Here is a 45601-nt window from a genome sequence, read left to right as displayed (position 1 = left end):
CATGACGTTGGATATATGGTTACGCACCGTTTTTTCGCTGATAAACAGCTGCTGTGCGATATCCTTGGTTGTTTTGTCCTGCACTAACAGTTCAAAAACTTCGCGTTCACGATTGGTTAGCAAAAATTTACTTTTATGGTCGCTGCCCTTCAAAGTGTCACCCCTCCTTGCCCGGGTTTTTGTATCATTACAAGGTGTAGGGATACAGTCAAAGTTAGTTTATGAAGGGGTGGAACTAATGGTGCAGTAGCTGGGAAAAATGGGCTTTTCAACTGAAAAGTCGGCATAGTTTTTTGATGTGGTCTTGGGGGAACAATCCCACAAGTCTCGATGCTTCTTCTGTCCTCATAACAAGCTCTTGTATGCCTGCTGGTACCGATCGTCGTACATATTCTCGACGACGAAAATTGGTTTGTTAACCAACGACAGTTTTGCATGATACTGTCGATGATCGCCTCGCTGAAAATTTTCGGCCAAATCGCTGTGATGACAGACGGAGGTCCCGGATTTGCCACCGAAATACTTACCTATATCGTATACAAAGTTGGCTTTGGTGAAGTGCGGCAAGGATACGGTACGGCGTTGTCTCTGGTGCTGTTTGTGATCATTCTGATCGTGGCGCTTATTCAGATTCGTTTACTCCGTTCGCGGAAGGTGCAGAAGTAAGATAGAAAAAAACAATAAATGGGTGGATATCGTCATCTTTGCCGGCACCTTGATTTTGGCTGTGTTGTTTTGATTCCCGCTTTACTTCAGTCTCATTTCGGCTTTTAAATCGAATGGCGAGATTTTGAAATCTGCGATCGCTTTTCCAAACAGTCTGTACGGGCAGCTTCTAATATTTGCTGACCAAAACCAAATTCCTGTAGGCCATGATGAACAGCTTGATCCTGACCGCAGCTTCGATCTTTTTCATGGTGTTCACATTCCGATGGCCGCTTATGCGATTGAGCACAGCGGCAGGTCCCTGATGCCGAGCCTGATTCTCCCATCAGGGAAGCCGAAGACAATGACTGTGGAAATCTTCAAGTTCGTCGACGAGCCGGCTTCGCAATAGGATATATGGTGTTTGCCGGAACGGCTATGTCTATTGATCCCATGTTGGTCGCAGTTATTGCATTGCAGAAATATTTTGTCAAAGGTGTCGCAGCGGGAGCTACCAAAGGCTGATCATCATATGACAGGGGTATGAGTATGAACGGAAACTTCAGGCCAATTCAGGCTGTGGTTTCCTTCTTTTTGTTCTCATACCTAGGCTCGAATGTCGTTTTGCAATCGAACGAATCTCTTAAAAAGCCGCATACCATTCTTAAAAAAACGCATGTTATACTTGTTTTTCCTATGCTAGGCTGTATAAGTATTTAATTTACAATAAGGAGGAGTAGAATGGCATCAAAATTTCAAGTTGGGATTTGTTTCGTTTGTTTGGTTGTTGCATGGGTCGTTTCTCCGCTATATGCGTTAGCGGCGGGAACGGAAAGCTTTACCGTATCCAGCGAACGCAATCTTATCCCCGTAGGCAGTACAGTAGACGTGAAGGTGCAGGCTGCAGGAGTTCAAGATTTGTACGGCTTCGAAATAACCGTGGATCTGGATCCTCAATACTTTGAACTTGTGAGCAGTCGATCTTTGTTGAACGATTCGGGGGTAGAAGCCAAGGTTTTGTCGAACCGGGGGTTCATATTGGCTTCCAGCCGGGTAGGCGAAGAGAAATCCGGGGTTAGCGGGAACACGGAATTGGCTTCATTCACTTTGAAAGCGCTTCGTTCGGGAGTATCCGCGATTAAGCTGGAATCGGTGACTTACATCACTTCCTCCTATGATACGCAATCGTTCTCCAACGTGAATCAATCGATAACGTTCCATCTGAATAAAAGCGATGCTCATTCCAACTCTCCGGGAACGATACCGAATACTCCGCTTAATTCCGGGGAAGCTCCGGCTGGGTCAAAGCCTGTACCAGCCTCGGCTACGATTTCTGTCAAACCGGAAGAAGTGGAAACGAGTAACGGAGAAGCTAAAATCAGGCTGAATATGGACACGCTTACACAAGCGTTAAGCGGGACTTCTGGAAACGATCAAGGGATCAGGACAGTCCGCATCGAGGTAGCCCCCGTGGAAGGCGCCAAAGCTTATTCCTTTGAAATGCCGGTTCAATTGCTGCACTCCGTTTCGGCAGATCGGCAGTATGAAATTGTGACTGATGTGGGCAAGGTCGTATTACCTTCAAATATGCTGAACAATGCTGGCTTGTCGCCCGAACAAAACTTTACAATTCGAATAGCGAAGCATAATTTGCCGAATAACGCCGATAGCTCGGTACAAGCCTTGGTTGGAGAAAGGCCGGTCATCGACTTCACGCTTACCGTAAGCGGGAAAGAGGTTAAATTTAATAACCCGAAAGCAAGCGTTAAGGTTTCGGTGCCCTATCCATTGATGCCTGATGACCAAGACCCAGAGCATATCGTGGTCCTCTATATTGACGACATGGGCAATATGAAAGCGGTTCCAATTGGCAGATATGTATCCAAGAATAGCTCCGTGGAATTCAGCACGACCCATTTTAGCGGGTATGCCGTCGCTTATGTGGATAAGAAGTTTGTGGATACCGCCTCTTTTGGATGGGCTGAAAAAGCGATATCGGTTTTAGGCTCCAAAGGCATAATCAATGGAACGACGGATTCGAACTTCGCGCCAAGCGAAAGTGTTACCAGGGCGGATTATCTGACTTTGCTCGTAAGAACTCTCGGCCTGACGTCGTCAATGGATACGAATTTTAGCGATGTAGATCCTGCCGATTATTATTTTGAAGCAGTCGGTATTGCCAAAAGCCTGGGCATCGTCCAAGGAACCGGCGATAACCGTTTTCATCCTAAAGAGCGGATTACCAGAGAGGACATGATGGTAATGACCGAACGGGCGTTGAAGCTGACAACAAACCTGCGCCTGCCGGACGCAACCCCGGTTGGGAGCGAATACAGTCAGGAAATTGCTTCCTATGCGAGATCAAGTATCGATCGACTTGTGCAAATAGGGTTGATTGAAGGCGACAATGGCTTAATGAAGCCTCAGGCATCCGCAACCCGTGCTGAAACAGCCGTCTTAATGTACCGCATTTATCAGCTGCTGTAATCGTATTTCATTCTTAACCTTGAAACGGAGGGTAACATGATTAGAAAACATTTGTTTAGCGCACTCAGTGTTTTGCTCCTGTTCGGCTCGATTCCTGTACATGCAGGTGCGGCAACAACCGGAACGACTACAGCTTCTAGCAGCAGCGTCACGGCTCAAACCTATGCACCTACAGTCATCGATCTTTATCCGGAAGCCGATGCCGGTGTGTTCAAATCGAATGCCACTCGAAACTACGGCACGACGAACAGTTTCGGTCTTAAGAACGGTTTCGGGGAAGCGTACCTGCGCTTTGATTTATCGCGGCTTGAAGGGTTTCCGGTAACCGCCAATGTTTATATGAAAACGACTTCCAGCAGTGCCCTGTATGCCCCGATCAACATTATTAATATCGATGACGACACATGGGTAGAAGGAACAAAGAACAATGCCACCGCTTCTGAAGGAGAAATAACTTGGAATAACAAGCCGAAGGTCGGGAAGGAAATCGTTAAAGACACATTTGTGGTCACGCCGGACAACACGCTGTATCCAACAACAGCGAATCAATTGGTGTATGCGGATGTAACTCCCAGCGTAATCAAAGAAATGAACGGGAATCAGAAATTATCGTTTTCGCTTCAGTCTACCGGCGGGGATTACACGAATTTTTCGTCAAGAGAAGCGGCTTCTCAAGCCAACAGACCCCGCCTTCAAGTTACCGTAGACCGCAGCTATTCCTTCCCGGCAAGAAGTTTGTCCGTTCGTGAGGGACAATCGCTAACCATACCGTTGAATAAACAAACGATGGATGGGACAGATGTCACTTTAGCCGTTTACGGATTGCCTAATGGCGCGGTTTTCGACCCCGGCGCGGCGACCATTACCTGGACGCCAAACTTTTCGCAAGCAGGTGTTTACCCGTTAACAATCACGGCGAGCAAACAAGGCTTGACCGCTTCCGCGAAGATAGTCGTCACTGTCGCGGATGAACCGAACGCTCCCGAGTTTGTACCGCTGAACAATATTTCTGCGCAAGAAGGAAGCAGTGTCCACTTCTCCGTTTATGCAACAAACCCGTTAGGCAAAGCGTTGCCCTATCAGGCAGAAGGGCTTCCGGACGGCGCCGTATTCAATGCAACGACAGGTGAATTCGATTGGACGCCTTCATACAGACAAAGCGGAGCCTACAATGTGGTCTTCTCTGCCAATAATGGTGCCTTTGTATCCAAACAAAATGTGAAGATTGACGTGAAGGACATCAATTGGCCGCTTCTTGCGCCCATTGAAGATCAAGAAGTCGAGCAGCAACAAGCGCTAAAATTTTTGGTTCAAGGGTGGGATCCGGAAGGCGGCACCATCACCTATCAGGCTTCGGCAGTGCCCTACGGCGCAACCCTTGATGCAAGAACCGGAGTTTTTAGATGGGTGCCGGAGCCGGATCAAACCGGATATTATACGATTGGAATTACAGCAACCAACGGCATCGCTGTTTCGCCGGTGCTTCCGGTGAATATTGCCGTCGTTCCGAAGGAAGATTCCGATGCGAAGGAATTGTATGCCAAGGCTGAAATTGGCACTAAGAACGGACAGTTCTTTAAAAGCGCCAAAGAAAAGCTGAACCAAGCTATATCGGAAGCGGATCAAGTATTGTCCAAACCGAATGCTTCGCAGGATCAGATCAATCAAGCCAAAGCAAGTTTAAAGCAAGCAGTCGAAGCGTTTAAATCAACCGTAATTAAAAAGCCCGATGGGGACCTGAATAACGACAATTCAATTAATTATGAAGACCTTGCAGAATTGACAGCTAACTATGGAGTGGAATCCGCCGCTGATCCTTCTGCAGACGTTGACGGCAACGGAGCAATCCGGCTGAGTGACTTGGTGTTTGTGGCCAAGCGGGTGACTCAGGGAGATGGCCTGGTGAAGAGAACTTTTAACCTTCTTCCGGATGTGGACGAATATGTGACAGGAGGCTCATCTTCCGGTTCTTCGTTTGACTGGCTTAATGAATTGCAAATTCAGAATTCAGGTGCAGATGATGCCAACACTCATGAAGCTTTCCTTAAATTTAATGTGTCGGCTTCCCAGCTTCCCGGTGTTATTCTTCATGCAAATTTTAAAATGACGCTGGCTTCTACGACGGACTCCGTATACGGCACACCGATCGCTACGGAGTTTGTTGCAAACGACCAATGGGATGCTTATGACTGGAAACAGCCGAACATCTCCTACAGCAACAGGCCGAGCTCTACGCCAATCTATAACGGCACGGCCACGGTGGTGGATGGCGAGAACGGGCGCAAAGAATATGGGATCGGTGTAACGGGTACGATTCTCCATGAACAATCTGGCAATGGAAGCGTTACGCTCCGAGTAAATGCGGCAGCGCAAAACGGTCAGTTGTACCGGTTTATTTCCAAGGAAGGTGGAACTACGGACGAAATGCCGCATTTGGAGGTGACTTCGATGGTAACAACTCAGACAGCTGCGGCCTATGACAATATCGAATCCGACTTGAAGGACCTTCAGCTGGGGGAATTGACCGCAGTGACATCGAATTTGAACTTTGCAACCTTGGGAGCGAAAGGAACGAATTTCAAGTGGACCTCGTCGGACGAACAAATCGTCACGGATCAAGGAGTCGTTACTCGTCCGGGTGCGAAGTTAGAGGACAAATCCATCTATGTCAATTTGACGGCAGTGAACGGAACCATTACCGTTAAACAAAGATACCGGATTATCGTACTCAAAGATATGCAATCCGCAGCCCCCGCTTCTGCCGATGTTGCTGTCACACCAGTAGTTGTGGAAGACGAAGTGAGAGGACTTATTAAGGATAAGTGGAATAACCAATTCACAGATGTGAACTACCCTACACAAATACTGACGAACGTTATAGAGGTCAACCCCGAAGAAAGCATTCAGAATGCGATCGACACTGTGAGCGCTCAAGGTGGCGGGGTTGTCTATCTCAAAGAAGGGCTGCACATCATCAATAGTCCAATCACTATAAGAAGCAAAGTCACCCTTGTCGGGCAAGGCGAAAGAAATACGATTGTCAAGCAAGGTCCGAACTTTACCGGAACCGCCTTTAATGGCGATACTCAGACGGTCCAGCTGACTGACATCGTCTTTAAAGACTTTACGCTGGAAGGCACACGTGGCACGAGCTCCAACACTGGCGGAGAGAACGGGATTGTTTTCGCAGGTAAGGATCTGGTGACCGCGCCACATGCACGCATCATGCTGCAGCGAATGACCATCAAAAATTGGTCGGGTATGGGGATGCATTTCAAGCGGGTAACGGACATCATTATGGATCATGTCACTTCGGATTATAATGGGGAAACCAACGGCTTGTACCACAATCTGTACTTCTTGTACGATAATCGGATTCTCCAATCGGACTCCGACTTCTCCAGGCCCGCCCGAGGCAAAGGAGCGAAGTATACGTCAACCCAGAATGTCATTGCTCAGCGTATTACCATTAAAGATACGCTCGGCAACGGCATTCAGTCCGATAATTCAGGGGCTGATCATATTATTTTTCACAAATACTCGATAACGGGGGCAGGTGGGGTTGCCATGTGGTTCCCGTGCGAGAACTTTAGCAACAAATACGTATACACGGAAGATCCGACCTATGCACCGCAATATGTTATTTTGAGCAGAGTCAATCTTTCACATAATCGTACAGGCGGCATTTGGAGATCTGTCAGGAATACTTATATCGTGAACAGCACCTTCAATAACGATCGGGACGACCTCCAGTTATTGAACTCCGACGTCAAGTTTGAGAATACGACGTTTACCCACGCACCGGTTTATTATACCAGTGTATGGGATCTTCCTGATCCGATTCTGTAATAAGCATATGAAAGCAAAGCCGGATGCCCTTCAAGGGAGCAGGCTTTGCTTCGCTAGCTTGGGATGTATGTCAATTGACCGTTACACGGGAACTTCCATTATAAATAAATCCGCTGCCCTTGCCTCTGATTCGCTAGTTGTGATCAGCCGGCCAAATCGACGTTTTATCGAGCTGGACGGATAAAGCCGTCGCCGTCTTGCTTACCTTAAATTCGACGGTCTTGAGTTGTTCGAAGTTGCCCGCTTGATCCTTGCTGCAATAACCTAGCGAATAGGTCCCTTCCCCGAAGGCGGGAATGGATCCGGTATAGGTCATCCAGGCACCGTCATTCACTTGGTACTCCGTTGTCACCGTTCCACCGTATACGCCAGCGCTCACGGATAAGCTTACCGTTTTGTCGTAACTGTTATCATTAAATTCAACTCTAACGGCGATAATATACCCAGGCTGCAAAGGGCCTTCCGCACACATTCCCGATTGGGAAGTGTACTGAAGGCTCTTTGGTTTGTGCCCGCTCAGGAAACCATGCCAACGGAATCGATTTTCCAGGGCTCGACAGGAGAGCTTCGCTTCAGCTGGAACGTTAAACGCATGCGGGCTTCTTTATGATGCGGCCGCGACTGCCGCACGTCAACCGGAATCTCCAGTGCGAGGGCATCCGCCGTCGCGTCCTCCTTTTGCCGAAGGTGAATCTGATGAACCCAGCGATCATCGTCTGTGCTGTTTTGCAGGAAGAAGGCCAGCTGCTGATTTTGCCCATGGGCGAAGCTCATTCTGGCTGCTTGCCGGTCATGGAGATTCAGTGCAAGGAAGAATGTATCGATAAGCCCGGTCGGCGAGGCCTTAGCCATGTAATCATCCAGCCTCCCGGCTGCCTTATAGATCATCAGCTGATGTCCGGGGTCCATCTTGCCGGAGCCGTGGGTGGAGCTTCCCGGAAAATGAATGCAGAAGTGGCCGGAGAAATCATTATCCGGGATGCCATCGCCCCCGTGAGGCATGCCGTGCATAGATGCAGCTATCCGCTGTTGAGTATCCGTCTCAATGATGATGGACCTGCGGGTCCAGCTCCAAACCCCACCGTAAATGCGCTTCATTACGGCGGTATCCTCCTTGGTCAGCGGCTGCACATCGGCATGGCTGGATCCGGCTCGTCTTTGCACATGGAAGCCCAGCCCTGTTTCCATATCGATCACTTTAAACTTCGTTTTTTTAGGAATGACCTGCTTGGCTTGATCCCATTCCAGAAATTGACCATAATGCTGCGAACGCAGGCTATCCCGGTGTTGTAGGAGCTCTGCTGCGGCTTCTTCCGGCAGGGTGAGCCGCTCCATCCTTTGCTCGTCGAACAGACGGCCTTGAGCATCCAGAAGATAAGTGAAGGTTTGATGGTTCGTATGAAAAGTCAGGTACGTATCCGTTGCCGGAATATGGTGAACAGCAGCCCGCCCTTCGGGGCTTTTGACAGCTTTGATCCATTTGGATTCGTTAAGCTCCAGGCGGGTCTCCCAAGCCGATTCTGCGGAGACCTTCACTGCTACAACGAGCTTTTCATCAGGAGTTGCGTAGGTAGAGGTGCTAAGAAGAAAGGTAACAATAAGGAAGGAAATCAGAAGCATCCAACGTTGAGTAAAAGGAACCATGGTCATCTCCCTCTAAATGAATGTGCCCATAGTCATTTTTTACATCACATTGAAAAACAAGTAGAGGAAAATGAAACCATAGCAGAACCGGGGTCGGGGTTAAATCAATTTGAGCCAGCTTCCTAGTTGATTGATGAGTCCCATAACAATACCGCCTAGAAGAAAATAACAAATAGCCAGACTAAACAAAACAAGAAAAACATTTTTAAAGAAATTCAAAATATTCTCATCTCCAATAAATTTTGGTGCTTTTTCGACACTTGTCTAAGTTACTGTATTTCCGGGAAAACCGCAAGGTTCTTATTTCCCAAGTCCTTTGAAATCAAGGGTTAGATTTCATTTTTTTATGAATGTGCTACAATGGGAGCAAACTAAGGGGTAAGCCGCACTAGTCGGTTTTTGTCGTTTTATGGGGAGGGGATTGGTTTGAAGGGCTTGATGGTATCGGTCCGGCAAGCGTATCATCACTTGCGGATTAAACATAAAGTTTTTTTACTGATTGGCAGCATTACAGCCATTTGCTTTTTGATTACGTATTCGGTGCTGCAGTATGCCTACACGATCTATGATGAACAGCTATATACAAAATCGTCGCAGCTGTTGAATTTGTCCGCAAGCGGCATTGAAAATGAGCTTCGCAAGAGCGAGCGTCAATCCTTCAGTATCGCTACGGACTCACAAATCCAGAGCCTGCTGCTTTCATTAAGGGAGGATACCCCGGAGTATGAAAGGTACCGGATCCGTTCTTATATTGTAGACAAGCTCGTACAATACGCAGGCTATGAAAAGTATATCGAATCGATCGAGGTTGTTGATCTGCAGGGGGTTTCCTCCCGGGTTGGCGTCAACAAGAGCACATCCCCCGAGAGAGAAAAATTCATTATTGATGAATCTGTCAAAGGCTCAGGCGAAATGAGATGGATCTATCCGAGCGAGTCGGATTCCTCGTTAATTGCGGCCAGGGAAATCCGTTCCTATGAGAATTTGAACTTGAACCGTCTGGGTACGGTCATCATCCGGTACCGGTTTGACAAGATTGTGGAGGATTTGACCGCCGGCACGGATTTGCGCAATGGGGAGATGATCATCACCTCGGGGCAAAACACCATTTATCCGCTGGATCCCACAAAGAAGCCGTTAACAGGCAGCTTGGTCAACGGTACAGGCGAAGGCGGCTATTTCATTGAGCAGCGGAACGGCCAGTCTTACTTCTACACGCATATTCAGTCAGGTTATTTGGGCTGGTCCTATTACAGCTTGATCCCGTTCGAGCAAATTTTTCAGAAAATTATATTTATGAAAAAGCTGCTGCTGTTCGGCTTTATCGGCAGCCTGCTGATCGTATTTTTGCTGGCGCTTGGCTTCTCGCGAAGCATTACCAAGCCCATCGAAGCGTTGATCGGCCGCATGAAGCAGGCCCAGATGGGCGACTTCAACTATGCGGAAACCGAGCCGCTGGAAGTGACGGCGCTGCCGATGGACGAGGTCGGACAGCTGCATCGTACCTACCGGATGATGATCGGTAAAATCAATGAGCTGATTACAGAAAACTACGCGAAGCAGATCGTAATTAAGGAAACGCAATTCAAGGCGCTGCAAGCGCAGATCAATCCGCATTTCTTATATAACACGCTGGAATCGATCAATTGGCTTGCCAAGGCGAACGGGCAGCAGCAAATTTCACGTATGGTGGAAGCGCTCGGCTTTTTGCTGCGAAGCTCGATCAGCTTGAAGGAAACGCTCATCACCGTCCAGGAAGAGCTGGACATCGTCATGAATTATTTAACGATTCAAAAATACCGGTTTGAGGATCGTCTGCTGTTTGAGCTGGACATGCCGGAGGAGGCAAATGCCGCATATCTTCCCAAGCTTACGCTGCAGCCGCTCTTGGAGAACGCAATTCATTATGCTGTGGAAACGATGATTGAGCCGTGTCGTATCCGTATTGTCGGCAAGCTGGAGGGAGACCTCCTGCGGATCACGGTTCAGGATGACGGCCCGGGAATGACAGCGGAGCTATTGGAGCAGGTACGAACCGGAACCGCGCCAACAAGAGGCAGCGGAATTGGATTAAAAAATATAGAGGAACGCATTGTGATCGCTTTTGGAGAGCCGTACGGCATTGAGATTGACAGCGAGCCGGGGCGAGGAACCCAAGTCAGCGTGCTGCTCCCCTATACCAGATAACGAAACGAGGGAATGATGTGCATGTATAAGGTGCTGTTGGTAGATGATGAGCGTATAATTTTGGACGGCATATCCAATGTCGTACCATGGGGGGATTCCGGTACGGAGCTTATAGGGACAGCGCGCAACGGGATCGAAGCATTCCAGAAAATCGAACAGGACCCGCCTGATATTATTATCAGTGACATTCGGATGCCCGGGATGGACGGGCTGCAGCTGGCCGCCAAGGTGAATGAGCAATTTCCGCGCATCCGGATGATTCTGCTGTCGGGGTTCAGTGAATTTCAATACGCTCAAAGCGCGATGAAGTATGGGGTCAAGCATTACCTGCTCAAGCCGTGCAACGAAAGCAAAATTTCGGAGGCGCTTCAGGAGCTGGTGGAGGAGCTGAAGCAGTCCGAGGAGACGGAAGATTTTATTAGTAATATGCGGTACGGTCTGGAAAAAATGATGCCCCAAATGAAGGAGCAGTTTTTGAAGGAATTCGTAACGAATAAAACTTACGGTGCCCATGATTGGGCATATTATGCGAACCTGTTCTCGATTGATCTCGGCAGCCGCAAGGTAAGGCTCCTGTGCTTTCAATTGGAAGGCAAGTTTGAATTCGAGCATTTGTTCGCAGTGAAAAATATCGCCGCCGAGCTGCTTGAGCGTACGGTGCTGAGCTCTACCGTAGGCGACCACGTGCTGATTGTGGTAGAGGATGTCAGTGAGGTCAATGAGCTTCATGAGCGAATCGAGCAAATTCGTGAAACGTTCCTTCATTATTATAAAATTGATCTGACCATCGCCCTGAGCGAAGCGGATGTCATTACGAGAGCAAGAATTTTATACAAGCAAACGATGGAATGCCTGAATTACCGGTTTTATTTGGGTGAGGGCAGCTTGATTACGCAGCGGGATATTGACTTGGACCAAAGCGTCCAGCAAGCGAAGGAATGGAGCTATGACGAGGAAACGCTGACACTGCCGATCAAGACAGGCCGCTGGGAGGAAGTGGAGGCGGAAATCGACGCATTTTTTGCCAAAATGAGCGCGCTCCGGCTCGATATTCAAACCTCGAAATCGTATGTGATCCAGCTCTTCATGGCGGCGATTCGTCTCGGCGAGCCGGAACGGATGAATGAATATATGCAAAAGCTGGTCAAGCTGGTGGAGATGGATACGTTGGCGGCCATTCAAGGCTTATTCAAAGAAATTGCCGGCGGAATCGCCCGGTTGAACTATGAGAAGAATAAAAACAAGCATAGCGCCATTGTAGATAAAGTGATCGAAATCATTGAGGAGCAGCTGGGCAATCCGGAGCTGTCCTTGAATTGGGTCGCGCATCAGATGCTTTATATGAATGCGGATTATTTGGGCAAGCTGTTCAAAAAGGAAACCGGCGAGAAATTTTCCAACTATGTCATGAAGCTCCGCATCAAAAAAGCGACGGAAGTGATAGAGAAGAACGAGGATGTGAAAATTTTCGAGATTGCGGAAATGTTGGGCTTTGGCGATAATCCGCAATATTTCAGCCAAGTTTTTAAAAAATATGTCGGATGCAGACCCTCTGAATATATGAAATCTCCTTCATAAGTCTGTTTTTTAAACAAAGATAACGGTTTTTTGGATTAACGATTCGGGTCTAAAGTTGGATAATGATGATGTAAGCGCTATGAAAATTGGTTTAACGGATTTTATACAAAGGGGAGGAAATAAATATGAAGAAAGCAATGACCCTGATTCTTTCGGCAGCTCTTGTTTTCACAGGATGTTCGAGTGGCGGAGGAGCAAGCACAGCACCCGCAGGAGATAAAAAGCCGGAAGCAGCGGCTGGAACGAGCAAAGATCCTGTAAAATTGCGCATTGCATGGTGGGGCGGACAAGCGAGACATGACTACACCTTGAAGGTGATTGAGCTATATCAACAAAAAAATCCGAACGTCAAAATCGAAGCGGAATACGCAGCGTTTGATGACTATTGGAAAAAGCTTGCTCCGCAAGCGGCAGCCAATGATTTGCCGGACATCATCCAAATGGATATGAGCTACCTGGCTCAGTACGGCGGCAGAGGCCAGCTGGAGGACCTGAAGCCTTATACAACCAAAGGCACTTTGGACGTGAAGGACGTAGCTCCGAACGTTGTAAGCTCCGGCGAGTATGACGGCAAGCTGTATCAGCTTTCCTTGGGTACGAATGCACTCGGCGCTACGGCGGATACCGAGCTGTTGAAAAAAGTCGGCGCAGAGGTTCCAGCCAAAAATTGGACTTGGGACGATATGGGCAAAATCGGTGAGAAGCTGAAAGCAAACGGCAAGCTGATTTCCGACTACATGCGCTATGACGTGTTCTTCCCTTACTACCTGAGAACGGTTGGCCAAAAAATGTATGCTGCTGACGGCACGCAATTGGGCTACACGGACGATAAGGCGTTTGTTGACTACTACAAGCGTTACCAAGGCTGGTACGACAAAGGCTACTTCTTGAGCCTGGATAAGCTGGGACAAAAGAAATTCATCCCGGAAGATGATGAAATGGTAATGGGCAACGCGTTTGCTTCCATCGCTTGGTCCAACCAATATGTAGCGATGTCCGCTGCAGCAAAGCGTCCTTTGGATCTGCTTCCAATTCCAGGACCTGACGGCAACAAAGGCTTGTTCCTGAAGCCAAGTATGGGCTTCTCCGTATCCAAGAACTCGAAGCAAAAAGAAGAAGCGGTGAAATTCATCAACTTCTTCGTGAACGATATCGATGCGAACAAAATCATTAAAGGCGAGCGCGGCGTGCCGATTTCCTCCAAAGTGAAAGAAGCGTTGAAGCCGTCCCTGACGCCAGCTGAAGCGAAAGTATTTGACTATGTGGCATGGGCAGAGCAGAACAGCTCCCCAATGGATCCTCCGAACCCTGTAGGCTCCGTTGAGGTAGAGAAGCTGCTGAAAGACTTGAGCGAGCAAATCCTGTACAAGAAAATTTCCGTAGAGGATGCCGCTGCGAAATTCCGTAAGGATGCCAATGCGATTTTGGCGAAAAACAAAAAGTAAGACCCATGGACCGGATGCTGAGACTTTGTCAGTATCCGGTTTTTTAGTGCTAAAGTACGATGGAACAACAGCGCAGAGCGTGGAAATTCGTCGGAGCCTAGCGGATTTTCTGACCATCCGTAGTCTGTTTTTTGAACAAAATGAACGGTTTTTTGCCTTCTGCTCGTGGGCGGAATCCTTATAATTAAAGGTAAGAGGTAAGGAACACGCATTTCCTTCGACATTACAAGCATAGGGGTTGAAATCCATGAAACTTACGAAGCTGTTGGATCGTGACAATACGGTTGGCTACGTATTCGCCGCACCATTCATACTCGGATTTCTGATTTTTACGTTATTTCCGATGTTCTCTTCGCTGTATTATTCATTTACCGATTATAACCTGTTGGAAGCGCCTAGATGGGTAGGCATGGACAACTACACTAAAATTTTCACCGATGACGAGAAGATTTGGAAATCGTTCCAAGTCACCTTTACTTATGTATTTGCAAGCGTACCGCTGCGGCTGGCCTTCGCCTTGATCGTAGCGATGCTGCTGAATAAAGCCGTTGCAGGCATTGGCGTATACCGTTCCGCATATTACTTGCCTTCCTTGATCGGGGGCAGCGTGGCCGTTTCCATCATGTGGACCCAAATTTTCGGCGACAAAGGCTTGCTGAACTCGGTGCTCGGCATGGTTGGGATCGAAAGCAGCACGTCCTGGATCGGGAATCCCGGTACGGCGCTCTGGACCTTAATTCTTCTGTCCGTATGGCAGTTCGGCTCGTCGATGCTGATCTTCCTGGCAGGCTTGAAGAACATTCCGCAATCGTTGTATGAAGCGGCGAGCGTGGACGGAGCGAATAAGGTATACCAGTTTTTCCGCATTACACTGCCGCTGTTAAGCCCGATTATTTTATTCAACCTGATTATGCAAACGATCTCGGCCTTCATGACCTTTACTCCGGCTTATGTTATTTCCAGGGGCGAAGGCGGGCCGCTTGACAATACACTGCTTTATTCCTTGTACTTGTACCGCAGAGCGTTCTCCTTCTTCGAGATGGGTTATGCTTCCGCGATGGCTTGGGTAATGCTCATTATCATTGCCGTCATTTCGCTGGTTATTTTCAAAACATCCTCCTACTGGGTACATTACGAGTCGAAAGGAGAGAAGTAAGATGCCGAACAGCCGTAAGCTATTGAGACCATGGATTTATCACTTAAGTGTCGGTATACTGGCCTTCTTGATGATTTATCCGATTCTATGGCTCGCGATCAGCTCGTTGAAGCCGAATGATGAAATCTTTACTCAGGCGTACAGCTTGATCCCAAGCCGCCTGGAGTTTTCGAACTACTTAACCGGATGGAAAGGGTTCGCAGGAACGACCTTCGCCACCTTTTTCAAAAACTCGTTCATTATCGTTATTTTCTCCACGATCGGAGCCGTCGTTTCCTCGGCACTTGTCGCCTATGCCTTCGGACGGATTCCTTTCAAAGGAAAAGGCTTCTGGTTTGCTTGTGTCATGATGACAATGATGCTGCCGCACGACGTGACGATTATTTCGCAGTACGTAATGTTTGCCAAATTGGGATGGTTGTCGTCCTTTAAGCCGTTGATTGTACCTAGCTTTTTTGCGAAGCCGTTCTTTATCTTCCTGATCATGCAGTTTATCCGGACGATTCCTATGGAGCTGGATGAAGCGGCCAAGATGGACGGCTGCAACAAGTACACGATCTTCTTCCGTGTCGTGCTTCCTTTGATCGTTCCGGCACTCGTGACTTCGACGATTTTCTCGTTCTACTGGAGCTGGGATGACTTCATCAACCCGCTGCTGTACCTGAACAAACCGACGTTGTATCCGGTATCGCTTGCACTGAAGCTGTTCCTTGACGGCGATTCCTTGAACAACTGGGGCGGGATGTTCGCGATGGCGACCTTGTCTCTTGCACCGATCGTTGCCGTATTCTTGATTTTTCAAAAATATATTGTGGAAGGCATCAGCACCAGCGGCCTGAAATGAGGTTAACCGATGAGAGGAGAGGTAGAAGCTATGCCAGCATTGCAATTTGACGAACAACAAATCCGTGAGGTGATTGACCGTGTCGTTCATCGTACATTCCAAATGGATTTCAATTGGGATTGGCCGGGCGGCGTCGCCTTCTATGGCGTAACCGAGGCTTATGAAGCGACCGGCAAGCAGGAGTATCTTGATTTGCTGAAGGGCTGGGTCGATGAACAGCTGGAGGACGGACTGCCGAAGCTGACGATCAACGGCGTATCGATTGGGCATTCTCTGTTGACACTGCACAAAGCGACAGGCGAGCAAAAATATATCGACATCGCCATCCAAATGGCGGATTTCTTGAAAAACGACGCGGAGCGTTTTGCCGACGGCATTTTTCAGCACACGGTGAACTCGGAGGCCTACAATTTCCCTGAGCAGGCTTGGGTAGACACAATGTTCATGGCCGGCTACTTCCTTGTTCGGATCGGCACGCTGCTGGGCCGTGAAGATTATCTGGAGGACGGCATCAAGCAGTACCACGGACACGAGAACTTCCTGCAGGATTCGGTGACGAACCTGTACTATCATGGCTGGGACAACCTGGCGCAAAACCATATGTCCGGCGTATTCTGGGCGCGCGGCAACTCCTGGGCAGCCATTACGATGGCAAGGGCGCTTACTCTCGTCCATGTGACGCATCCTTCCTTCATGGTGATTGAAGGCTCGCTGCGCGATCAATTGGCGGCGCTGGTTCGTCTCCAGGCGAAGGACGGCATGTGGCATACGGTGCTGACGGATCCGACGGCTTACACGGAAACGTCCGGCTCCGCAGGGATCGCGGCAGCGCTGCTGTCCAGCGGCAACATGTACAACAAGTACGTAAACCCGGCGATCGAAGGCATTTTGTCCCGTATTTCACCGGACGGCTCCGTGCTGGGCGTTTCCGCAGGGACGGCAGTCATGAAAGATATCGATGGCTACAAGGGCGTACCGCACAAACGTGTACAAGGGTGGGGGCAAGGCCTGGCGCTGACCTTCTTGTCCTCCCTGCTGCAAAGACAATTATGGTAAAATAGAGAAAATAGGACAAAAGTCTATTCGACTGGGGGCAAGCATCTCATTTCCCTCCGTCGGACGGACTTTTGCTGCACTCAGGAGGAGTATGACCTTGGATAAGTCCTATCAATTTGATTTCGGCATTGGAGAAGCTGCGCCCTGCTATACAAAGATTACTGCCGCAACCGTGTACACGGCGGAGCAGGGGTATGGCTTTAAAGAGATTGAGAAGGTCGCGGCCAGAGACCGGAAGGAGCCTGCTGCACTTCGGCGTGATTTTTGCATCCCGATGGACACGGCATTTCTCGTGGATTTACCGAACGGCAGGTATAATGCGACGCTGCTGCTAGGGGACGCAATTACCGAAACGGTCACCACGGTAAAGTCAGGCTCGGGAAGGCTTATGCTGCACAAGCTTCGCACCGGTGCGGGTCAGTTTGAAAAGCAGAGCTTTTCCGTTCAGATTGATGACGGCCAGCTGAAGCTGTCTTTCAGCGGTCTCGCGCCCCGCATTAATGCAATGGATATTGTGCCATCCAAGCAGACGACCACGATCTTTCTTGCAGGTGACTCCACGGTAACGGATGAGACGGAGGATAACTTTCCGTTCGCAGGCTGGGGACAAATGCTGCCGCAATGGTTCCGGGCGGAGGTAGCGGTCTCCAACCATGCCAAATCGGGCAGGAGCTCGAAAAGCTTCATCGGCGAGGGCCGCCTGGACACGATTCTCCAGTCGATTCAAGCCAACGACTATTTATTTATCCAGTTCGGCCATAACGACCAGAAGAGCGATGAGGAACGCCATACGGACCCGTTCACAACGTATCAGGAGCATTTAATGCGATACATTGATGCGGCGAGAGAGCGGGGAGCGCATCCGGTATTGATTACTTCCGTGCAGCGCCGGTTCTTTGCGCCTGACGGTACGATTGTGGATACGCACGGCGAGTATCTTACCGCCATGCGGGAGCTGGCGGCGGCGGAGCAGGTACCGCTGATCGATCTGGCGGAGCGCAGCAAGGCGTTGTTCGAGGCGTTGGGACCGGAGGAAACGAAGTCCGTGTTCATGTGGGCGGCCCCGGGCGAATTTATTCACTTCCCGCGCGGTGTGGAGGACAATACGCATTTTCAGGAAAACGGAGCGATCCGGATCGCCAAGTTGGTGGCGGACGGCATTCGGGAGCTGCGGCTTCAGCCCTTGACCTTATACTTAAAATCTTGAGAGTTGAAATTTTTAAAAAAACGGGAACAACAAGGATCGGAAGAAGGATCCGTACATGCAGCCGTACTTTTTCAGGGGCAGCCTTTGGCAGCTCCTGTTTTTTTGCGTGCATGTTACAAATGACAGCTGGCGAACCATGCCGTCCCCACCCCCAAGCAGATCACAGCATGGCGCAAAACCTTAGCGCTTATTGTCGCCCTGCATGGCTGTCGGTCGAATAGCACGGACCGCTGAACACCTTCCTGAAGCAAGCTTGTGCAGCCCCGTGACTTACCTGAAAGTTAGCAGGTATACCTAAGTTGCGTCATTCTCAATCCTCTGCCTGTCCGCTATAATCAGGTGTATGGTTTACAAATAGGAATAAGGCTTCACAGAGAATGCGGAGTCTTTGAAGGGAGAATTACGAATGAGCAAGTTGACGCCGCTGCAAAAGCGCGGTTGGAATGCAAGTCAGCTCGTATTGGGCTGCATGGGTTTAGGTGGAGGCTGGAGCGGCAATCCGGTAACCCCCGAGCTTGTTAAGCAAGCGCATGAAGCAGTGGAGGCGGCGCAATCGATAGGTATTACGATGTTCGACCATGCGGATATTTACGCACGCGGAAACGCGGAGCTCGTATTCGGCCAAGTATTGAAGGAGCGTCCGGAGCTTAGGGACCAAATCGTCATTCAATCGAAATGCGGCATCCGGTTCGAGGAGGGACCAGGCCGTCCCGGCAGGTTCGATTTCTCCAAGGAGCATATTACGTCAAGCGTGGAGGGCATTTTGTCCCGATTGAATATCGAATCGCTCGATATTTTGCTGCTCCACCGTCCGGATCCGTTGATGGAGCCCGATGAAGTAGCGGAAGCGTTCCGGCAGCTGAAGCAGTCTGGCAAGGTGAAAGCATTCGGTGTTTCGAACATGAGCGCCGCCCAGATCCGCTTTCTGCAAGCGAGCATCGAGGAGCCGTTGATTGCGAATCAGCTTGAAATGAGCTTGTTGAAATTGGACTGGCTGGATAACGGCATTCACCAGAACCAGAAGCAGGGGACGCAGGTTTCTTTCCCTGACGGCACCATGGAGTTTTGCCAGATGGAAAACATTCAGCTTCAAGCATGGAGCCCTCTTGCTAAAGGCCTGTTCAGCGGGAAGGATTTGGAGGGTCAAAGCGATGCTGTAAAACAAACCGCGGCTCTCGTTCAGGCGATGGCAGAAGAGAAGGAAACGACCCGTGAAGCCATTGTGCTGGCGTGGCTTATGCGTCATCCTGCCCGTATTCAACCGGTTATCGGCACAAGTCAAGCCGCCCGCATCCGCGCTTGCCAAGACGCAGCGAAGCTGGAGCTGACCCGCGAGGAATGGTATTCCTTGTACGTGAGCTCGCGAGGAAGCAGAATGCCGTAGGCGGCAAGCAGTCAAGAGCGGGATGTTCCGAATATTTTGGTAAAATCAGATCTATCAAAACTTTCCCTATCCCCTGGGCAAGGCAGTATGTTACCATATGACTGCCATTCTAAAATTTACCAGTTCCAGGGGGCTTAATCTATGAGCATCAACTTACAGGATTGGATTCAAGAAGCCGATCTGCTGAGCATGCAAAAAGCAATGTCTTCGGGCGAATGTACGTCCGAAGCCCTCGTACTTGCATATATCGAACGCATTCATAGGTATAATCCTTTGATCAATGCCATATTAGAGATCAATCCCGATGCGCTTGAAATAGCAAGGAATCTTGACCTTGAGCGAAATGCAACAGGCAGCAGGGGGCCGCTGCACGGAATTCCAATCCTGCTGAAGGATAACATCGATACGCACGACCGGATGCATACGAGCGCTGGTTCAGTCGCATTGGCTGAGTCGTTTGCTGCTGAAGATTCGTTCATAGCCGCAAAGCTCCGCGCTGCTGGCGCAGTTCTTCTAGGTAAGGCCAATATGACCGAGTGGTCGAATTTTATGTCCGATCATATGCCAGCAGGATACAGCTCCAGAGGCGGATATGTATTGAATCCCTATGGACCTGGTAAGCTCTTCGTCAGCGGGTCAAGTTCAGGATCAGCTGCCGCTGTTGCCGCAAACCTGGCAGCAGCAGCGATCGGAACTGAAACCGCGGGTTCGATTATAGGGCCGGCCAGCCAACATTTTCTCGTCGGAATAAAGCCTACTGTAGGGCTTGCGAGCCGCAGGGGCATTATCCCGATCTCTATAAGTCAGGATACGCCGGGGCCAATTTCCAGGACGGTCACGGATGCAGCGATCCTACTCGGGGCAATCGTCGGGATTGACGAAAAAGATAAGGCAACATGGACTAGTCCGCATCGAACCTGTCATGACTACACAACTTATCTTGACCGGGATTTTCTGGGTAAAACTCGTATCGGGATTCCTAGACATTACTACCGGTCGTTGGATGAAGAAAGACTTTCCATCATGGAATCCGCTATCGAAGTTTTGCGTGAGCAAGGTGCTGCAGTGATCGATCCTGTGGACCTCCACTTGGAACAGCAGCCATGGAACAATGATGTTATCTGCTACGAATTCAAAACCGGCCTGAATCGCTATTTATCGAAGCTGGACTCGGATTTGTCCGTGCATTCTCTTCAAGAACTGATTGAGTATAATCAGAAACATGCTGTTTCCGCATTGAGGTTTGGCCAAGACAATCTGATTCGCTCGGAACAAAATGCGTTGAACGAGATCACCTATCAACTTAAACGTCGGGAATATAACTATCCGGCTGTATCGCAAGGGATTGACTATGCACTCGATCAACACGGCTTAGATGCCTTAATGTTACCCGGTGACATCGATGGCATGTACATTGCTGCCCGGTTAGGGTATCCGCTTATTACGGTGCCCGCGGGTTACTCAGCAAAAGGAACAATAGATGCGGATGGCGATTCGACGCAGGGGCCATTTGGTGTTGTCTTTTCCGGGAGGGCTTTCAGTGAACCTACACTAATCAGCATTGCGTACAGCTTTGAGCAGGCAACACTTTTCCGTAGTCCGCCAGATCCGGGTGATAAAGAAGTAGCACAACGTACGAATTTAGACAAGGACCTAACCTAGCCGCAGGCTAGGTTTTTCTCAATCTACATATTAAAGCTTTTTATTAAGATATTGTTAAAAATGAATTGATCCGCTGCCGATTATCGCATATATTGAGGCTACAAGCTTGTTCGAAAGGAAGTGTGTGCGGAGTTGGTAAAGGGACCGTGGGATCGGTTGGTGCAGAAGGACGGTCAGCTGGATGACGGACAGCTCATCAGCCGGAACATTTTATACATCGGGCGGAACGGCAAAAAGGTCGAAAGGTTTATTGCTAAGGGGCTCGATGGCAGCTATATATTTAAGCCTTTGACGAATGAGGATACGATGGGCCGTGAAATATGGATATACCGGAATGTGCTGCCCCTGCTCAAGGTTCGTTATCCCCGTCTGCTGGCATATGCCGAGCATCAGGACCCGAAACGGTTCTGGGCGATTTACGAGGATTTGGGGGAGCTCACACATAACTGGGACTGGGGAACCTTGCTGCATGCGGCACAAGCAATCCCCCTATGGCATGAGCTTCCGCTGGAGCAGGTCCCTGCTTCCTTTGAAGGACATTCGCCGGGCTGGAAGGAAGTGCGCAGGCAGGTGACGGAGGTAACGCCCGGGTGGTCGCTTGCGGAGACGCTAGGTAGACTCCAATGGACGGAACAGCAGATCCGACAAGCGATGACGCTGCTCGATTCCCCCCTTCCGGACGGCTTGGAGATGGCAATGGTCATCAGCCATGGTGATTTTCATCCGATGAATTTGTCGCTGCTAGCCGGAGGCGAGCTTGTCATTATGGATTGGGAATACGTTCATCGTAATTCCGTGTTCTGGGATTTGTATAATTTGCTCGACATTACAAGCCCGCGGTACACCAAGCCTGTTGTAGAGCCTTCCCTGAGAAAGGAAGTGCTGCTGGCGTATGTCCGCCGTCGGGCATCACTCGGAACATCAATCAACGCGGAATCGTTCATGACGGCTTATTATCACTATGCGCTTCTGCATAGCTTGTGGATTTTGCTGCTTGTCGAGAAGGATTTGAAGAACTGCACTGCCGATGAAGTGCCGGCTTTAAGAGAACAGCAGCAAATAACGCAGCACATCAGCCGGGATCTGATGAACGAGCTGGCTTAAGAGAGCACCCTGCGGGCTTAAACTTCTCCTCATGTAGCTAATTTCCCTCAGAGCGGAGCCGCAGCTCTTTACGGTAGGAGGATGGACTTGTCCCGTAATGGGCTGTGAACTGTTTTGTGAAATAAAAAGGGCTGTGAAACCCGATCTCCTCCGCGATCTCGGCAACAAGCAGGGAGGTATGCTCGAGCAGCCTGGAAGCATGGCGCAGGCGGAGCCGCATAAGGGCTTCCATAATCGATTCTCCGACCTGCTCCTTGAACAAATGAGACAAACGGGAAGGGGACAGGGCAACGCGAGCTGCCAACTGCTCCACACTGTGCTGCTCCTTCATATGGCTGCTTAAATAATTCCATATATCGTCTACTCGCGGATCGAGCGTTCCGCTTTTTTGCCGTGTCCGGTTCCGGGAGAGCAGCAGCAAGATTTCCTCCATGGCATTCATTGCAAGCTGTCCCCGGTAAAAATCAAGCTCCAAACTGTCGCGGAGCAGCCGCTTGAACGCTGCTTCGACGCGCTCCTTCAGCTCTCCCGGCTCCAGGTGGAGCGAGGTCCATGCACCCGGCTCCCGGGACAGCTCCAGCCAGCCGAACCAGTGGGGCAGGGGAACAAAATGCGCCCACAGAAACTCCCATACGCTGTTCTCGGGCGTCCGGTAATCATGCGGTGTTCCCGGTGGAAGCAGAACAATGTCTCCGGCAGCGCAGGTGACCAGCTCGTCGTTCAGCCTGTATTGTCCTGAACCGGAAAGCGTGAACGTAATGAGCCAGTCCCGCGTTCCATGGGAGCGGTACGTTTGATAGCCGAAGGGCTGGGTGAAATGGCCTGCGATGAGAATACCGGAAGGGGGGGAAGCCGTTTCTTCCATGTGGGATGCAGCAGGATCGTTAAGGTTTTCAGCCATTTGTTTCATTCCTCCGGAACGACGTTCATTCTATAATGAGGTCAGTTGATTGAAGCTAACCACATTATGAATTGGAGGATGGACAGATGTCAAACAAGGTTCTGGGCGGCGTACTGAGCGAGCAGCAACTGCATCAGTTTCATGAGGAGGGCTACTTGATAGTCCGGGGATTGTTCGCGCAGGAGGTGGAGCAAATCAAAGAGGAATTTATGAGACTCCATGCTCTGGGCACCATCCCGGGCTGCTTTCATGCTGTCCCCGCGGAGGAGGCGGGCGGCGATATTTTGAAGCAGTATCCGCGGATGATGCATCCGCATAAGATCAATGATACAGCATTTGAGTATATGCTTCATCCGAAGGTGATGCATATTTTGGCGGATTTGTTCGGTGGGGACCCTCTCGCCGCTCAAAGCATGTTTTATTTCAAGCCGCCCGGTGCGAAGGGGCAGGCGCTGCACCAGGATCAATTTTATTTGAAGGTGGAGCCGGGAACGTGTATCGCGGCGTGGACCGCTGTGGACCCGGCGGACGAGGAGAACGGAGGCCTGATGGTCGTACCGCGTTCCAATAAGCTTGCTGTAGAATGCCCGCACCAGGCAGATCCCCAGGTATCCTTCACCAAAGAGGAAGTCGAGGTTCCCGAAGGCTACGAGGTGGTGCCTGCTGTCATGGAAGCAGGGGACGTGCTGTTCTTCAATGGGAGTGTCATTCATGGCTCGTATCCGAACCGTTCAGCCGACCGGTTCCGTCGCGCTTTCATTTGTCACTACTCGGATGTCGATACGACACGGATCGGAAAATATTATAAACCGTTGTACCGTTACGACGGCACCGACGTGACACTTGAGGATAACGAGGATGCCGGGCCTTGCGGAACGGAATTTGAGGCAGTATCAGCCGCTCATTGAGCATACACGAAGTTGGGGAATATAGAATAGAGTGCAGGTACACCGTGCGCAGTTTCCGGCGCGCGGTGCAGTGCTGTAGGAAGTCAGTCGATCTGTTATACATTTCGGATTGAAAAATAGTTTACACATTTTTGAAAGCGGTAACATAACTGTAATGTTCATGGTGTATAATAAGGGAAAAGCGATCAAAGGAGTGCTGACCGATGGGAGTTGAACCCATGAATCCCTTTGAACTGTATGCCGCCAAACGCTGCTGCCGCTGTGGAACTACCCTGGAGGAACAATCCGATTGCTACAAGACAACCTGTGATGCATGCGAGGGAAAAACATTTTACCCGCTTTCCCCGCTTCAACCGGCCGGGAAGCCGGTTCGCTTCATGCAGGGCTGTGATATTATCGACGATTACTGCTTATAGACCGCTTGATGAAACGAGATAACCCCCGACCAACTCTCGAAAAAAGAGCTGGTTCGAGGGTTATTCCAATTTTCCTTGGTCTTTAATTTGAATACCGACAGACAGCTTGACCGCAATGCGCGGATAAACGGCATTCCAATCCAGAGCCTTCCATTCTTTATAGGTTAAGCTGTTGCGGACGACCTTGCCGAATCCAAGGCTGTCAACGCCATGCTTCTGGATATTGCGAATTATGTCCTCCAGCTGCTTGCTGATATGTCTGGAGATGGCCTCCTCCAGCAGCTGGTGGTCCTTGGTCTCAGCCAGCCGAAGCTTCCCTATATACTCCCGAATCGCTCCCCGAATGGAAAGCTGCAGGTGGATACCTATGGAACCATTGTTCATTTTGGTTGCCTTGAGTTTCCGGGTGCTTTCAACAGAGTCGAGCATGACCGATTCGGTGCCTTCCTTGCCGGTCAAATCGATGCTCATCTCCCCGCGATTGACTTTTCCGCGGGCCAAAGCGAAGAACATGACTTGGACCGGCTCAATTCTCATCCGGTACTTGTCCTTTTTAAAAAGAGCGATGCCGTCCATCTCGATATTATCCTTACGGCCGACGACAATTGGAGCGACCGGGTCAATTCCGTCGTCGTAGTAATCCCTTACGAAATCATATAAGGTCACACGGGGGATGCTCCCGCCGTTGGATTCTTTTTCCAGCAAACGGTCAATATACTGTCCTGTGCGCGGATGCTGGGAGAAGTTGTGCTCCAGTAATTGGGAGGCTTCCCCGTTCACAATGACAACTTTGACTCTCGGAGAAATCGTCGGATCCCGCTGCAGCGTATCCAGATGACTCCATAAGCCGCTTTTAGCCAGTGACAGCCCGTACAGTGTGGTCCGGAGCTGACCGCTGACGAGAATCAGATTAGTCTTTCTGGATAAATTAAGCCGTCCCTCCTTACTGGTACGTGCAACCGTGGATAGGATCTCGCGTCGAACGGTAGACTCAGGGTCGGTTTTGGGGATGCTGACACTGATTTTTAGTCTTCCGTCAGGGAGCAGATCATAAGAGGTGGACTGGGTGAATCCGAGCCGCTCCAGGATAAGTTGATCCCTGCAGCCTGTAAGCAGCAAGGAAAGTACAAGGCAGACAGCGATCCGTTTACCCATTCGAGGGGCGCTCCTTTCCCGAAATCCATCCGATGCCAATGATAGCGAGGGGCAGAAGATAAGCGATATACAACGCAGAATTCCCTACGACATAAAGCCAATCTTCTACTTCTTTTATCGTTTTGGGGATGAAAGCAATAGCAAATGAACAGAGCACAATAATAAAGCTAAGCCGTTTGTCGCTGAGCCTTGGGAAGATGCGCTGAAACGTTTGTTGAGCGGACCAATAATACAGCACGGCCGTATCCAAAGTATTCAACAGCAGAAAGCTGTAAAGTAAATTCTCCAGACGTTCAATAAAAGGAAGTCGGATATAGGCCAGCGTTTCCAGCATCGGGAAGGTCAAGTGACGGAGCTGCTCGAAGCTGAAGAAAGTATACCCGATAAAACAGATGGAAGTATACACGAATACTACCGCCATATTGCCGATCTGGGCCGATTTATGCCATTTGTCCGAAGCATCGAAATAAGGGAACAAGAGCAGGCAGATCTCATACCCGAGAAAAGCAGTGAATATTTTGATGCTTCCTTTAAAAGGGTGCTCTCCCTCGTGAAACAGAAAGCTCGTCAATCGGCCAAGCTCGAGATCGGGAAGGAAGAACAGCATCAGTAAATTCATCCAAGCGAACAGCCAGAAAAACATCGTGATCGCTTTCGAGATGGTGTAGATCCCTTTGATGAGCAGCAAAAAGGCCAGCACGCTGATGCTCAGCTTGAATACCATCGGATTCGTCGTCGGAAACGAAAGCATCTGGAAGATGAGGACATATTCCTTCACAACCATACAGCCGAGCAATGCCCAAGTGAGGGCGATGACCAAATATATCGGGTAAAGCAGCGACTTGGGGCAAGCCGCTTCCATAACCTCGAAAATCGTTCTGCCTTTGCATGCACGGTACGCCTTTGAAACAAGCCATAGGTTGATGGCCGAAATGATGCCGAACCCGGGAACGGCAATCCAGCCGTTCAATCCGAAGGTTTCAGCCACAAGCCGAGGCAAGCTGAAAATGACAATGCCGGATTGAGCCATGAATACGATAATCGCAGTTTGGTAGGGCGTTATCTTTTCCTGCACATCCGATCCATCCTTATTTTCTCATTTTGTTTTTTACTTGGTTCGGGCTTTGAGGCTGAGAGGGTCTGTCTTTAATCATCCACAGGGGAGCTCGTATAAGCACGTCCCGCCAGTCATTCCACTTCATAGGAGCAATGGGGATCAAGTAGGAGGACCCCAAGCTCGTTATGCCGGATATATGGATCGTCAGCGCCGTTACACCCAGGATTAAGCCGAAGTTCCCCCAAATCCCAGCCAACACGATAAGGCCGAAGCGGACAAGACGAATGGACGCGCTCATCACGTAGCTCGGAACAACGAAGGACGCGATGGCGGAGGAGGCGACAGCGATAATGAGGATGTTGCTTGTCAGTCCGGCTTGGACAGCGGCTTGGCCGATGACGATACCTCCTACGATACCGATCGTTTGGCCGATTTTAGTCGGCAGCCGGGCCCCTGCTTCTCGAAGCAGCTCGATCGTAATTTCCATCAGCAGCGCTTCATACAGAGGGGGAAAGGGGACGCGGCTTCGCGATTCGGTTAACGTAATAATGAGGGTCTCCGGAATCATTTCGTAATGATAGGTTGTTACAGACACGTAGAATGCAGTAAAGATAATCGTTATAAGAAAAGCGACCAGCCTGAGCAAACGGGTGGCCGTACCCAGCATCCACCGCTGATAATAATCGTCGGGGGAAGAGAAAAATTCCAGGAACGCCGCAGGCGCGGAGATAATGGTCGGACTCCCGTCCACCAGACAGAGCACCCGGCCTCCGATGAGCTTGGATGCTGCCGAATCCGTTCTTTCTGTAGTCAGAAATTGCGGGAACACCGAGTTCGGCTGATCGTCGAAGTATTGCGTCAGCATATTGCCGTCATAAACGGCATCCACCTCGATGCTTTGGATCCGTTCGATCATTGTATGTACAAAGTGCATATTGGCAATGTCTTTAATGTACAAAATATAGACCGTATTTTTCGAGACTTCGCCTACGGTCAGCTTAACCACCTTCAAGTGGGAGCTTTTGACTCTGCGCCGGATGAGGGAGAGATTCGTCTCCGCCGTTTCAACGAAAGCGTCGTGCGGACCCGTAATAACCGATTCCGTCTCCGACTGGTTGACCGCTCTTGTTTCACCGCCTGTAACAAAAGCTAAATGCACACGGTCTTGATAAAAAATGGCGGTTCCCCCGTCCAAAATAGCAAGTACGATGTCCTTGCTGCCGTCGGCGGAAGTAAAGGGTGCCTGACTCATCAGAGCAGCAAGCTGTTCCGGCGGAGTCTCTCTCAGGGTCGTCAAAACTTGACGGTCCCACACCTCCTTTTGAATGAGATGCGAGAAGTAAACCAGGTGCAGTCCGTCTCCATGAAGAGACACATGACTCAGGTCGCTGCAGTCTTCGAATTGGCTGAGGATGTTCTGCAGGCTGGTGGAGCCATCCTCTGGCTGCTCATGCAGCTCATTAGAGCTTTGCTCCACACCGGAAGCAGGCAAGGCCTTGTGGGGCTGATCGGGCTGTTGACGGCCCCGCTGCAGCAAACGGAGCAGGGAAGGGAATTTGAACATAATTTATGCGGGCTCCCCTGGGCTAGAAGTTTCATGAGGATATTTTACCCAGAGGTGGACAGATCATACATTGGATTGAACATGAGGGGGGAGGCTGCTGATCGGCAGTCATCAGGGCAGCTCCGAATCAGATCATCGCCAAAAAGCTCTCAACCAGCTCCGGCTCGAAGGCTTCGCCTTGTTGTTCCCTAAGAAATTGAATCGCTTTGTCCGAAGACCAAGCATCCTTATAAGCCCGCCTGCTGGTCAAGGCATCGTACACATCGACGATGGAGACGACTCTCGCTTCGAACGGAATGTCGGTGCTCTTCAACTTGGCAGGGTACCCGCTGCCGTCCCATTTTTCATGATGGTAATGAATAATGTGCTTTGCAATCTTCAAATCTTCATCCAAAATATCGTCTTCCAATTCATTGGATATTTTATTGACAATCTCGAGACCGATTAACGGATGCGTCTCCATAATATGGCGCTCATAGTAATTCAGTTTTCCCGGTTTGTACAAGATTCCTTCGGGAATGCCGGACTTGCCGATGTCATGCATGATGCTGGCATTAACGATTTGGTGTATGTATTCTTCAGTCAGCCCCAGCTTCATCCGCTCGTTATGAGCTCTCAGCAGCTTCTCAGTGCCTATCTGAACCTGGTGCAGGTGCTCTTCAATATGAGGGTCCCGTATTTCACAGGAGATGGCCAACACTTTCAAAATTTCATTTTGCAGCTTCACTTTGCGTGTTTCCGATAAGTAGCTGCCTTCAGGCATATCGTCCAGATCCCGAACGACGCCCACATAAAATACATCCTGCAGATGGGGGATGGGCGTGATCGTAATATTCGTGTGCCACAGCTCCTGATTTCGTTTGCGGTTAACGAACACACCGGACCAGCCAAGCCGGTGCGATAAGGCGGCTTTCATACTCTCGTACGTTTTCTTAGGGGTGAGACGCGAGCTTAAGAAATTGGCGCGAAGACCCACCATATAGTCTCGGGGGTAGCCCGTTAATTCTTCATATTTCTTGTTTACATCGAGAATTCGGTGCTGTTGATCCGTAATGATGACGGCGTCGGCCAATTGTAAGTAATGAGACCAAGGCTGCAAGGGGCTTCCTCCTTTGCTGTAAATAAACATCAAATGCTAGTTTACCACAGGCAGGGGCTTATGTTGAGGCTGCATTCAAAAGTTTGACGATTTGACGGGAACATTTTTGTTCAGCATCACGTGAGCAGATGGGCGCACAACCGGAAGATAGCGCATACAATATATTGCAGCAGCTAGTTGTTTTGTGCAGCCGGGTTGCAGGATCCGGCCATAATCCCTACATACAGAAGGGGGAGGCTCCGATGTGGATTGATGTTTTGTGCAGCTTTATTGTGTTCCTGGTCATTGTCGGAATGTTTATCTTGCTTGGATTGAAGGATGGCGGCAAAAAATAACATCGTTCATATTATCTGATGGATTTGAAACGCTTAGTAATAAGTTTTATTATATAGAAGAGGCGAAAGTAACAATATTTTTGCCTTAATAGTTTCAACCGGATGCGACCAACAGCCTGATTGGACACGGCTTCGAAGGAAGTCAAGAGGACATGGCAAGAATATTGGACAGCCTGCGGGAATAACTTTTAGAAAACGATGTAATATTCTGCCTTCCTGCTGAATGTTTCGTGTCCTTTCGGTGTATAATGAAACTATATGAACCTATTATAGTAATATATCTTTACTGTACGAAAGAGACAGCTGCGCTCCTATAGGGTGGGCGGTTGTTGTAGGTGATGCAATGAAATTCATGAAGACTCTGGTTTTCTTCATGGATCCCAAAGTCCAATATTTAAGGAGGCAAGACAGGCATGGATACGATTTCATCGTTGTCGGAACTGCTGGCTGAACAGAAAGCTTCGTCCTATATCGAAATTCCGGGTGTGGCTTCCCGAACGTTCGGTCAAACAACATTATCGACCACACTGCCGATGAGCAAGCTGTTCTCGATTTACGAGGTGGATTTGGAAGTACAGCGGGCAATCGTTCCGCAAAATTTATCCAAGCTGATGGATTACATCATGCTGTATATGGATCATCAACAGGGCATTTACTTCCCGGGTATTATTTTATCTGCACGCGGAGCCGGCGAATATGATGAGGAGCAGAAGGTGTACCGTCTGCAGGCGATTGAGAAATTGTATGTTGTCGACGGGCAGCACAGACTGGCGGCTTTCCGACGTTTGATGGAAACGCTCCAAAGCAACATGGCCCGGGCCAAAGACCGCAGAGAATACGACCGTATGGAAGAAATTTCGGCAAAGCTGAGCAAGCTGTACACATTCCCGATGTCTACGATGATCTATCTGGATATCAACGCACGTCAGGAACGCCAATTGTTCTCCGACATTAACAAGCTTCCGCGTAAAATCGGCGGGAACTTGGCCGTACTGCGGGAACAGCGGAGATTTTATCATGTGCTCGCTTCACAAGTTGCGGAGAAGGCGCCTGCGATGAAACAAATTTCCGTCGACCGGTTTACGGAACGGGGCAAAGGGCCTGAATTTTTGTTCTCGTATCACTTGCTGGTGGAGATTATGGCCGGGCTGTTCGAAGGACGGCTGAAATCCGCTGCGCGCAATAACGGCTATTACTTCAAGGACGAAGAAGTGGAAGAGCATTTGAAGCTTGCGTCCTACTATTTCGATACGCTGCTGCGCTACTTGCCCGAGCCTGAAAAAGGCGAGCTGTGCTGGTCGGAAAATATCCAGATTGCGCTGTCCTTGTTCTTCCATGAGGAAGTAACGAAGACCGGCAAATTTAACCGGTATGCGCTGGAATATGCAATGAAAATTTTGCCTCATATCGACTGGAACGCGATCTACGTTGGGGACGAGAAAGACCGTCTGCCTAGACGTTCACGGATTATGAAGGCTTACCAATACATTAAAGACTTTTATCAGGAGCACCACCTGTTTCTGATTCGCGAGGATCAATTACTGGAGAAAGCTAACGTATCGGAAATTGCTGAGGAGGATGCCGGCTAATGGATGGACTTTGCCTGAATATGACGATACACCCTTTTTGTGAAAAATTCGGCCTTGCCACGGTGCCTATTCAAGTACAGGATGTTTTGAACTATACGTCAATCGATCCTATGGTTCAGAGGAAATTAAGCAGTGGCCAACGCCGTAAAATATCGAATTACTTGCAGGAACGCGAGCTTGACCGTGTGTTCTTCGGCCCGGTGACCTTGTCGCTGAGAGAAGTAAGCTCGCTCGCCAAAACCGACAAAGGGCTGTATCTTCGTCCCGGCTCGAAGCTGAGTATTTTGGACGGACAGCACCGGATTCTGGCTCTCGGCTATGTGAACGAGCAGCTGTTGAAGGAGGTTCGCAGCCATGAGAAGAAGGTGGCGGCTCTTTTAATCAAGCAGCGCAGATCGCCTGAGAATGAGGAGATTGCATTGGAGCTGGAGCAGATGCAAGGACTGGTGGAGCAGATTGAGCGCCGCCGTCTGGAGCTGATGGAAAGCGAGCTTGCCGTTCAAATTTACATCGGCTTGAGTGAGGAAGAAGAGAAGCAGCTGTTTGGAGACATTAACTCCAAGGTACAGCTGGTAAGCAAAGAGCTGGGTCACTCGTTCGACAGCATCGATCCGTTGAATCTCGTCATTCAGCAGGTGGTTGACCACAATGTGTTCCTCAAAGGAGCGGGAGTGGAATGCCGTGCAAATTTGACGTCGTATAATAAAAATTTCACATCGTTCAGCTGGCTGTACTCAACCGCAACGATGCTGTTCACAGGTAAAATGCAGCCTTCCTACGAAATGGCGCGTAAGATTCGTCAGGATCCTTCGTCGTATATCGAGATGCTGCATCAATTTTTCAGCACGCTGCTGCCGTTAATGCCGGAGCAGCCGGGATTGCCCCAGTACAGCTCCTCGAGCCGGGCTATGCAGGAAAGTATTGCGTTGTATGCTCACGCTCATCTGTTCATCGATGGAAAATACACCAAAAATTGGACATCTTGTCTGAGCATTTTTGAAGGCTTTGACTGGACCCATGAAAATGAACAGCTGATTGAACGTTTCGGCACGCTGGATAACGGCAAGCTGAACTTAATTCATGAGAAGTCGCTGCGCAAGCACGGCAAGCTGGTACAGTTTTTCCAAGAGCTTCACGGCGATGCGGTTGATGATGAAGCGACGGCGTAAGTCCCTGGTGAATACCAAAATCCCTGATCCAACCGAAAGGTGCGGTCAGGGATTTTTTTTGCATCTTTACAAAAGGTGGAGTCGATTATACAGTAAAAGGTAATGTTTGTAATACATGGAGAACGGAGGAGGAGGGGATTGTCATTTAAAAGCAAGCTGTCCTATTGGCTTCTCGCGTGTTTAGCAGTTGGAGCTGTACTTATAGGACATGATCTTTTCAGAGGCGGGACCCAGCCGGTGCAAAAGACGGTACCCATATCGGAGGATAAACCTGTCCCGCCCGAAAATGGAGAATCTAAAGCAGCTGTTAAAAGCTTGGATGACTTGGTCACGCAGTACGGTGAGCTTCCATTATTCGATGCCCATAACCACGATGCAGGCGATTCTAAATATGTCGGCATGAAGGAGATATGGGAGAGGAACCGTGTGGACCGCATCATTTTATTTGGAAACGTTTCCGAGCCCTCGGCAGTGTGGACCGATGAGATTGCGTGGGACGCCTACCGTAAGCAGCCGGATGTGATTATTCCTTTTTTCTCGGGTGTTAACCTGCTGGAGCCGTCCGGGGTAGATCACGCGAGGGAAATGCTGGAGAAGGGCTTCTTTGGAATAGGAGAAGTTGCTGCGGCCTCAAGCTACTCTCCGGCTTTGTCCAAGGTGACCTGGAAAACGAAGGATCCGATGGATGGCGTCTTGCCGCAAATTTATGAACTGTGCGCGAAATATAAAGCTCCGATCTTACTCCATATCGATCCGCCGAATGGAATCGGGATACAGAAATTCAAAGAAGCATTGGAGTTATACCCCGACACCCTCTTTATCTTCGCACATGCCAATGCTTATAATTCACCGGAGAACATCCGTGAGCTATTGGCGGCTTATCCGAATGTGTACGCTGATTTTTTCGCCGGGTTTACGGCATTTAATCCGGAAAGCGCGAATAAGCTAAAAGATTTTATACCGGTGATGAAGCAGTTCCCGGACCGCTTTGTGTTAAGCACGGATTCGGGCTACGGATTGAAAAATGAAGAGCAAGCCATTGAAGGCATGTACCGTTTGATTGACGAGCTGGGGGATAAGGAGATAGCAAGGAAGAACGCTCACGATAACTTATATACAATGATTCGGAATCAGCCGGCTACGGCAACCCAACTGGAAGCCATTCGAAAGCTGAACAAGCAAAAGGTGCAGACATTTCCGACGGAGAAGCTAACGAAATGGGAGGCAGGGAAACGATTAACGGCAAACTAGGACCGCTTTCGCTGTCATAGCTTGCCGTTTTTCTTGAGGCGGGACTGCCGATTGAATTCCGAACGCTTCACTTACAGCAGGGTACCTGCTCCTGTCCGTTTTCCAACGCGCGCGAATCCCAGGGCGTGTTGCTCTGCATGGCGGTCGGTCGAACCCCATGCGGTCACTGCTCCGTAAGCTGATTTATGACCATAATGGCGGCGCCGGTCACCAGGGCTTCTTCGCCGAGATGGCCCTGACTAAATACGACTTGATAGTTAGGATAATGATAAGTATTGCGTATGGCGACACGGGTGGCGATTTGGAAAAAACTAGGGTCGCTGCTGATCAGCAAGCCGCCCAGGATGACCTTCTCGGGGTGCAAAATATTGAGTAAATTGGACAATCCAATACCGAAATAAGTGGCCCCCTGAGAAAAAATTTCAACCGTCAACGGATCATGCTCCTTCAACGCCTCCAGCAGGTGGGAGAAGTTGATTTTGTCCGGGTGGGCTTCCTTATCGCGCAGCGTGCTTTCCCTGCCTTGCTTCAAGCGGGATTGAGCCTGCTGCTCCAAGGCAGGGATGGAAACGAACGTTTCCAGGCTTCCGAAGTTGCCGTGATTTCCAAGACGGGGGCCGTCGGTTTGGATGATCATTTGCCCGATCGAGCCCTCCATGTCTACCGCCCCATACACGACTTTCCCGTTGGACATCATGGCCGAGCGGATACCGACGCCTACGTGGATGTAGAGCAGGTGGCGGTAATCCCGGTTACGGTCCGACCACGATTCCCCCATAATCGCCGTATTCGCGCCATTGTCGAGAAGGACGGGGATACCCAGCCTTTCCTGCAGAAAGCCTGACACATGAACATTGCGCCAGCCGGCAGCCGGAAAATGAATCGGCTCCAGGATCATGCCGGACATTCGGTCCAACGGACCGACCGCTCCGATTCCCATGCCCAGTACGTGCTTCCGAGCAATGCCATGGGCCGCAAGCATTGCGGAAGCCGAGTCGGCAATGCTTTGAAGCAGCCTGGTCGGCGTCATGCTCTCATCCATGATCCAGCTTGCTGCATCCAGCTTGTTCATGTGAAGATCGAACAAGATCAGCTTCGAGCTTAGCCTGGAGATATCGAGCCCGAAGACGTAGGCTGCGGAAGGATTCGTTTGATACAGAATAGGCCGGCGGCCTCCGGTCGATTCACCGAATCCTGCCTCGAGCAGCCAGCCTTGGGCGGTGAGCTCCTCCAGCGTGCGGGTCAATGTACTGCCGGTCATTTGGCTCTGCTCAAGCAAATCGATTTTGGACAAGATGCCCTGACGGCGGATCAATTCATAGATTTCTTTATGCTTGCGACTGCCTATCCGTTCAGGAATAGGGTGTATTTGCATCGTTAGCCCCTCCACATTCAAGCCGTTCGGTGTCTGTTCCAAGCCCGGCAAATCACATTCCCCGGTCTTGCATCTGGTTTACATTATACATCAGACCGATCGTGTTCACCATAGATTCTTATCAGCATCGGATTACTTGGGTTAAAAGGATTCGTTTCTGCGGATTGTAGCCGTGTCCGTTTATTTGGTAAGATAGGAGGGTTACAGTGTCAAGCTTCCTAAAGGAGAGAAGAAACATGTCTGCGTGGTACGAGAAAAGCTTTGGGGATGATTATTTATTAGTATATAAGCATCGGGATCTGGAAGGTGCGTATGATGAAGTCAAACGGATGATCGAATGGCTGCGGCTGCCCGAGGGCTCCGAGGTGCTGGACCTTTGCTGCGGAATGGGCCGACATTCGATGGCGCTGGATGATTTCGGGTATAAGGTGACAGGGGTGGATTTATCCGACGTGCTGCTGTCAGAGGCCCGTAAGCTCGACCGGAACAACAAGGTGCATTGGCTGCAGGGAGACATGCGCGAGGTTCCTTTGCACAAGCCGTTCGACGCGGTAGTCAATTTGTTCACATCCTTCGGGTATTTCGACGCGGACGAGGAGAATGAGCGGGTGCTGTCTGAAATACACCGACTCTTGAAGCCGCCTGCCGAAGGGGAAGGGAAATTCATCATTGACTATATGAACCCCGAATACGTGAGGGAGCATCTGGTTCCATTTTCTTCCCGGACCGAGGGCCGGTGTACGATAGAGGAGTCAAGAGTCATAGAGGACGGCTGTGTCCGCAAGACGATCGTCATCAGCGGGCCGGATATGGAGACAAGAACGTATCTCGAGCAGGTGAAGCTTTATCCGCTGGCAACGTTCCTGGACATGCTAAGCCGTGCGGGACTGGAAGTAGCTCATATATATGGAGATTACCACGCTTCGGAATACAGCAAGGCGGATTCCAAACGAATGATTTTCGTTGGGCATCGGAAAGGATAGACTGTACGCCATGAACCAGGTTACGCTACATAACGATTCGATCTATCAAGTGAAGGTTCCTTTGCCTTTTCCTCTTCGGTGGGTAAACAGCTATTTAATTCGCGGCAGCAGCGGTTACACGGTGATCGATCCGGGATTGCATACGGAAGCAGCCGTTCAGTATTGGGACTCGGTATTGCAATCGCTGCAAATCGGTTATCAGGATATAGAGCAAGTCGTGCTCACGCATCATCATCCCGATCATTACGGGTTGACCGGCTGGTTCCAGGAGAGGAGCGGGGCACCTGTCCGGCTCTCTTCCGCAGGAGCGGAGCAGGTACGGAGGCTGTGGGGTACAGGGCAGCCTATGACCTCCGGGGTACTGGAGCTGTTCCGCCGTCACGGTCTTCCGGATGAACTGGGAACCACAATGAGGGAGCATATGGACAGCTTCGTGCCCATGGTATCCCCACAGCCTGAGCTTTCTGTCCTGACGATAGGGGATGACTTGCGTCTCGGGGACCGGATGTATGAAACCGTCCATACGCCGGGCCATGCGTTCGGGCATGTTTGCTTTTATCAAAAGGATCAGCGGCACATGTTTTGCGGAGATCAGGTGATTCCGCAAATTTCCCCCAATGTCAGCTATTTGCCAGGCGGCATTGACGAAAATCCGCTGGCCAGCTTCCTGCGCAGCTTGAAGGAGCTTTCCGTTTACGATGTGGCTCAAGCCTATCCCGGACACCGGGAACCGTTCGGCACGTTCAACAGCCGGATTCAGGAGCTGCTTGCCCACCATGAGAGCAGGCTCCAAGTCATGTACAGCCTGCTGGAGGATCAGCCGCTAACCGCCTACCAGGTATGCCGCGCGACGTTCGGCGAGCGCTTATCGCTTCATCAGCTGCGGTTTGCTTTATCTGAAACGTTGGCTCACCTTATTTATTTGCGTGAAGTGGGGCGCCTCCAAGAGACGGAATCTGGAGGCGTCATCACTTACGGCCCGGCGGATGGAGATGGATCTCAAAGTAACCCAATTGAGGAAAACAGAACGGCAACGTAAAGCAGCTGCTCGACGATGGAGGTTCGGAAGTTCCGCCGCAGTTTAGCTGTGAAGCCTGCGGTGTAGAGATGTACCCGGAATACTACAAAGGAGTACACGGATAATAATACCGGATTGAAAACCGGTTAGGAAAAAAGAAGCAGCACAAAGCATCACAGAGTAGAACAAGAAGGGAATGGGTGACCTTTCCATCAAGGAACACGGACTTCAACAGCGGTCGTAATCCCGCATCCATCCCTCCCCGTGCACAAACGTTATAGGGTTTAGACGAGGACCTAGCCGCAGGCTAGGTTTTTCTTAATTAGGTGCGCTAGCGAATAAACAAGCTGCCAATGGGAAATTATGTATTCATCTGGCTAAACCGGGAATGCCATGAGGAAAGGGGATTCGCTGCGTTGAAAGAAGCTAATGGGTGGATCATCACCGGTGTAGCGGTTGGCGTACTGCTGACGGGATGCAGTCAGGGGCCGGCGGCTCCTGGCGGAACCGTCTATCCTTCAAGCGAACCGTGGGCAACCTCCCCGGTTATCGCCTTGGACGTTTCCGAGCAGGGTCAGCTGAAGGTAGCCGGCTTGCCGGGCCCCGGCTCGATACAGTCCTTGAACAGGCCGAATGACCGCAGGGTGGTATTGCTGGGCGAATCCTTCGTTCGCCGTCACGGACTGATAAGCACCAAGTGGGATTTGCCCCCGGAGACGATGGCTAAGCTTGGGGGCCGGCCTATTGTTGCTTTGACAGGCGGAGACGCAGGCCTTTGGGTACGGCATACGCCTGCTGAGGCATGGCTTCGTGAGCTTCAGCGGAAGGACGAGCAGCTAAGAGGCTTCTCGCGGTATGCAGACGGGCGCATGAAGGACCGTGTGGTCCCTTTTGTGGATGGAATCCCGTCTTCCTCCACTTCCTCCAAGGGGGAAGTGCAGATCAAGGCGGCGGTGATGAGCGGGCGTTCGCCTGGTCTGATTTTATCGGATCGTCAGCTTCAAATGCTGGCTTGTCTTGACGGGCAGGCGGGCATCCCCGTTGCCGGAGACCCTGCCACGACTTTGAGCTGCCGGGTACAGTGGAGAAGCAATGGAGAATTGAAGGCTCCTAAGCTGCTTTCGCTGGTGGAAGTGATCAGTCCATCCGCTCGACGGGAGGATACGGCTTACCTTAGGGATGAGCTGGCCAGGCTGATCCGGCTTATGCAGTCGCATCGTACGGATCCGCTGGATATAGGGCATTCAGTCCGCTCCCAGTACCGCGGCATGTGGACGCCGGAACGATGGCGGGATGCGTTCGAGCGGGCTCAGGTGCAAGTGCAGGTTCGTATGACTGTGCCGTAAACGGCCGTCACACATGCCCACGTATCAGCCAAGCAGCGGCAGCTGCAGAATACCAAAAAGGACGTACCGCTTTATGTGTTGCAAGCGGTGCGTCCTTTTTAGTTTTTCTATATATAGGCCAGTTCCGGCTAATGGCTTATTGGCGTTCTTCCTTCTCCGCTTGCTTCCGGTGGGCAATCCGGCTGCTAGCTGCCGCTGCGATTGCACCTACAATGTCGTCAAGAAACGTATGCTTATGCTCGCCATGCTTGTCGTTCAGCATTTTCAGAATGCCCGGCTTCATCTTGTCCACGTATCCAAAATTCGTAAAGCCGATGCTGCCGTACACATTCACAATGGATAGGGCGAGCACTTCATCGCAGCCGTACAAGCCCTCGTCGTTCTCGATCATTTCCTGCAGCGGAGGGAGCAGCTTCCCTTCCTCTGCTAATATGTCAAGCTGAATGCCGGTCAGGATGGCATTTTGGACCTCCCGTTTTTCAATGACTCGTTCTACGCTGTCCGTACAATCATCCATCGATAAATTAGGATAGTAGTCTTTTTGCAGAAAATAGGTCAATTCGGCGATATCGCTAATTTTGACGCCGCGGTCCGTAAGCCAGGCTTTGGCTGCATCGGCCACTTGTTTCGAATTCAAGTTATAAGTCATGGTAGGGCTCCCTTATTGTAGTATTTTTGAAATTAAGATTGAAAATAGTTTTTACCATGCTGCTTAGCGTGATACATTGCTGCATCGGCATGCTGAAGCAGCGTGTCTGTATCGATCCCATCCTGCGGATATTCGGCGGCACCCATACTGCATGTAATGGAGATTGTATGGCTGTGAATGACATAGGGCTGCTTGAGTGACTCGATCACCCGGATACCCACTTTTCTTATATCGTCCGGATGCTCGAAATTTTGTAACAAAATGACAAATTCATCTCCGCCGAGACGCGAGACCGTATCCGGATCCCGGACACAGTGGGCCAAGCGGGACGATACCGCCTTCAGCAGCTCATCCCCTGCAGCATGTCCGTAAGTATCGTTAATGAACTTGAAGTCGTCCAGATCCAGGTAGAGCACAGCAGCTCTATGCTGGTATCGTTTGGCGGTCAATAGCGCCTGGCTATACCGGTCTTGAAACAGGCGGCGATTCGGCAGGCCGGTTAAAGAATCATAGTAAGCCATGTGCGTCAGCTTTTGCTCCAGCTGCTTATGCTTGTCTATATCCCTTGCGATCAAGGCTACGCCTGAAGGATTACCTTGCCGGTCGTACATTATATTGGCTTTTCCTTCTACCCATAGCAGGGATCCGTTCGGGAGCTGAAGACGATAGTCCAGACACATTGGCTGGTGGTTTTGTATCATTTGATGGAAGGCATGCTCGAATAGGGGGGTATCCATTTCTGTAATATAACTGGTGCAGGGCTTGCCGACGATGGAAGAGGGCATTCCCATTATTTTGTAAAAAGAAGGGGAGACATAGGTAGTGATTCCGTGTAACGAGATCCCCTGAAACAAATCACTGCTTTGCTCGACCAATTGTCGGAAAAACGCTTCATGCTCTTGGAAGCCCTTATCCATCTCGTTCACCTCTTATGCCGGAGTGTGTGCTCCAAAACGGTAGCAATTCCCTAAACATGGGATGTCTTTGTGAAAATGGTTTAGTACTTTTATCCTATTATATGAACGAATCCCTACTAAAAGCAACTAGAGTTGCAATTGTCCGGGTAGTGGACAAATTGTTGTCATAAAACTTGTCTCCCCTTCGTATAGTTGGATTAAGAGAAGGGACAAACAATCTGTATGAACCAAGAGGAGGAATCATCATGAAATCGTATAAATGGATACGTCGTGCTGCAGTAACAGGCATTGTGGTTCTGCTAACCTCAGGCTGCTCTGCGCTTGGAACGAAGGAGCATTCGCAATCGATTGATCCTCCGCCGACGGGTGCCGACGCGAATGCTTCCCAGACCAAGGCGGTTACAGCCCCCGTGGTGCAGAATCCGACGCTGATTACTGTGTACGCCAAAGACGCGAACGATCTGGTAGCTCCCATCGGCATGAATATTGAGAAATCCGTCGACGTTGCGAAGAAAGCACTGGAATCGATGGTGGAAGGAAGTCCGGTTTCGGCGCAAATGCCCGCAGGCTTTAAGGCGCTTATCCCCAAAGGAACAACGGTAAAGGGCATTAATATAGTGAAGGATCAGAAGCTTGCGATTATCGACTTCTCCAAGGCGTTCACGGATTACAATGTTCAGGATGAGCGTAAAATATTGGAGGCTGTTACCTGGACGATGACAGGCTTTCCTTCCGTGGAAAAGGTGCAGCTCCGTGTGGAAGGCAAGGAGCTCAAGGAAATGCCGCAAGGCGCGACGCCGCTCGATGAGCCTTTAACGAGAGCGATGGGCATTAATCTCGAAAAGCCGCAGGGCGTCGAGTATGGGCAGGCTACTCCGGTTACCTTGTATTTCTTGGGACAAAGCTCGGATAATTATAAATATTATGTACCCGTCACCCGGATGGTCAAACGAACCGATAACATTGCGCAAGCCGTTGTGAACGAGCTGATTGCAGGTCCGGATCAGAAGAAAGGATTGTCCGCCGTCATGACGCCGGGAGCCGAGCTGAAGCAGGTGAAAAAGGCCGAGGACTTGATCACCGTCGATTTCTCGGATAAAGTGCTTGGTCCTGATAAAAAAGCGCCGTCCGACGCCCTGAAGGCCGTTGTCCTTTCGCTGACGGAAAATACAGGAACGGCGACGAAGGTGCAAATCACAGTGAATGGGGAAGCAAAAGTGAGCACCGATGACAATCAGAACTACAGCAAGCCGGTCAGTCGTCCGACGAGCGTTAATCCTGTCAAAATGTAAACCACCTTCAAGGGAGCCGCAGGCTCCCTTGTTTTGCGCGGTCGGATGATACAGCCTTGGAGGGGAGGCTGCAAGGGCTGTCTTGTTGGAAGTCGGTGTGCCACTCTGGTACAATGGGGAAGGTTGGCAGAAGAAGCACGTCAAGAAAGCATTGAAGGAGGAACGGATTGTCATGAGAAGCGATGGAAGACAGACTAACCAGACACGTCCTGTGACTATAACAACCCATTATAATAAACATGCTGAAGGCTCGGTTTTCATTGAGGTAGGAGATACCAAAGTCATTTGCACGGCAACGGTTGAAGAGCGGGTGCCGCCATTTATGAAAGGCCAGGGCAAGGGTTGGGTTACGGCGGAATATTCCATGCTGCCGCGGGCCACGCAGGTGCGTAATCAGCGGGAAGCCGCTAAGGGCAAGCTGGGCGGGCGCACGATGGAAATTCAAAGGCTCATCGGCCGGGCGCTTCGATCGGTGGTCAATCTGGAAGCGCTGGGCGAGCGTTCGATTACGCTCGACTGCGACGTGATTCAAGCGGACGGGGGAACCCGCACCACCTCCATCACGGGGGCTTTTGTCGCGATGGCGTTTGCGATCGACAAGATTGTGAAGGATAAGAATTTGCAGAAGTACCCGATCAACGATTTCATGGGCTCCATCAGTGTAGGCGTCGTTCAAGACCGGCCTTGCCTGGATTTGAACTACGAGGAGGATTCCAAGGCGAAGGTAGACATGAACGTAGTCATGACAGGAGCCGGCAAATTCGTTGAAGTGCAGGGAACAGGCGAGGATGCCCCTTTCTCGCGCGCCGAGCTCGATGAACTGCTTGCTTTGGCGGAGACAGGTATCCAATCCATGATTCGAGAGCAGGAAGCCGCGCTCGGTCCGGACATTACGGAACGGATTAGGAGAGCATCGCATGCGCCAGCTCGGTCCTGAAATCGTCATTGCAACGCGTAATGCGGGTAAAGTTAAAGAATTTGAACCGATGTTCCGGAGCCAGGGGATCGCTTTAAAAAGCTTGCGTGATTTTGAGGACATGCCTGATATCGTTGAGGATGGAGATACGTTTGCCGCGAATGCGCTGATCAAAGCCCGGACGATTGCTTTGCGGCTCGGCGTGCCGGTATTGGCCGACGATTCAGGGCTGTGCGTGGACAAGCTGGACGGTGCGCCGGGTGTATACTCCGCACGCTATGCAGGGGAGCATGCCTCGGACGAGGCGAACAACCGGAAGCTGCTGGATCAATTGAAGAAGCAGGCGGCTGACTCCAACGGTTCCGACAACGAGCAAGGCATGCTAAGCCCGGCACGGTTCGTTGCGGCGTTATGCCTGGTCGATGCGCAGGGGGAACCGATTGCAGAAGCGGAAGGCGCCTGTCCGGGATGGATTATCGCAGAAGCGCGAGGGGATCAAGGCTTTGGCTACGATCCGTTGTTTTACATTCCTGCTTTCCATAAAACCATGGGGGAGCTGACGGTTCAGGAAAAGAACGAAATCAGCCACCGTGGACTGGCGATCCGCGCCTTATGGGACAAGCTGCAGCAGGACTAGGCTGCGAATTCCATGCCTGCTGCCCAGCGGGAAGCGTTTGGGCGGATGTCACTAAGGGCGGATCGGTGACTGCCGCTGCGCCGATGCGAAAAGCGGATCGCAAGGGAGCACACTTCGCCAAGCAAGACGAAGCTTCTCCGTTGCCATCCGCTTTTGTTCAGGTGCGCCCGGCTGTACCTATGTCCAGGATCGGGCTAGCGAATCGATACTTTATACTCTCTAAGCCAGGTATCCACTTGGGCCAAATAGGCAAAAAGCTGCGGACCTGTCATTAACTGGCCGAACCATGGCAAATTGAACTGACTTGCGTCCCCCTCTGCCAGTGCACGAATTTTAGGCACGTCGATGAACTGGAGCAGAGGAGAGCTGGAATCGTTGAGGATCTCGAGTACCCATGTACGCACAGCCTCCAGGTAATTCGGATTGTGCGTCTTCGGATACGGGCTTTTTTTGCGTGTCAGGACGTCCTCAGGAAGCACGCCGCGGAGTGCCCGGCGCAAAATTCCTTTTTCCCGGTCCCCTGCCGTTTTCAGCTCCCAAGGGATATTCCACACATACTCGACCAGACGATGGTCGCAGAAAGGCACCCGGACCTCCAGCCCTACCGCCATGCTCATCCGGTCCTTCCGGTCGAGCAGGGTAGGCATGAACCGGGTAATGTTCAGGTAGGACATTTCCCGCATCCGGTTTTGCTGTTCATTCTCTCCGGCAAGCCGCGGTACCTCGGACAATGCCTGGCGGTAACGCTCCTGCACATACTGCTCGGGTTTGACCCAGCGTACGAAATCGGGAGCAAGCAGGTTGACCCGGTCTTTCGTGGCAAGTGCCCATGGGAACGTACCCGCATTTAGCGCTTCTTCGCGATGAAACCATGGATACCCGCCGAATATTTCATCCGCCGCTTCTCCGGAGACCGCTACCGTAGCATTCTTCTTGATTTCGCGGCAAAATAAATAGAGGGAACCGTCCACATCCGCCATTCCCGGGAGATCGCGGGCATATACCGCGGTTTTTAACGATTGCACGAGCTCGGGCGTATCGAACTCCAGGAAATGATGCTCGCTCCCGAGAAACTCCGTCATTCGGCGGATCCAGGGCGCATCCGAGTTCGGTTGGAAAGTGTTGGCCTTGAAATGCTTGTCGTTGTCTACATAATCGATGGAATAAGTATGGATCGTGCCTATCTCGTTTTCCTTGTAATAGTTCGCGGCAAAGGTCGTCAGGGCACTCGAATCCAGGCCGCCTGACAGCAATGTGCAGATCGGTACGTCGGATGCTAGCTGGCGGATGACCGTATCCTTCAGCAGCTCGTGAATCCGCTCTGCGGTTGTGTCCAGATCATCCTCGTGCGGCTTGCTTTCGAGCTTCCAGTAAGCGCGGATATGAAGCCCGTTATGATCGACAACGGCGCAATGTCCGGGCTTCAGCTCCGACATGTTACGGTATACGCCATGTCCGGGTGTGCGGGCCGGACCGACGGCGAAAATTTCGGCGAGGCCTTCACCGCTGATTTGCGCCGGGAAATCCGGATGGGCCAGAATCGCTTTGGGCTCTGAGCCGAAGAGCAGTCTGCCATCCGAGTAAGAGAAGAACAGCGGCTTGACGCCGAGCCGGTCCCGAACGAGGAACAGCGATTGCTCCAGAGAGTCCCACACCCCAAAGGCAAAAATACCGTTCAGGCGGTCGACGCAGGCGCGTCCCCACTCAATGAACGATACGAGAAGTACTTCTGTGTCGCATGTTGTTGTAAATCGGTGGCCGCGAAGCTCAAGCTCCTTTTTCAGCTCGGGTGCATTATATAATTCCCCGTTATAGACAATGGAGAAGGTGTTCTCTCCATATTTGCGGACCATGGGCTGCGCGCCGTTCTCCGGGTCCATTACGCTTAGGCGTCTGTGCCCGAGGGCGCAATGTTGAGTGATCCAGGTCCCCGAAGCATCGGGGCCCCTGTCCGATAAGGTCTCCGTCATACGCTCCAGAAAGGACGGATAATGAGTTAAATCTTTTTGCCAATCAATCCATCCGGTAATTCCGCACATAGCCTTCATCCTCTCTTGGTGTGTTTTGTCGGCAGATGACAAGCAATTCGACACGACAGTATGATGATAAAGGTTATGCAGGCGAACAGCGGAAAATGTCTGTCCTTGTAGGAGGAAAAGATAGACAAAATCCGAAATACCGTTTACACTAGGCGTTAGCGGTCTTTTTCGCTGTTTATGTTAAAATGTATAGAACAAGGGCGAATATCCCACCCTAACCAATAGAGTGATGGATGGTGATTAGTCGCAATGTGGTACAAACACTCCTGCCGGAAGGCTGCCTAGTCAGCTGACCGAATCGAATCGATCAAGATGAAGAGGTGGTCTACGTTATGAAAAAGACGAAATTATCCAAAGCACAATCCGAATACAAAGAGGCCAAAGAGCACTTTGAACGTGTGAATGAGGCTTTTCAAAATAAGCTGACGACTGTAAAGCTGCTGGGCGTAGTGAATCAGGCAAGTGTGGAGGAACTGATTGAGCAGACCGGTCTGCACACGGCTTTGAATCGTCTTGGCGCTGCTGAGAAGGGCTTGCTGGATTGGTCTTTGGAAGCGATCCAGAACGAAAAGGACTATTTGCAAAATAAAGAGCAAGTAGACAAAATGTACGCCTTCATCGATCAGGATCCAGGCATTAAAGCCAAATTGATTCAGGCCGCAATGAAAATCAACTAAACCTTATGAAGAGGCTCTCCCAACCAATGGGGGAGCTTCTTTTTTTGTTTGTACTACGAA

General features: G+C 50.5%; 38 protein-coding genes. 26 read left to right on the top strand and 12 right to left on the bottom strand.

Annotated elements, in window-relative coordinates:
* On the bottom strand, window positions 1-153 hold a 153-nt coding region (locus CF651_RS08775; protein ID WP_094014474.1), incomplete at its 3' end, for a LuxR C-terminal-related transcriptional regulator.
* A gap of 282 nt (window positions 154-435) precedes the next feature.
* Here CF651_RS08775 and CF651_RS08770 point away from each other — a divergent pair.
* The 4 genes from CF651_RS08770 (at window position 436) to CF651_RS08755 (ending at window position 6981) form a co-directional block, all read left to right on the top strand.
* The gene (locus tag CF651_RS08770) at window positions 436-666 is read left to right on the top strand and encodes a carbohydrate ABC transporter permease (protein ID WP_245855790.1); all 231 of its coding nucleotides are present in this window, start codon (window positions 436-438) and stop codon (window positions 664-666) included.
* A gap of 124 nt (window positions 667-790) precedes the next feature.
* Entirely contained in the window at window positions 791-1057 is a 267-nt protein-coding gene (locus CF651_RS32805) for a hypothetical protein (RefSeq protein WP_245855789.1), read from the top strand.
* A 329-nt stretch (window positions 1058-1386) separates the two neighbouring features.
* A complete protein-coding gene (locus CF651_RS08760) occupies window positions 1387-3132 on the top strand; it encodes an S-layer homology domain-containing protein (RefSeq protein ID WP_094014473.1) in 1746 nt (581 codons plus the stop codon).
* A 36-nt stretch (window positions 3133-3168) separates the two neighbouring features.
* Window positions 3169-6981, top strand: a complete 3813-nt coding sequence (locus CF651_RS08755) for a CBM96 family carbohydrate-binding protein (protein ID WP_094014472.1) — start codon at window positions 3169-3171, stop codon at window positions 6979-6981.
* A 133-nt stretch (window positions 6982-7114) separates the two neighbouring features.
* Here the strand turns inward: CF651_RS08755 and CF651_RS08750 are convergent, their stop codons facing one another.
* Both CF651_RS08750 and CF651_RS08745 read right to left on the bottom strand, forming a co-directional pair.
* Entirely contained in the window at window positions 7115-7435 is a 321-nt protein-coding gene (locus CF651_RS08750) for an OmpL47-type beta-barrel domain-containing protein (protein ID WP_144029034.1), read from the bottom strand.
* Window positions 7436-7497: 62 nt separating this feature from the next.
* Window positions 7498-8625 (bottom strand): hypothetical protein, encoded by a 1128-nt coding sequence (locus CF651_RS08745; protein WP_094014470.1) that lies wholly within the window; start codon window positions 8623-8625, stop codon window positions 7498-7500.
* Window positions 8626-9051: 426 nt separating this feature from the next.
* On the opposite strand from CF651_RS08745, the gene CF651_RS08740 reads away from it, so the two are divergent.
* From CF651_RS08740 to CF651_RS08695, 10 genes are all read left to right on the top strand, one after another.
* Complete coding sequence (locus CF651_RS08740; RefSeq protein WP_245855788.1) at window positions 9052-10812, top strand: sensor histidine kinase; 1761 nt, start codon at window positions 9052-9054, stop codon at window positions 10810-10812.
* Between the two features lie 21 nt (window positions 10813-10833).
* The gene (locus CF651_RS08735; protein WP_094014469.1) at window positions 10834-12390 is read left to right on the top strand and encodes a response regulator transcription factor; all 1557 of its coding nucleotides are present in this window, start codon (window positions 10834-10836) and stop codon (window positions 12388-12390) included.
* A gap of 125 nt (window positions 12391-12515) precedes the next feature.
* Window positions 12516-13835 carry an ABC transporter substrate-binding protein gene (locus tag CF651_RS08730; protein ID WP_094014468.1) on the top strand — a complete coding sequence of 440 codons (1320 nt, stop codon included), beginning with the start codon at window positions 12516-12518 and terminating at the stop codon, window positions 13833-13835.
* A 247-nt stretch (window positions 13836-14082) separates the two neighbouring features.
* A complete protein-coding gene (locus CF651_RS08725; protein ID WP_094014467.1) occupies window positions 14083-14991 on the top strand; it encodes a carbohydrate ABC transporter permease in 909 nt (302 codons plus the stop codon).
* Between the two features lies 1 nt (window position 14992).
* Complete coding sequence (locus tag CF651_RS08720; RefSeq protein WP_094014466.1) at window positions 14993-15835, top strand: carbohydrate ABC transporter permease; 843 nt, start codon at window positions 14993-14995, stop codon at window positions 15833-15835.
* Between the two features lie 30 nt (window positions 15836-15865).
* A complete protein-coding gene (locus CF651_RS08715) occupies window positions 15866-16891 on the top strand; it encodes a glycoside hydrolase family 88/105 protein (protein WP_094014465.1) in 1026 nt (341 codons plus the stop codon).
* Between the two features lie 97 nt (window positions 16892-16988).
* Entirely contained in the window at window positions 16989-18098 is a 1110-nt protein-coding gene (locus CF651_RS08710; protein ID WP_425436233.1) for a rhamnogalacturonan acetylesterase, read from the top strand.
* 406 nt (window positions 18099-18504) lie between these two features.
* Window positions 18505-19482 carry an aldo/keto reductase gene (locus CF651_RS08705; RefSeq protein WP_094014463.1) on the top strand — a complete coding sequence of 326 codons (978 nt, stop codon included), beginning with the start codon at window positions 18505-18507 and terminating at the stop codon, window positions 19480-19482.
* Between the two features lie 141 nt (window positions 19483-19623).
* A complete protein-coding gene (locus tag CF651_RS08700; protein ID WP_094014462.1) occupies window positions 19624-21144 on the top strand; it encodes an amidase family protein in 1521 nt (506 codons plus the stop codon).
* A 132-nt stretch (window positions 21145-21276) separates the two neighbouring features.
* Window positions 21277-22248, top strand: a complete 972-nt coding sequence (locus CF651_RS08695; RefSeq protein ID WP_094014461.1) for a phosphotransferase — start codon at window positions 21277-21279, stop codon at window positions 22246-22248.
* A gap of 37 nt (window positions 22249-22285) precedes the next feature.
* Here the strand turns inward: CF651_RS08695 and CF651_RS08690 are convergent, their stop codons facing one another.
* Window positions 22286-23149: a helix-turn-helix domain-containing protein gene (locus CF651_RS08690; RefSeq protein WP_179232738.1), complete on the bottom strand. Its 864-nt coding sequence runs from the start codon at window positions 23147-23149 to the stop codon at window positions 22286-22288.
* 86 nt (window positions 23150-23235) lie between these two features.
* Between CF651_RS08690 and CF651_RS08685 the strand changes: the two genes are divergently transcribed.
* Together CF651_RS08685 and yhfH are read left to right on the top strand one after the other, a co-directional pair.
* Window positions 23236-24057, top strand: a complete 822-nt coding sequence (locus CF651_RS08685; RefSeq protein ID WP_094014459.1) for a phytanoyl-CoA dioxygenase family protein — start codon at window positions 23236-23238, stop codon at window positions 24055-24057.
* 203 nt (window positions 24058-24260) lie between these two features.
* Window positions 24261-24473 (top strand): protein YhfH, encoded by a 213-nt coding sequence (gene yhfH / locus CF651_RS08680; protein ID WP_094014458.1) that lies wholly within the window; start codon window positions 24261-24263, stop codon window positions 24471-24473.
* A 60-nt stretch (window positions 24474-24533) separates the two neighbouring features.
* Here the strand turns inward: yhfH and CF651_RS08675 are convergent, their stop codons facing one another.
* The 4 genes from CF651_RS08675 to CF651_RS08660 form a co-directional block, all read right to left on the bottom strand.
* Window positions 24534-25628 carry a Ger(x)C family spore germination protein gene (locus CF651_RS08675; RefSeq protein WP_094014457.1) on the bottom strand — a complete coding sequence of 365 codons (1095 nt, stop codon included), beginning with the start codon at window positions 25626-25628 and terminating at the stop codon, window positions 24534-24536.
* Entirely contained in the window at window positions 25621-26703 is a 1083-nt protein-coding gene (locus CF651_RS08670) for a GerAB/ArcD/ProY family transporter (RefSeq protein WP_094014456.1), read from the bottom strand. The genes CF651_RS08675 and CF651_RS08670 overlap by 8 nt, the downstream gene beginning before the upstream one ends.
* Window positions 26704-26716: 13 nt before the next feature.
* Complete coding sequence (locus CF651_RS08665; RefSeq protein ID WP_094014455.1) at window positions 26717-28249, bottom strand: spore germination protein; 1533 nt, start codon at window positions 28247-28249, stop codon at window positions 26717-26719.
* Between the two features lie 127 nt (window positions 28250-28376).
* A complete protein-coding gene (locus CF651_RS08660; RefSeq protein WP_245855787.1) occupies window positions 28377-29348 on the bottom strand; it encodes an HD domain-containing phosphohydrolase in 972 nt (323 codons plus the stop codon).
* Window positions 29349-30096: 748 nt separating this feature from the next.
* Here CF651_RS08660 and CF651_RS08655 point away from each other — a divergent pair.
* The 3 genes from CF651_RS08655 (at window position 30097) to CF651_RS08645 (ending at window position 33692) form a co-directional block, all read left to right on the top strand.
* Complete coding sequence (locus tag CF651_RS08655) at window positions 30097-31272, top strand: DNA sulfur modification protein DndB (RefSeq protein WP_094014453.1); 1176 nt, start codon at window positions 30097-30099, stop codon at window positions 31270-31272.
* Window positions 31272-32441: a DNA sulfur modification protein DndB gene (locus tag CF651_RS08650; RefSeq protein WP_094014452.1), complete on the top strand. Its 1170-nt coding sequence runs from the start codon at window positions 31272-31274 to the stop codon at window positions 32439-32441. Before CF651_RS08655 ends, CF651_RS08650 begins: the two co-directional genes overlap by 1 nt.
* A 138-nt stretch (window positions 32442-32579) precedes the next feature.
* Entirely contained in the window at window positions 32580-33692 is a 1113-nt protein-coding gene (locus tag CF651_RS08645; protein ID WP_245855786.1) for an amidohydrolase family protein, read from the top strand.
* Window positions 33693-33855: 163 nt separating this feature from the next.
* Here CF651_RS08645 and CF651_RS08640 read toward each other — a convergent pair whose 3' ends face one another.
* Complete coding sequence (locus CF651_RS08640; RefSeq protein WP_094014450.1) at window positions 33856-35067, bottom strand: ROK family protein; 1212 nt, start codon at window positions 35065-35067, stop codon at window positions 33856-33858.
* Between the two features lie 236 nt (window positions 35068-35303).
* Between CF651_RS08640 and CF651_RS08635 the strand changes: the two genes are divergently transcribed.
* From CF651_RS08635 to CF651_RS08625, 3 genes are all read left to right on the top strand, one after another.
* The gene (locus CF651_RS08635) at window positions 35304-36050 is read left to right on the top strand and encodes a class I SAM-dependent methyltransferase (RefSeq protein WP_094014449.1); all 747 of its coding nucleotides are present in this window, start codon (window positions 35304-35306) and stop codon (window positions 36048-36050) included.
* A 10-nt stretch (window positions 36051-36060) separates the two neighbouring features.
* Window positions 36061-37089: an MBL fold metallo-hydrolase gene (locus CF651_RS08630; protein WP_094014448.1), complete on the top strand. Its 1029-nt coding sequence runs from the start codon at window positions 36061-36063 to the stop codon at window positions 37087-37089.
* A 395-nt stretch (window positions 37090-37484) separates the two neighbouring features.
* Window positions 37485-38414, top strand: a complete 930-nt coding sequence (locus CF651_RS08625; RefSeq protein WP_094014447.1) for a Ger(x)C family spore germination C-terminal domain-containing protein — start codon at window positions 37485-37487, stop codon at window positions 38412-38414.
* A gap of 136 nt (window positions 38415-38550) precedes the next feature.
* On the opposite strand, the gene CF651_RS08620 is transcribed toward CF651_RS08625, so the two are convergent.
* A complete protein-coding gene (locus tag CF651_RS08620; RefSeq protein WP_094014446.1) occupies window positions 38551-39063 on the bottom strand; it encodes a phosphatidylglycerophosphatase A family protein in 513 nt (170 codons plus the stop codon).
* 32 nt (window positions 39064-39095) lie between these two features.
* Window positions 39096-39980: a sensor domain-containing protein gene (locus CF651_RS08615; RefSeq protein WP_094014445.1), complete on the bottom strand. Its 885-nt coding sequence runs from the start codon at window positions 39978-39980 to the stop codon at window positions 39096-39098.
* Between the two features lie 245 nt (window positions 39981-40225).
* Here CF651_RS08615 and CF651_RS08610 point away from each other — a divergent pair, with 245 nt between their 5' ends.
* From CF651_RS08610 to rdgB, 3 genes are all read left to right on the top strand, one after another.
* On the top strand, window positions 40226-41272 hold the full coding sequence (locus CF651_RS08610) for a GerMN domain-containing protein (protein ID WP_094014444.1): 1047 nt from the start codon (window positions 40226-40228) through the stop codon (window positions 41270-41272).
* A gap of 172 nt (window positions 41273-41444) precedes the next feature.
* Complete coding sequence (gene rph / locus CF651_RS08605) at window positions 41445-42209, top strand: ribonuclease PH (protein WP_094014487.1); 765 nt, start codon at window positions 41445-41447, stop codon at window positions 42207-42209.
* Window positions 42190-42825 (top strand): RdgB/HAM1 family non-canonical purine NTP pyrophosphatase, encoded by a 636-nt coding sequence (gene rdgB, locus CF651_RS08600; protein ID WP_094014443.1) that lies wholly within the window; start codon window positions 42190-42192, stop codon window positions 42823-42825. Before rph ends, rdgB begins: the two co-directional genes overlap by 20 nt.
* Before the next feature lie 194 nt (window positions 42826-43019).
* Here rdgB and asnB read toward each other — a convergent pair whose 3' ends face one another.
* Window positions 43020-44864 (bottom strand): asparagine synthase (glutamine-hydrolyzing), encoded by a 1845-nt coding sequence (asnB, locus tag CF651_RS08595; protein ID WP_094014442.1) that lies wholly within the window; start codon window positions 44862-44864, stop codon window positions 43020-43022.
* A gap of 332 nt (window positions 44865-45196) precedes the next feature.
* Between asnB and CF651_RS08590 the strand changes: the two genes are divergently transcribed.
* Window positions 45197-45541, top strand: a complete 345-nt coding sequence (locus CF651_RS08590) for a hypothetical protein (protein WP_094014441.1) — start codon at window positions 45197-45199, stop codon at window positions 45539-45541.
* Window positions 45542-45601 lie beyond the last annotated feature (60 nt).

The organism is Paenibacillus rigui, from assembly GCF_002234615.1.
Lineage (GTDB): Bacteria > Bacillota > Bacilli > Paenibacillales > NBRC-103111 > Paenibacillus_S > Paenibacillus_S rigui.
This window is presented reverse-complemented; position numbering and strand designations above follow the sequence as displayed.

Bases quoted from the DNA above. Each gene is read 5' to 3' on its own strand.
- CF651_RS08770 (WP_245855790.1), top strand. From the start codon at position 436: ATGATACTGTCGATGATCGCCTCGCTGAAAATTTTCGGCCAAATCGCT.
- CF651_RS08760 (WP_094014473.1), top strand. From the start codon at position 1,387: ATGGCATCAAAATTTCAAGTTGGGATTTGTTTCGTTTGTTTGGTTGTT.
- CF651_RS08755 (WP_094014472.1), top strand. From the start codon at position 3,169: ATGATTAGAAAACATTTGTTTAGCGCACTCAGTGTTTTGCTCCTGTTC.
- CF651_RS08745 (WP_094014470.1), bottom strand. From the start codon at position 8,625: ATGGTTCCTTTTACTCAACGTTGGATGCTTCTGATTTCCTTCCTTATT.
- CF651_RS08735 (WP_094014469.1), top strand. From the start codon at position 10,834: ATGTATAAGGTGCTGTTGGTAGATGATGAGCGTATAATTTTGGACGGC.
- CF651_RS08730 (WP_094014468.1), top strand. From the start codon at position 12,516: ATGAAGAAAGCAATGACCCTGATTCTTTCGGCAGCTCTTGTTTTCACA.
- CF651_RS08725 (WP_094014467.1), top strand. From the start codon at position 14,083: ATGAAACTTACGAAGCTGTTGGATCGTGACAATACGGTTGGCTACGTA.
- CF651_RS08720 (WP_094014466.1), top strand. From the start codon at position 14,993: ATGCCGAACAGCCGTAAGCTATTGAGACCATGGATTTATCACTTAAGT.
- CF651_RS08715 (WP_094014465.1), top strand. From the start codon at position 15,866: ATGCCAGCATTGCAATTTGACGAACAACAAATCCGTGAGGTGATTGAC.
- CF651_RS08705 (WP_094014463.1), top strand. From the start codon at position 18,505: ATGAGCAAGTTGACGCCGCTGCAAAAGCGCGGTTGGAATGCAAGTCAG.
- CF651_RS08700 (WP_094014462.1), top strand. From the start codon at position 19,624: ATGAGCATCAACTTACAGGATTGGATTCAAGAAGCCGATCTGCTGAGC.
- CF651_RS08690 (WP_179232738.1), bottom strand. From the start codon at position 23,149: ATGGCTGAAAACCTTAACGATCCTGCTGCATCCCACATGGAAGAAACG.
- CF651_RS08685 (WP_094014459.1), top strand. From the start codon at position 23,236: ATGTCAAACAAGGTTCTGGGCGGCGTACTGAGCGAGCAGCAACTGCAT.
- yhfH (WP_094014458.1), top strand. From the start codon at position 24,261: ATGGGAGTTGAACCCATGAATCCCTTTGAACTGTATGCCGCCAAACGC.
- CF651_RS08675 (WP_094014457.1), bottom strand. From the start codon at position 25,628: ATGGGTAAACGGATCGCTGTCTGCCTTGTACTTTCCTTGCTGCTTACA.
- CF651_RS08665 (WP_094014455.1), bottom strand. From the start codon at position 28,249: ATGTTCAAATTCCCTTCCCTGCTCCGTTTGCTGCAGCGGGGCCGTCAA.
- CF651_RS08655 (WP_094014453.1), top strand. From the start codon at position 30,097: ATGGATACGATTTCATCGTTGTCGGAACTGCTGGCTGAACAGAAAGCT.
- CF651_RS08650 (WP_094014452.1), top strand. From the start codon at position 31,272: ATGGATGGACTTTGCCTGAATATGACGATACACCCTTTTTGTGAAAAA.
- CF651_RS08640 (WP_094014450.1), bottom strand. From the start codon at position 35,067: ATGCAAATACACCCTATTCCTGAACGGATAGGCAGTCGCAAGCATAAA.
- CF651_RS08635 (WP_094014449.1), top strand. From the start codon at position 35,304: ATGTCTGCGTGGTACGAGAAAAGCTTTGGGGATGATTATTTATTAGTA.
- CF651_RS08630 (WP_094014448.1), top strand. From the start codon at position 36,061: ATGAACCAGGTTACGCTACATAACGATTCGATCTATCAAGTGAAGGTT.
- CF651_RS08620 (WP_094014446.1), bottom strand. From the start codon at position 39,063: ATGACTTATAACTTGAATTCGAAACAAGTGGCCGATGCAGCCAAAGCC.
- CF651_RS08615 (WP_094014445.1), bottom strand. From the start codon at position 39,980: ATGGATAAGGGCTTCCAAGAGCATGAAGCGTTTTTCCGACAATTGGTC.
- CF651_RS08610 (WP_094014444.1), top strand. From the start codon at position 40,226: ATGAAATCGTATAAATGGATACGTCGTGCTGCAGTAACAGGCATTGTG.
- rph (WP_094014487.1), top strand. From the start codon at position 41,445: ATGAGAAGCGATGGAAGACAGACTAACCAGACACGTCCTGTGACTATA.
- rdgB (WP_094014443.1), top strand. From the start codon at position 42,190: ATGCGCCAGCTCGGTCCTGAAATCGTCATTGCAACGCGTAATGCGGGT.
- asnB (WP_094014442.1), bottom strand. From the start codon at position 44,864: ATGTGCGGAATTACCGGATGGATTGATTGGCAAAAAGATTTAACTCAT.
- CF651_RS08590 (WP_094014441.1), top strand. From the start codon at position 45,197: ATGAAAAAGACGAAATTATCCAAAGCACAATCCGAATACAAAGAGGCC.